Origin of the sequence: Serratia aquatilis (genome assembly GCF_044865145.1) — a bacterium.
GTDB classification, from domain to species: Bacteria; Pseudomonadota; Gammaproteobacteria; order Enterobacterales; family Enterobacteriaceae; genus Chania; species Chania aquatilis.
The window spans coordinates 1-57,671 of record NZ_CP173186.1 but is presented as its reverse complement, the minus strand read 5'-3'; the positions used below and the strand labels follow the sequence as shown (position 1 = coordinate 57,671).

51 protein-coding genes are annotated in these 57,671 nt (G+C 51.4%); 26 read left to right on the top strand and 25 right to left on the bottom strand.

The features are described from left to right. The first annotated feature begins 148 nt into the window (after positions 1–148). From SAQUA_RS00255 to SAQUA_RS00245, 3 genes are all read left to right on the top strand, one after another. Positions 149–406 carry a hypothetical protein gene (locus SAQUA_RS00255; protein WP_380678612.1) on the top strand — a complete coding sequence of 86 codons (258 nt, stop codon included), beginning with the start codon at positions 149–151 and terminating at the stop codon, positions 404–406. Between the two features lie 129 nt (positions 407–535). Beyond that, positions 536–889, top strand: coding sequence for a hypothetical protein (locus tag SAQUA_RS00250; RefSeq protein WP_380678614.1), 354 nt, complete (start codon positions 536–538; stop codon positions 887–889). Between the two features lie 890 nt (positions 890–1,779). After that, on the top strand, positions 1,780–2,172 hold the full coding sequence (locus SAQUA_RS00245; RefSeq protein ID WP_380678616.1) for a hypothetical protein: 393 nt from the start codon (positions 1,780–1,782) through the stop codon (positions 2,170–2,172). A gap of 213 nt (positions 2,173–2,385) precedes the next feature. On the opposite strand, the gene SAQUA_RS00240 is transcribed toward SAQUA_RS00245, so the two are convergent. Then, entirely contained in the window at positions 2,386–3,594 is a 1,209-nt protein-coding gene (locus SAQUA_RS00240; protein ID WP_404413008.1) for an IS256 family transposase, read from the bottom strand. A 179-nt stretch (positions 3,595–3,773) separates the two neighbouring features. Between SAQUA_RS00240 and SAQUA_RS00235 the strand changes: the two genes are divergently transcribed. The 8 genes from SAQUA_RS00235 to SAQUA_RS00200 all read left to right on the top strand — a co-directional run bounded on the left by SAQUA_RS00235 (position 3,774) and on the right by SAQUA_RS00200 (position 9,837). Next, positions 3,774–4,001: a hypothetical protein gene (locus tag SAQUA_RS00235; RefSeq protein ID WP_404413115.1), complete on the top strand. Its 228-nt coding sequence runs from the start codon at positions 3,774–3,776 to the stop codon at positions 3,999–4,001. A 40-nt stretch (positions 4,002–4,041) separates the two neighbouring features. Then, positions 4,042–4,407: a hypothetical protein gene (locus SAQUA_RS00230; protein WP_380679232.1), complete on the top strand. Its 366-nt coding sequence runs from the start codon at positions 4,042–4,044 to the stop codon at positions 4,405–4,407. Between the two features lie 113 nt (positions 4,408–4,520). After that, on the top strand, positions 4,521–5,156 hold the full coding sequence (locus tag SAQUA_RS00225) for a Gp138 family membrane-puncturing spike protein (protein ID WP_380679235.1): 636 nt from the start codon (positions 4,521–4,523) through the stop codon (positions 5,154–5,156). Continuing rightward, a complete protein-coding gene (locus tag SAQUA_RS00220; RefSeq protein WP_380679238.1) occupies positions 5,153–5,506 on the top strand; it encodes a hypothetical protein in 354 nt (117 codons plus the stop codon). Before SAQUA_RS00225 ends, SAQUA_RS00220 begins: the two co-directional genes overlap by 4 nt. Beyond that, complete coding sequence (locus tag SAQUA_RS00215; RefSeq protein WP_380679240.1) at positions 5,506–6,696, top strand: baseplate J/gp47 family protein; 1,191 nt, start codon at positions 5,506–5,508, stop codon at positions 6,694–6,696. Before SAQUA_RS00220 ends, SAQUA_RS00215 begins: the two co-directional genes overlap by 1 nt. Beyond that, positions 6,693–7,319: a DUF2612 domain-containing protein gene (locus SAQUA_RS00210; RefSeq protein WP_380679243.1), complete on the top strand. Its 627-nt coding sequence runs from the start codon at positions 6,693–6,695 to the stop codon at positions 7,317–7,319. The genes SAQUA_RS00215 and SAQUA_RS00210 overlap by 4 nt, the downstream gene beginning before the upstream one ends. Before the next feature lies 1 nt (position 7,320). Beyond that, positions 7,321–8,481: a hypothetical protein gene (locus SAQUA_RS00205; RefSeq protein WP_380679246.1), complete on the top strand. Its 1,161-nt coding sequence runs from the start codon at positions 7,321–7,323 to the stop codon at positions 8,479–8,481. Between the two features lie 69 nt (positions 8,482–8,550). Further along, on the top strand, positions 8,551–9,837 hold the full coding sequence (locus SAQUA_RS00200) for a hypothetical protein (RefSeq protein WP_380679249.1): 1,287 nt from the start codon (positions 8,551–8,553) through the stop codon (positions 9,835–9,837). 100 nt (positions 9,838–9,937) lie between these two features. On the opposite strand, the gene fdhE is transcribed toward SAQUA_RS00200, so the two are convergent. Genes fdhE through fdnG form a run of 4 tightly spaced genes read right to left on the bottom strand, consistent with a single transcriptional unit; the run spans position 9,938 to position 15,461 of the window. Beyond that, positions 9,938–10,867, bottom strand: coding sequence for a formate dehydrogenase accessory protein FdhE (gene fdhE, locus SAQUA_RS00195; protein WP_380679252.1), 930 nt, complete (start codon positions 10,865–10,867; stop codon positions 9,938–9,940). Then, positions 10,867–11,502 (bottom strand): formate dehydrogenase cytochrome b556 subunit, encoded by a 636-nt coding sequence (gene fdoI / locus SAQUA_RS00190; RefSeq protein WP_380679255.1) that lies wholly within the window; start codon positions 11,500–11,502, stop codon positions 10,867–10,869. The genes fdhE and fdoI overlap by 1 nt, the downstream gene beginning before the upstream one ends. Next, positions 11,499–12,401: a formate dehydrogenase subunit beta gene (gene fdxH, locus SAQUA_RS00185; protein WP_380679258.1), complete on the bottom strand. Its 903-nt coding sequence runs from the start codon at positions 12,399–12,401 to the stop codon at positions 11,499–11,501. The genes fdoI and fdxH overlap by 4 nt, the downstream gene beginning before the upstream one ends. A 12-nt stretch (positions 12,402–12,413) precedes the next feature. After that, positions 12,414–15,461, bottom strand: a complete 3,048-nt coding sequence (gene fdnG / locus SAQUA_RS00180) for a formate dehydrogenase-N subunit alpha (RefSeq protein ID WP_380679261.1) — start codon at positions 15,459–15,461, stop codon at positions 12,414–12,416. A gap of 207 nt (positions 15,462–15,668) precedes the next feature. Here fdnG and fdhD point away from each other — a divergent pair, with 207 nt between their 5' ends. From fdhD to yiiM, 3 genes are all read left to right on the top strand, one after another. Continuing rightward, positions 15,669–16,457 (top strand): formate dehydrogenase accessory sulfurtransferase FdhD, encoded by a 789-nt coding sequence (gene fdhD / locus SAQUA_RS00175; protein ID WP_380679497.1) that lies wholly within the window; start codon positions 15,669–15,671, stop codon positions 16,455–16,457. Between the two features lie 392 nt (positions 16,458–16,849). Then, a complete protein-coding gene (sodA, locus tag SAQUA_RS00170; protein WP_380679264.1) occupies positions 16,850–17,473 on the top strand; it encodes a superoxide dismutase [Mn] in 624 nt (207 codons plus the stop codon). 129 nt (positions 17,474–17,602) lie between these two features. Next, entirely contained in the window at positions 17,603–18,286 is a 684-nt protein-coding gene (yiiM, locus tag SAQUA_RS00165) for a 6-hydroxyaminopurine reductase (protein WP_380679267.1), read from the top strand. A 186-nt stretch (positions 18,287–18,472) separates the two neighbouring features. Here yiiM and SAQUA_RS00160 read toward each other — a convergent pair whose 3' ends face one another. Continuing rightward, positions 18,473–18,835, bottom strand: coding sequence for a YibL family ribosome-associated protein (locus SAQUA_RS00160; RefSeq protein ID WP_380679270.1), 363 nt, complete (start codon positions 18,833–18,835; stop codon positions 18,473–18,475). Between the two features lie 59 nt (positions 18,836–18,894). Further along, positions 18,895–20,361, bottom strand: coding sequence for a PLP-dependent aminotransferase family protein (locus SAQUA_RS00155; protein WP_380679273.1), 1,467 nt, complete (start codon positions 20,359–20,361; stop codon positions 18,895–18,897). Positions 20,362–20,501: 140 nt separating this feature from the next. Between SAQUA_RS00155 and SAQUA_RS00150 the strand changes: the two genes are divergently transcribed. Continuing rightward, positions 20,502–21,110, top strand: a complete 609-nt coding sequence (locus SAQUA_RS00150) for a LysE family translocator (RefSeq protein ID WP_380679276.1) — start codon at positions 20,502–20,504, stop codon at positions 21,108–21,110. Here SAQUA_RS00150 and SAQUA_RS00145 read toward each other — a convergent pair. From SAQUA_RS00145 to SAQUA_RS00110, 8 genes are all read right to left on the bottom strand, one after another. Further along, complete coding sequence (locus SAQUA_RS00145; RefSeq protein WP_380679500.1) at positions 21,107–21,664, bottom strand: MltR family transcriptional regulator; 558 nt, start codon at positions 21,662–21,664, stop codon at positions 21,107–21,109. The genes SAQUA_RS00150 and SAQUA_RS00145 overlap by 4 nt on opposite strands. A gap of 127 nt (positions 21,665–21,791) precedes the next feature. Further along, positions 21,792–22,940 carry a mannitol-1-phosphate 5-dehydrogenase gene (locus tag SAQUA_RS00140; RefSeq protein WP_380679279.1) on the bottom strand — a complete coding sequence of 383 codons (1,149 nt, stop codon included), beginning with the start codon at positions 22,938–22,940 and terminating at the stop codon, positions 21,792–21,794. Positions 22,941–23,002: 62 nt separating this feature from the next. Then, complete coding sequence (locus tag SAQUA_RS00135; RefSeq protein WP_380679282.1) at positions 23,003–24,919, bottom strand: PTS mannitol transporter subunit IICBA; 1,917 nt, start codon at positions 24,917–24,919, stop codon at positions 23,003–23,005. A gap of 529 nt (positions 24,920–25,448) precedes the next feature. Next, entirely contained in the window at positions 25,449–26,168 is a 720-nt protein-coding gene (locus tag SAQUA_RS00130; RefSeq protein WP_380679285.1) for a DUF3053 domain-containing protein, read from the bottom strand. A gap of 416 nt (positions 26,169–26,584) precedes the next feature. Further along, on the bottom strand, positions 26,585–28,654 hold the full coding sequence (gene glyS, locus SAQUA_RS00125) for a glycine--tRNA ligase subunit beta (RefSeq protein WP_380679288.1): 2,070 nt from the start codon (positions 28,652–28,654) through the stop codon (positions 26,585–26,587). 9 nt (positions 28,655–28,663) lie between these two features. After that, positions 28,664–29,572 (bottom strand): glycine--tRNA ligase subunit alpha, encoded by a 909-nt coding sequence (gene glyQ, locus SAQUA_RS00120; protein ID WP_142008735.1) that lies wholly within the window; start codon positions 29,570–29,572, stop codon positions 28,664–28,666. A gap of 180 nt (positions 29,573–29,752) precedes the next feature. Then, positions 29,753–30,496, bottom strand: a complete 744-nt coding sequence (locus SAQUA_RS00115) for an autoinducer binding domain-containing protein (protein ID WP_380679292.1) — start codon at positions 30,494–30,496, stop codon at positions 29,753–29,755. An 821-nt stretch (positions 30,497–31,317) separates the two neighbouring features. Continuing rightward, a complete protein-coding gene (locus tag SAQUA_RS00110) occupies positions 31,318–33,306 on the bottom strand; it encodes an autotransporter outer membrane beta-barrel domain-containing protein (protein ID WP_380679295.1) in 1,989 nt (662 codons plus the stop codon). Between the two features lie 243 nt (positions 33,307–33,549). Between SAQUA_RS00110 and SAQUA_RS00105 the strand changes: the two genes are divergently transcribed. From SAQUA_RS00105 to SAQUA_RS00085, 5 genes are all read left to right on the top strand, one after another. Continuing rightward, the gene (locus tag SAQUA_RS00105; RefSeq protein ID WP_380679298.1) at positions 33,550–34,122 is read left to right on the top strand and encodes a DNA-3-methyladenine glycosylase I; all 573 of its coding nucleotides are present in this window, start codon (positions 33,550–33,552) and stop codon (positions 34,120–34,122) included. Next, positions 34,110–34,565: an N-acetyltransferase gene (locus SAQUA_RS00100; protein WP_380679301.1), complete on the top strand. Its 456-nt coding sequence runs from the start codon at positions 34,110–34,112 to the stop codon at positions 34,563–34,565. The genes SAQUA_RS00105 and SAQUA_RS00100 overlap by 13 nt, the downstream gene beginning before the upstream one ends. Before the next feature lie 284 nt (positions 34,566–34,849). Next, positions 34,850–35,365: an NlpC/P60 family protein gene (locus tag SAQUA_RS00095; protein WP_380679304.1), complete on the top strand. Its 516-nt coding sequence runs from the start codon at positions 34,850–34,852 to the stop codon at positions 35,363–35,365. Between the two features lie 739 nt (positions 35,366–36,104). Next, entirely contained in the window at positions 36,105–36,758 is a 654-nt protein-coding gene (locus tag SAQUA_RS00090; RefSeq protein WP_380679307.1) for a potassium channel family protein, read from the top strand. 2 nt (positions 36,759–36,760) lie between these two features. After that, on the top strand, positions 36,761–38,128 hold the full coding sequence (locus tag SAQUA_RS00085; protein WP_380679310.1) for a TrkH family potassium uptake protein: 1,368 nt from the start codon (positions 36,761–36,763) through the stop codon (positions 38,126–38,128). Positions 38,129–38,226: 98 nt separating this feature from the next. Here SAQUA_RS00085 and SAQUA_RS00080 read toward each other — a convergent pair whose 3' ends face one another. Further along, on the bottom strand, positions 38,227–39,141 hold the full coding sequence (locus tag SAQUA_RS00080) for a LysR substrate-binding domain-containing protein (RefSeq protein WP_380679313.1): 915 nt from the start codon (positions 39,139–39,141) through the stop codon (positions 38,227–38,229). A 184-nt stretch (positions 39,142–39,325) separates the two neighbouring features. On the opposite strand from SAQUA_RS00080, the gene SAQUA_RS00075 reads away from it, so the two are divergent. The 3 genes from SAQUA_RS00075 to SAQUA_RS00065 all read left to right on the top strand — a co-directional run bounded on the left by SAQUA_RS00075 (position 39,326) and on the right by SAQUA_RS00065 (position 43,759). Continuing rightward, positions 39,326–40,102, top strand: a complete 777-nt coding sequence (locus SAQUA_RS00075) for an SDR family NAD(P)-dependent oxidoreductase (protein WP_380679316.1) — start codon at positions 39,326–39,328, stop codon at positions 40,100–40,102. Between the two features lie 203 nt (positions 40,103–40,305). Continuing rightward, complete coding sequence (locus tag SAQUA_RS00070) at positions 40,306–42,372, top strand: alpha-amylase (RefSeq protein ID WP_380679319.1); 2,067 nt, start codon at positions 40,306–40,308, stop codon at positions 42,370–42,372. A gap of 133 nt (positions 42,373–42,505) precedes the next feature. Further along, on the top strand, positions 42,506–43,759 hold the full coding sequence (locus tag SAQUA_RS00065) for a valine--pyruvate transaminase (protein ID WP_380679322.1): 1,254 nt from the start codon (positions 42,506–42,508) through the stop codon (positions 43,757–43,759). Between the two features lie 39 nt (positions 43,760–43,798). Here SAQUA_RS00065 and SAQUA_RS00060 read toward each other — a convergent pair whose 3' ends face one another. The 3 genes from SAQUA_RS00060 to ibpA all read right to left on the bottom strand — a co-directional run bounded on the left by SAQUA_RS00060 (position 43,799) and on the right by ibpA (position 46,537). Further along, on the bottom strand, positions 43,799–45,457 hold the full coding sequence (locus SAQUA_RS00060; protein WP_380679325.1) for a putative transporter: 1,659 nt from the start codon (positions 45,455–45,457) through the stop codon (positions 43,799–43,801). Positions 45,458–45,624: 167 nt separating this feature from the next. After that, complete coding sequence (gene ibpB, locus SAQUA_RS00055) at positions 45,625–46,053, bottom strand: small heat shock chaperone IbpB (protein WP_380679328.1); 429 nt, start codon at positions 46,051–46,053, stop codon at positions 45,625–45,627. A gap of 70 nt (positions 46,054–46,123) precedes the next feature. Beyond that, entirely contained in the window at positions 46,124–46,537 is a 414-nt protein-coding gene (gene ibpA, locus SAQUA_RS00050) for a small heat shock chaperone IbpA (protein WP_380679331.1), read from the bottom strand. A 424-nt stretch (positions 46,538–46,961) separates the two neighbouring features. Here ibpA and SAQUA_RS00045 point away from each other — a divergent pair, with 424 nt between their 5' ends. Next, a complete protein-coding gene (locus SAQUA_RS00045) occupies positions 46,962–47,309 on the top strand; it encodes a YceK/YidQ family lipoprotein (RefSeq protein WP_380679334.1) in 348 nt (115 codons plus the stop codon). 20 nt (positions 47,310–47,329) lie between these two features. Here SAQUA_RS00045 and SAQUA_RS00040 read toward each other — a convergent pair whose 3' ends face one another. After that, a complete protein-coding gene (locus SAQUA_RS00040) occupies positions 47,330–48,610 on the bottom strand; it encodes a DUF3748 domain-containing protein (protein WP_380679337.1) in 1,281 nt (426 codons plus the stop codon). Between the two features lie 259 nt (positions 48,611–48,869). On the opposite strand from SAQUA_RS00040, the gene SAQUA_RS00035 reads away from it, so the two are divergent. Further along, entirely contained in the window at positions 48,870–49,475 is a 606-nt protein-coding gene (locus tag SAQUA_RS00035; protein WP_380679340.1) for a transcriptional regulator, read from the top strand. After that, positions 49,472–50,443 (top strand): threonine/serine dehydratase, encoded by a 972-nt coding sequence (locus tag SAQUA_RS00030; RefSeq protein ID WP_380679343.1) that lies wholly within the window; start codon positions 49,472–49,474, stop codon positions 50,441–50,443. The genes SAQUA_RS00035 and SAQUA_RS00030 overlap by 4 nt, the downstream gene beginning before the upstream one ends. Before the next feature lie 115 nt (positions 50,444–50,558). Here SAQUA_RS00030 and yidA read toward each other — a convergent pair whose 3' ends face one another. From yidA to dnaA, 5 genes are all read right to left on the bottom strand, one after another. Next, positions 50,559–51,374, bottom strand: a complete 816-nt coding sequence (gene yidA, locus SAQUA_RS00025) for a sugar-phosphatase (protein ID WP_380679346.1) — start codon at positions 51,372–51,374, stop codon at positions 50,559–50,561. Between the two features lie 123 nt (positions 51,375–51,497). After that, a complete protein-coding gene (gyrB, locus tag SAQUA_RS00020; protein ID WP_380679349.1) occupies positions 51,498–53,912 on the bottom strand; it encodes a DNA topoisomerase (ATP-hydrolyzing) subunit B in 2,415 nt (804 codons plus the stop codon). 18 nt (positions 53,913–53,930) lie between these two features. Continuing rightward, positions 53,931–55,016, bottom strand: a complete 1,086-nt coding sequence (gene recF / locus SAQUA_RS00015) for a DNA replication/repair protein RecF (RefSeq protein WP_380679352.1) — start codon at positions 55,014–55,016, stop codon at positions 53,931–53,933. A 154-nt stretch (positions 55,017–55,170) separates the two neighbouring features. Further along, a complete protein-coding gene (gene dnaN / locus SAQUA_RS00010; protein WP_380679355.1) occupies positions 55,171–56,271 on the bottom strand; it encodes a DNA polymerase III subunit beta in 1,101 nt (366 codons plus the stop codon). A 5-nt stretch (positions 56,272–56,276) separates the two neighbouring features. Then, on the bottom strand, positions 56,277–57,671 hold the full coding sequence (gene dnaA, locus SAQUA_RS00005; RefSeq protein ID WP_380679358.1) for a chromosomal replication initiator protein DnaA: 1,395 nt from the start codon (positions 57,669–57,671) through the stop codon (positions 56,277–56,279).

The following is a 57,671-nucleotide window of genomic DNA, read 5'->3' as shown; positions in this document are numbered from 1 at the left end:
AGGCGCGTGTGGCTGGGGATTTAAAATCACAATCATCTTTTGGGAGAACAGCCTGAGCATTATGAGACTATCTATATTCGTACTGTTAACAACTTTGTCAACCGTAGCACACAACGCAAACGCTAATTTCCAGTGCGCAGGATGGCGATTGACGGGTAATGATGATGGCTGGGTTCGTGTTAATGGTGAAAAAGTGACATCACAAAAAGTTAGATATCTCGGCAAACAAGGAGATGAAGCAAATACTCAGTATAACATGGACCTTATGCCTTCCCGGGACGGCAATATGTATGGCTTTGAGTTTATCAAACGTGATGGCAAAGCGTGGCTCAACGTTGAACTACTCCGTACCCGCATAGACGCCCCGAGAGTTATCGGTACTTACGACTGCGTAAAGATTAAATAAAACTCGTTTATGCTGATTATAAAGAAACACTCACACGCGCCAAGCGTGGTATCTGGATATAATGTGTAAGGCGCGTGGATCGGCAGATTCACTAAATAACAGCACGCGTGATAAATACGCACCGGATTGATGATGAAAAAGATAATCCCCGTGTTTCTATGCCTATGGCTACTCCCTCAACATTTTGTTTCAGCGGCAGTTACAAAGTGTGGGGATTTTACGCTTGTACCCAATGATGACGGCTGGATGCGTATCAATGGGGCAAAACCAGAAAGCCAGAAAATCACTTTCTTGAAGCAAAAGGAAGATTATAGAAATATCAAGATAGAATGGAGCATGGCAACAAATCAGCCAGGACTATGGATTGGCATGGAATATGTAAAACTCGATGGTAAGGCATTCCTGAACACTCAGCAACTCCGCGCCAGCATGAACGCGCCAAGGGTGTTTGGAACTTACGACTGCGTGAGAATTAAAGACTAAGCGTAGATAAACCCGTTTATACCGAATCGCCCTGCATGAAGTGCGATTCGAGCCGCCAAGGAAAAAAATCAGTTACGTTGCAAGCTCGGGGTATAGATATGATGTGTGAGGCGCGCGTGTCGACAGTTCTGCAAACGGTCGAAACGTTGAACAAAGGAACGTGAATCAGCCAATGAAAAAATACTTAATGCTTTTCTTTTTCAGTGCCCTATGCCCTTTGCTTGGGTATGCCGATGTATATTGTGGCAATTTTATTCTTACTCCAGGTAACGATGGATTTATGCATATCAATGGAGTTAGGCCCGAGACACAACAATTCACTTTCCTGGGGAAAAAAGAAGACTATGACAATGGGTTGTACCCACTAAGCAGCCAGGAAAATGGTTAGGGATGGAATACATCAAACGTGATGGGAACAAGCGCTTTCTCAATGTAGAGCTACTGCAAGCCAGCATGAATGCTCCGAGAATTATCGGAACCTTCGATTGTATAAAGGTTGAAAAGTGATTTATCTGGCGATCCATGCAACGGCGTCAAAAGTTGGAATATTCCGATCAAAACCTAATAATTAGCCATAAGTCGTTTTATTATCAGATTTTCGGTGAGCGTTTAAATGCCTAGTTTTAATATGCTGGTGGTTACACAAAATTACAGGCCAGCTCTAACTAATATCAGGCGCATAGTGAAAAAATACTTATTTTACTCATTTTTTCTTATCTATTTCTCTCACCCGGTACGTGATTCTGCAAGGGTTCATATGGTTTAGCAGTGATACCCTATGACAAGGACTGTTTTAGATGTTTCCATTCAAAAACATCTCTTTGGACCGTTTATAACATTGCTTCTCGTAGAAAACGCATATGCATCACTAATATGGTGCAGTTGGGGATATGTATATCACTGATATATTTGAAATTTTATTGAGATTTGGAAAAATGTTTAAAATTTCGCTTGTTCTGTTTTACTCACTTTTATCCACACAGCTCTTGGCAAAAACAGTTTGTGGGCCTTATACCTTGGATGCAGTAAAAGTTAATGATGGGTGGGTCAGGATCAATGGTGCAAAACCAGAGTCGCAGAAGATAACCTTCCTGAAAGCAAAAGAAGATTACGACAACATCAAAATGGTGTGGCGCATGGCAACCAACCAGCCAGGACTATGGATTGCAATGGAATATATAAAACGTGATGGTAAGGCATTCCTGAACACTCAACAACTCCGCGCCAGTATGAACGCGCCAAGGGTGTTTGGAACTTACGACTGCGTGAGAATTAAAGACTAAGCGTAGATAAACCCGTTTATACCGAATCGCCCTGCCTGAAAGTACGATTCGGGCCGCCAAGGGAAAAATCAGTCCCGTTGCATGCTCGGGGGATAGATATGATATGTAAGGCGCGTGGAGTGGTGGACTTCCTGAATAATGCAGCAAAAAATAGGACGGCTTAAATGTTGAAGGTGTTGAGCCTGTCCATAATTCTGTGTAACTGCCAACCTATTAAAGGTGACCGTCTAAGCGGTCACCGAACTCGATAATAAAACGACTCATCGCCAACCGCCAGTTCTGGATCGGCATACTCCATTTTTTCGACGCCGCCTGGATGGCCAGATAAATCACTTTTCTCACTGAGTCATCTGTCGGGAACACTTTACGTTTCTTTATCGCCTGACGGATCACGCTGTTCAGCGATTCTATGGCGTTGGTCGTGTAGATCGCTTTGCGGATATCCGCGGGATAACCGAAGAACGTGTTGAGATTTTCCCAGTGAGTACGCCAACTCTTGCTGATTTGCGGGTATTTTTCATCCCACACACCCGCGAACTTGTCCAACGCCATCAGTGCCGCTTCCTCTGTCGGGGCCTGATACACCGTTTTCAACCCGCTGGTGACCGCTTTGTAGTCTTTCCACGACACGTACTTCAGGCTGTTACGCACCATGTGGATAATGCACAACTGGATGTGGGTTTGCGGATAGACGCTGTTTATCGCCTCTGGGAAGCCCTTCAGGCCGTCTACACAGGCAATCAGGATGTCCTGAAGCCCCCGATTTTTTAGCTCGGTCAACACGTTAAGCCAGAACTTGGCCCCTTCATTTTCTGCCAGCCACATGCCCAGAAGTTCTTTCTGACCCTCGGTATTGATGCCCAAGGCAAGGAACACGGCCTTGTTGATGACGCTGCCATTTTGACGCACCTTCACCACGATACAGTCAAGGTAAACAATGGGATACAGTGAGTCCAGTGGCCGGTTTTGCCACTCGGTAACCTGCTCTTTAACGGCATCGGTGACTTTGGATATCAGCGTGGGCGACACGTCGGCATCGTACATCTCCTTGAACGTGGCGACGATTTCCCTCGTCGTCATCCCTTTGGCATATAAGGATAAAATCTGGCTGTCCATCTGCGTGATACGCGTCTGGTTTTTCTTTATCAGTTGGGGCTCAAAGGAGCCTTCACGGTCACGGGGTGTATTCAGTTCGAACTCACCATCATCAGTGAGCAACGTTTTAGACGAGTAACCGTTACGGGTATTCGAGCCTTTTTTAGGGGTATTTTTTTCATGACCGAGGTGGTCAGTCAGCTCGGCATTCAAGGCAGTTTCGACGGTGAGCTTGGTCAACATACGAGAAAACGCATTGAGATCGGCTTCTGTTTTAATGCCTTTGGCCAGCTCAGCAGCGAGTGCCTTAAGTTTCTTTTCGTCCATAATTTGCCTGTCTCCATTGTCAGGAAGAACATATCAAAAACAGGCAATTACACAATTTAAATTACAGTCTCAAGGTGTTGGCACCTCTTGCTTTGATTTTTATTTCCTCTTCGTCTCTAGCTGATACTCAGTGTGGACCATTCTTGATCACGCCGGGACCTGACGATGGTTGGTTTCGTGTGAATAATGCAAAACCAGAATCTCAGAAAGTTACCTTCCTCAAACAAAAGGAAGATTACAACAACATCAAAGTAGTGTGGCGCATGACAACCAGCCAGCCAGGGCTATGGATTGCAATGGAATATATAAAACGCGATGGTAAGGCATTCCTGAACACTCAGCAACTCCGCGCCAGCATGAACGCGCCAAAGGTGTTTGGAACTTACGATTGTGTGAGAATTAAATGATAAGCGTAAGTGACTCTACACTTTTAAAAACTGGTGCGTAATGAAAAAGGTATTTTATTTATTAATCGCTTTGTCCGTTTTATTTACTTCCAGCACTGTTTTCTCGGCGGGAAAGCCTTATATGAGATGCGGCGATTTTGTTTTTTCAACAAGTGGCACTGATGATGGCTTTGCTCGTATCAATGGCGCAAAACCAGAGTCGCAGAAAATCACCTTCCTGAAAGCAAAAGAAGATTACGACAACATCAAGATAGACTGGGTGATAGCAACAAGTCAGCCAGGACTATGGATTGGCATGGAATATGTAAAACGCGATGGTAAGGCATTCCTGAACACTCAGCAACTCCGCGCCAGCATGAACGCGCCAAGAGTGTTTGGAACTTACGACTGCGTGAGAATTAAATGATAAACGTAGATAAACCCGTTTATTTAACTAATGACACTTGAGCCTATCCCATTAGGCTCTTAAAAATCATGCTAACCCGGCCACTGCGCCGGGTTTTTTAATGGAAATTTATTATGACAATATCCACCGCATCAATGACCGGTCAGCTTTCTGAAACCCTCAGATCGGCAACCGATGGGCTATCTGCCCAATTGCGCGTCTGTCTGCCCGGCATCATACAGTCGTTTAACCCTCAAGATGTTACCTGTGTCGTGCAATTAGCGATCAACGGGCAGGATGGCGATGAGTCGATTATGCTGCCGTTATTACCCGATCTACCGGTGGTTTTCCCCCGTGGCGGCGGTGTAACACTCACTTTCCCCGTTGCTGCTGGTGATGATTGCATGGTGGTGTTCTGCGATCGCCGTATCGATTTCTGGTGGCAGAACGGTGGCGTCCAAGAGGCTGTAGCAACACGCCAGCACGATCTCTCCGACGCTCTTGTTATCGTTGGTCCGCAATCCCAGACGCAGAAAATCAGCGGTATCAGCACAACGGCAGCTCAGTTACGCAGTGATGATGGCAAAACGGTTATCAGTATCAATCCTACCAGCGGCGCTATCTCCGGCACCGCTCCTGGTGGGTTCGATCTGAACGGTTTAAAAATTCTATCCGATGGTCGCCTGCAACTGGTAGGGGGCGTAATAGTCGATGGCCACATACACGGTGGTGTCGAATCCGGAGGCAACAATACAGGGGGACCCGAATGAGATACCGACGCGAAGATCCAGATGGCGATTACATTTTCGGCAATGGCAACAGCAACTTCCTGACAAACTCTCCTGAAGCCATCGCACAGGCGGTGAAAACCCGCTTTGAGCTGTGGCAGGGGGAATGGTTTCTAGATGACCGCGAGGGAACCCCCTACAAGCAAGAGATACTCGGCAAACACCAGTCGCCTATCTATCAACTGGCGATACGCGAGCGCATCCTCACGACTCAGGGGGTAACCGAAATAGAAACCCTTGAAATTCAATTCAATACAGGCTCACGCCGGATCGCTTTCACCGCCACTATCAACACTCTCTACGGACAAATCACCGTTAACAGCGAGGCATAATGCTAAATCTCGATACTCTTGGGCTGGCAGCCACAATTAATGCCAGCGGGATCGGTGCGCCCGATTATCAGACCATCCTCAGTACGCTGACGGGGTATTTCCGCCAGATTTACGGCGAGGATGCTTATTTAGAAGCAGACAGCAAAGATGGGCAGATGCTGGGTATTTTTGCTCTGGCTATACATGATGCCAATAACTCGGCGATTGCGGCATATAACAGTTTTAGCCCGGCAACGGCACAAGGGCGGGCGCTGGAATCTAACGTTAAGATTAACGGTATCGCGAAAAGTGCGGCATCCCGTTCTACCGTTGATGTGCGTCTTATTGGTCAAGTGGGAACCATCATCGCTAACGGTATCGTTCGCGACAGTTCGGGTAATAGTTGGAGTCTGCCACCCACGGTGGTTATCGGGCTGAACGGTGAGGTAATCACCACAGCCACCTGCCAGATCGGTGGCGCAATTATTGCGCTGCCCGGCGAAGTGAACGTCATCGGCACACCTACCCGCGGCTGGCAATCGGTCACTAACCCAGTTGCGGCAACCCCTGGCCGGGCGGTCGAAACAGATGCAGACTTGCGCGTTAGGCAATCCCAGTCGGTCGCACTCCCCTCGCGTACCGTGCTGGATGGCATCGTCGGAGCTATTACATCGCTGCCTGGCGTTAAACGCGCCCGTCCTTACGAGAATGACAGCAACGTCGCCAATCAACACGGGATTCCTGGCCATTCGATATCTATTGTTGTTGATGGTGGGGATGCTGAAGCGATCGCCAAAACTATCGCACTGAAAAAAACGCCGGGTGCCGGTACTTACGGAACGACGTCGATCCCGGTTAAAGATAAAAATGGCATGACACAGAACGTCAATTTCTTCCGTAAAGCCGATGTAGCGATTTATGTTCAGGTCGAATTAAAACCGCTGATGGGCTACACCTCCGATATTGGTGAGGAAATCAAGAAAGAGATTGTCGATTATATTAACAATATCGATATCGGCGAACCGGTCAGAATACATCGGCTTTATCTACCAGCTAATTTAAACGGTGCTGAAAACCGCGCAACCTTTGATCTGGTTGGATTAACGATCGGTACATCACCGGGGGCATTATCAGGAAATAACGTAGATATCGCTTTTAACGCGGCGGCCACCAGTAATAATGCGAATATTAGCATCAAGGTGACGATATGAATGAGACTAAATATCAGCGTCTCATTACCTCCTACCACAAAAATAAACCACGGTTTTATGACCACATCAGCCTGATAACCCATCCCCTGATCAACCTTCAACGTACGACTAATGGCCTACTTAAGGATTTTGATCTCGATGCTGCTGTAGGTAGCCAACTTGACGTGCTTGGGCTGTGGATCGGCATCAATCGGGAGGTTATCACACCGATTGTAGGTTACTCCTTGCAAAGTATTGAGGTAAATGAAGGAGGGGCAACGCAAAGCGCCATACGTTTGGACGATGAGACCTATCGCACCGTTCTGCGGGCAAAAATACAGGCCAATCACTGGGATGGGACGCTGGAAACCCTCGATGGTATTTATCAAAGCATATTTACCGACGGCCAAGTGAAGGTACTGGTCATTGATAATTTTGATATGACCATGACCATTTACTTCTTTGGTAGTGATATATCGCCGGTACTGAGAGCGGTGATTAAATCTGGCTATCTGGATGTGAAACCCGAAGGAGTCGGCGTCAGGTATGTGATTGCTGACGTACCTTTATTTGGCTTCGATTTAAACAATGAATTTACTGCCGGCTTCGATTCTGGAGCATGGGGAATATTACTAGGGGAGTAAGATGGCTAAGAATGAAATATTGCCTTTCGGGGCTGTAGCAGGTGCGAATGTATTAACACCTAAAGATTACGAGACACTACCCTCACGCTTGAAGGGTTTTTCGGCAGGGATTGCGGAATCCAAACAACTGAATACGGTATGGCGGCAATCATCCATTATCGCTAGCCTTATTGCGCAGTTTATTGCTGATAAAAGTAATAAAGATGTGCTTGATAACGGCGATATGGTCACGCTGCGAGCTAACTTAGAGGTAGCGCTGAAAGCGTTTATTACCGCTAATATCGACAAAAATGAGTTTTTACTCAAAGCCAATAACCTGTCAGATATCATAGATAAGGCTCTTGGCCGCGCAAGTCTGGATCTTGCCGGTATCAAAATCACGGGTAGTACTGCGGGATCGAATGTTGGCGCGGGTACTCCCGTCGCTTCAGGTAATGCATCCGTCGCAATCGGGTTAACCGCCAGCGCGACCGGTAACCGCAACGTCGTATTGGGCGAAAGAAGTTCGGCCAGCGCAGAGAGCGCAACAGCGGTAGGGAGTGGCGCAGGTGCCTCAGCAACATATGCAACGGCAGTAGGCTCGTCAGCATTGGCATCGTTTACCAATAGCACGGCGATTGGTTATGGTTCAACCACCACCAGAGCAAATGAAGTTTCGTTTGGTGCATCGGATAAAAAACGCATTCTGGCAAACGTTGCCCCAGGCACGCAGGACAGCGATGTGGTGATCTTGGGGCAGCTTGCGCAGCTGGTGACAAAAATTTGCCCACATTCAGTGGGTGATGTGGTTTTCCGCGCTCACTCTCGCAGCCCGGCAACAGATTTCCCTGGTACGACCTGGATAGATTTATCCGCATCCAATGCCGCTCGCTTTATCCGCTTGGCGTCAGCAGCAGGCAATGCAATGGAAACGGGCGGCAGAGATACTTCCGCCATTATGTTATTGCCCGAGCATACGCCGCCGCATACCCACCGTGCCGGATGGGGTGCCCCTGGCCTCAAGTGGGGCTCAAACTCAACAGGCTCTGATAATCAGCTCGGCCACGATACGACGATGGCTGGCCTTCCGGCAAGGCCGGGGAGCACAGAAGAGCTGGTACAGCAGCCTTTAGATGTCACACCAACCTATATCACATTAAAAGCCTGGCAGCGCACAGCTTAAGCAGGAACGCTATGGCAACAAGCTACTTTGGTTGCCGCGGCCAATAGCACCAAATGGAGAAATTAAAAAATGTCTGAAGGTATCAAGATATCTGATTTAGAGCGCGCAGATGCGCTAACAGGCAATGAACTGCTGGTTCTTTGCCAAAAAAATAACCAAGGGGAGTGGGAGTCCAGAAATCTCCCACTGGAGAATGTCAGGGATATTATCCCCTCAGGTATGCAAGGCGAACCCGGCCCCGCAGGGCCACAGGGCAACCCAGGTCCGGCGGGAGAGGACGGGGAAGGTGCAATTGTTGATGTTGCACCAACAACCAACCTCAATACGCTAATTACCAGCGGCGTTTATCGGTTATCTGGCGGTACAAATGGTCAAGCATCATATAGCTTGAACTACCCGTTCGGTGTTGAGCTTGGTTCAGAAACCATGATGTACGTCTCGTTAACAAAAGCTTTGGGGGGAACTTTCGTCACGCAGGTTTTCTTCGGCGCGCAGTTTACTTCGGACCCTGGCCCTTTCGTTAGAACCCGAGCGACTAACGGAGCATGGGCGGCATGGAACCGGGTTATTGATGAAGGAACGTTTAATAGAAAAGCTGTACAACAATTAAATATGTCGCAAAGTGGTCTGCAGGTGCATAAACCGAGCAGTGGCACCAGTTCAGTGTGGCGTTACGAAGCACCCGACGGCACATCAAGTAAACCGAACCCCAAGACCACACCAAGTAATAAAGAGGGGGTTGTATTGGGGTTGATCAACCCATTTGCGAAACCCACGCAGGGCATATTTCAGGGCGTCGTATTAGCGGTGGATTCAGATGGCCGGGCATTTATAAATGTGGATAAACAAAACCCGGGAACGGCTGACGCACCTGGTGATTTGAACTGGAAAGAGATTGCCTATAGCACAGGGCCAAAAGCTATCGCCTATATCGTGCCGGACATCCATGGGAAGGGGGAGGATAGTTTTTCGATTAATATCCCAGACGGTTTACTCATCCCAAGCTACTTCTACTCGATCCAGACCGATATCTCTTTCGTCAGCCCAAACCAACCGCTAGGCGGTAATCCTCTGGCATGGAGCTGGCTAAAAGCCTCATTAACCAGCAGCAGTAGCCATGAGACACAGCTTATTATTTCTCAGCAGGCGCTCGGTGGTGCAAGCCAAATTGGCAATCGAACGCTGTCACTTCCAGGGCGCAGGGATAATACTGCCGCTAACGGCAAGATCACCAACCTACAAATAGGTTTCCGATACTATGCGAATGACCCAACCAATAGCGGCTCGCTGTTATCTCACTACGGTGGGCATTATCAAATAACGCTGAGTTTTATACCAATTGGCCCGATAGGCTGAGACTTGCCAGCGTAAAATACGACTCTTATCCCTATCACTGAGCCTGTCTCTTGCTCAGAACCTCCTGTTCAAGAGACAGACAACAAGGATGTGGTTGACCTTACTCACCCGGGAACAGGAAGGGGTTGATACTGCTGCGGGCAAAGCCCTCGTCTTCCATCTTGGCATCGAGGATCAGCGAGGCCAAATCATCGGCAACCGCCTCAACCTGCGGGTCTTTTTCCTGATAGAGGATCTTCAGGTAAGTGCCACAGTCGCCACAACTTTCCGCTTTTACTGCGGCCTGCTCACTTTCCAATGACCAGTAGTTGAGATCGCGCGTTTGCTCGCAGTTGCTGCACTTTACCCGCACCACATGCCATTCGCTCTCGCAAAGGTTACAGTGCAGATAGCGCAGGCCATTCACGGTACCAATATGGACCATGCTGGAAACCGGCATACTGCCGCAGACCGGGCAAAACTGGCGGTGTTCGCCGTATTCCGCACGTGCCTTACCGGGGATTTGGCTGGCCATCTGCGCCCAGTAAAGCGAAAGTGAGGCCCAAATGAATGGTGCTTTATCACTGCCCACTTTGCCAAACTCACCGTTAAGCAAGGCACTGGCCATCAGTTCCAGCTCATGAGCCGAGGATTTCTCCAGATTATCCAGTACCGGTAGCACATGTTCTGGCGCCTGTGGACGCAGTTCAGCAATCAGCGATGCCAGCAGCTTGTGCCAGTGCTCGCTGCGCGGATAGACGCTGGCATCCAGCGGCGGCTTGCCGCTGGCAGCGCTCTGGGTCAGAGCCTCACCCAGATCCAGCACCAACGGATTATCGTGGCACGCGTTGTTCTGTGCCTGCGCAATACTGGCGGCAAAATTGAGATAGTCGCCCAGCGGATGATCTGTCGCCAGTTGGCGCAGACGCTCGGCACGGCGGGTATAAAGGCTTTTCAGATTCGCGAAAAGTAACGGCGGAATGGTTTCCGCCGTTGTTGACTTCTCACGCTGTGCCCCTAACTGCTCTTTAGGAACGATGCGGATACTCATCAGGGTTTATCTTCCCGTTGTTTCTCGCGGACCTCACGGTACCAGCGCGGATGATGCTTCTTGGCCCAGGCAGCCGGAACCCAACCTTCCACCATCGCGGTAATGGTGCCTTTGACCCACAAGGCGGCATAAATATGCACCATAATCACGATAATCAACACCACTGCCGCCAGCGAATGCACCAACAGCGCAATGCGGATCAGCGGAATAGGGAACGACGGGGCAAAGTACGGCTGCCAGATAACGACTCCACTGGCCAGCAATAGCACCAGACTGATGATCGCTGCCCAGAATACGCACTTCTGACCGAAATTATAGCGCCCGGTATCCCCCACTTCCTCGTTCATGGCGATTTTGTGGATATTTTTGGCCCAGGTAATGTCTTCCCGGTTGATCAGGTTATGCTTCCAGTAACGCAGGAACATTAACATAAACGCAGCGAACATAATCACCCCGACGAAGGGATGCAGAATGCGCGCCAGTTGCGGCGTTCCGAAAATGTTCATCAACCAGTTGAAGGAAGGGAAGAAAAAACCCAACCCACTGACGGCCGCAAGAATAAAGCAGAACGCCACAATCCAGTGGTTAATCCGCTCCGGCGCACTATAGCGCTGAATTGGCTTTTCCTTTCTCATTTGCGCGTCTCCTCATCATGTGGCTCGTCTTTCTCCTCCTCTTCGCTGACGCGGTTAGGACCAACGCCAACGTAATGGAAGACACTCGCCGCAAAGGTGGCTGCAAATCCGATGGCAGCCAGCGGTTTCCATATGCCTTTCCAGAAGGTCACCGCCGGGCTGATGGTCGGGTTGTCCGGCAAACCGTGATAAAGCTGCGGCTTGTCGGCGTGATGCAATACATACATCACATGGGTGCCACCTACGCCCGCCGGATCGTAAAGACCGGCATTCTGGTAACCACGGGTTTTCAACTCCCCAACACGTTCCGCAGCGATATCTTTCATCGCCTCTTTGGTGCCGAAGTGGATTGCCCCGGTTGGACAGGTTTTCACACAGGCCGGTTCCTGGCCCACGTCAACACGGTCAACGCACAGGGTGCACTTGTACACCCGGTTGTCTTCCTTGTTCATACGCGGCACGTTGAACGGGCAACCCGCGATGCAGTAACCGCAGCCGATACAGTGCTCCGACTGGAAATCCACGATGCCGTTAGCGTACTGGATGATCGCCCCTTCCGACGGGCAAGCCTTCAGGCAGCCCGGATCGGCACAGTGCATACAGCCATCCTTGCGGATCAGCCACTCCAGTTTGCCGTGTTCCTCAACCTCAGAGAAACGCATCACGGTCCACGATTTAGCCGTCAGGTCGGCGGGGTTATCGTAAACCCCGACGTTGTGACCCACTTCATCGCGAATATCGTTCCATTCAGAACAGGCCACCTGGCAGGCTTTACAGCCGATACAGGTGGTGACATCGATCAGCTTGGCCACTTCTTCCTTGTGGTCACGGGCACGCGGAGCCGGTGTGAGACCATTGGTTGCGGATTTGCGAATGATGTCTTGAGATTGCATTGCCATAATTCGTCTCCGTTACACCTTTTCCACGTTAACCAGGAACGCCTTGAATTCCGGCGTTTGCGTGTTGGCATCACCAACAAACGGTGTCAATGTGTTGGCAAGAAAGCCTTTCTTCGTCACCCCTTCGTAACCCCAGTGGATCGGGATACCGATGGTATCAACATCCTGCCCATGCACCTGCAGCGTGCGAATACGCTTGGTCACTACCGCCTTGGCCTTGATATAGCCACGGTTGGAGCTGACTTTTACCGTATCCCCGTGCTTGATGCCTTTTTTCTCTGCCAGCTTTTCACCAATCTCGACAAACTGCTCCGGCTGGGTGATCGCATTGATCAACGAGTGCTTGGTCCAGTAGTGGAAATGCTCGGTTAAACGATAGGTTGTGCCGACATATGGGAACTTGTCGGATTTGCCCATCGCGGCCAGATCGTCTTTAAACACACGCGCCGCCGGGTTAGACACCACGTTCGGGTGCAATGGGTTAGTGCCAAGCGGTGTTTCAAACGGCTCGTAGTGTTCAGGGAATGGCCCTTCTGCCATTTTATCAATGGCGAACAGGCGGCCCATGCCTTCAGGCTGCATGATAAACGGCCCGACATCGCTACCCGGTGCCGCAGCCCCGTAGTCCGCAATATCCACGCCGCTCCACTTGGCTCCATCCCACTCCAGCAACTGACGTTTAGGATCCCACGGTTTACCCGCTGGATCGGCAGAGGCGCGGTTATACAGAATGCGACGGTTGAGCGGCCAGGCCCAGGCCCAACCTAGCGTGTTGCCAAGACCGGAAGGATCGGCGTTGTCACGGCGCGCCATCTGGTTACCCGCAGGCGTCCAACTGCCTGCAAAGATCCAGCAGCCACTCGCCGTAGTACCGTCATCACGCAGATGCGCAAAGGTGCTGAGCAATTCGCCCTTCTTCGCCAACACTTTACCTTCTGCATCAACAACATCAGCTAACGCGCGGCCGTTGTTCTCCATCGCCACTTCTTCTGGTTCTGGTCTGCCAGGGGTCAGATAATCCCAAGACATATTCAGCACCTGTTCCGGCACCGCACCACCGTCACGCGTGTACATTTCACGCAGGCGCAAGAACAGGCCCGCCAGAATTTCACCGTCAGGCAGCGCTTCACCCGGGGCATCAGCCCCTTTCCAGTGCCACTGCAACCAACGGCCAGAGTTGACGATCGAACCGTTCTCTTCGGCAAAGCAAGTGGAAGGAAGACGGAACACTTCTGTCTGGATCTTCGATGAATCAACGTCATTTGACTCACCATGATTCTGCCAAAAGGTTGCTGTCTCGGTGTTCAACGGATCAATGGTCACCAGGAACTTCAGCTTGGAAAGTGCCGCTACCACCTTGTTCTTGTTCGGGAACGAAGCTACCGGGTTGAAACCCTGGCAGATGTAACCGTTGACCTTGCCTTGTGACATCATTTCGAAGTACTGAAGGACGTCGTAGCCTTTGTCCCACTTCGGCAACCAGTCATAGCCCCAGTTGTTGTCTTTCTGCGCTTTGTCGCCATAGAAACTCTTCATCATGCTGACGAAGAATTTAGGGTAGTTGCTCCAGTAGTTCACCTGACCCGGTAGCAACGCTTTCGGCGTGTTGGCTTTCAGATAGGTGTCCAGATCCGGATGCTTCTCTGAAGGCAGCGTCATATAGCCTGGCAGGCTTTGTGACAACAGACCGAGATCGGTCAGCCCCTGGATGTTGGAGTGACCGCGCAGGGCGTTAACACCACCACCAGCCATACCCATATTACCCAGCAGCAACTGGATCATCGCCATGGTACGGATGTTCTGCGCACCCACCGAGTGCTGTGTCCAGCCCAAGGCGTAGAGGAAAGATGCCGTTTTGTCGTTAGCGCTGGTTTCAGCGATATATTCGCAAACCTTGATGAAATCTTCGGTTGGCGTACCACAGATATTGTTTACCACTTCTGGCGTATAGCGGCTGACGTGATGCTTCAGCATGTTCCATACGCAACGCGGATCTTGCAGCGTGACGTCACGCTTGGCAAAACCGTTCTCGTCGAGTTGGTAGTTCCAGGTGGTTTTATCATACTTACGATTGTCCGCGTCGTAGCCAGTGAACAGGCCGTCGTCAAAGCCAAAGTCCTCCCGCACCAGCAGGCTGGCGTTGGTATAGGCATTAACGTATTCGCGGTTAATCTTGTTGTTATTAATCAGGTACAGCAGTACGCCCGACAGGAAAGCAATGTCGGTGCCAGAGCGGATAGGCGTGTAGAAATCAGCCACCGATGCGGTACGGGTAAAGCGCGGATCGATCACGATCAGCTTGGCTTTATTATGGATCTTGGCTTCCATCGCCCAGCGGAAACCCACTGGATGCGCTTCTGCCGCATTACCACCCATAACAATAATTAAGTCTGCGTTCTTGATATCAACCCAGTGGTTGGTCATCGCACCGCGACCAAATGTTGGAGCAAGACTTGCTACCGTTGGTCCGTGTCAGACACGCGCCTGGTTGTCTACGGCAAGCATGCCGAGAGCGCGACTAAATTTTTGTGTCAACATACCGGTTTCGTTGCTGGAAGCCGAAGCACACAGCATACCGGTAGTCAGCCAACGGTTGACGGTAACGCCCTGTTGGTTGGTTTTGACAAAGTTGGCATCGCGGTCTTCTTTCATCAATTGCGCGATGCGGGTAAAGGCGTAATCCCAGCTGACTCTCTGCCATTTGTCAGAGCCAGGAGCGCGATATTCCGGGTACTCGAGACGACTTTCGCTGTGGATAAAGTCCACCAGGCCAGCGCCTTTTGGGCAAAGCGCGCCACGATTTACCGGATGATCCGGATCCCCCTCAATATGGAAAATACTCTCTTTGGCGTTTTTGGCGCCATCACCAAGGCTGTACATCAACAGCCCACAGCCGACGGAACAATACGTACAGGTATTACGGGTTTCACGAGCACGCAGCAGTTTATACTGCCGAGTTTCCGCTAACGCCACTGCCGGGCTAAAGCCCAGGGCGGCTACCGTAGTTCCTGCCATACCGCCAGCGCAGATCTTAAAGAACTGCCTTCTGCTGACCTGCATGGGGGTCTCCTTTCACTCGTGTTGTCACATTGTTTCAAATGGCACTTCCCCCCGCAAAGCGGGAAGCGCTAGAATCACTGTTCTTATGTTGGTTTGGCCTCGTGGCCACAACGACGCGGCGATAATATCATAGCGTCAATGGTGTTGTTACAGACAGGTACCAGTTAAGTGAACAATTTTGACCCAGAGCAGCCCGTAAATGAGAACGTGCTCACAGGCCTGATCCAGGCACCGGTATATCAACGTGGGCAACTAAACACTATGCAGCAAGACTGGCTGGCGGAAGAGGTCCCGGTCGCACTGGTCTATAACGGCATTTCCCACGTGGTAATGATGTGTACGCCGAAGGATCTGGAGGCCTTTGCTTTAGGATTTTCCCTGTCTGAAGGTATCATCGAGTCGCCAAGCGATATTTACGGCATAGATATTACCCCAATCTATAATGGTGTTGAGGTTCAAATTGAGCTTTCAAGCCGTCGATTTACAGCGTTGAAGACGCGCCGCCGCGCGATGGCGGGCCGTACAGGTTGTGGCGTTTGCGGTGTCGAACAACTGGCTGATATTTTCCGCCCGGTCGCACCTCTGCCGTTTACTCAGACATTCGCGTTAAGCCATCTCGATGGTGCGCTCAAACAGCTGCGGCAGGTACAGGATGTTGGCCAACTTACCGGTTGCACCCATGCAGCCAGTTGGATCTCGCCGCAGGGTGAACTGCTAGGGGGATGTGAAGACGTTGGCCGCCACGTGGCGTTGGATAAAATGCTCGGCATGCGTGCCAAGCAGGGCTGGCAGCAAGGGGCAATTCTGGTTTCCAGCCGTGCAAGCTATGAAATGGTACAAAAATCTGCCATGTGCGGAGCCGAGATCCTGTTTGTTGTCTCCGCCGCCACCTCTTTGGCGGTGGAAATTGCCGAGCGCAGCAACCTGACGCTGGTCGGCTTCAGCAAACCTGGCCGGGCAACCGTATTTACTCACCCGCAGCGCATCATCGACTAGGCTGTGTCCCTTAACTGTCCGTGGTGCCGTCGCAGACCCAAAAGCCCGTTATCAAAGCGGAGGGTGAAGGGCAGAGTGGGCCTCTGTTCAAGCCCGACTTTACTTCGAACGGGCTTTTGGGGCGCGACCCGTAGGGCTGGGGCCATTTTCTTGCATTGCTGTGTTGTTCGCCGCTTATTTGGTCCACCAAACCTCGCGGCTCACGCCTTGCCCTGCGCGAAAATGACCGCCAGCGGCGCTCGCGTGCAGTTAAGGGACACAGCCTGAATTACCCCTACATCCAACAAGGCATTGATAATCATTTTTATTATCATTTAATCAATTATAATGCATCATGCTGCTTACGCGGTGTTCACAATTTACGCTGCCTATCAATACTGGAGATGATGATTATGAGCTATTCACTGCCATCCCTACCCTATGCTTACGACGCACTGGAACCACATTTCGATAAGCAAACGATGGAAATCCATCACACCAAACACCATCAAACCTACGTCAACAATGCCAACAGCGTGCTAGAGGCTTACCCTGAGCTGACTTCGCTGAGCGTAGAAGCGCTGATCCAGGACCTGGACAAAGTTCCTGCGGACAAGCGTACCTTCATGCGCAACAACGCGGGTGGCCACGCCAACCACAGTCTGTTCTGGAAAGGCCTGAAAACCGGTACCACGCTGAGCGGCGATCTGAAAGCCGCTATCGAGCGCGACTTCGGCAGCGTTGAGAAATTCCAGGAAGAGTTCGAGAAGGCCGCCGCAACCCGTTTCGGTTCTGGCTGGGCCTGGCTGGTACTGAAAGGTGACAAACTGGCGGTCGTTTCCACCGCCAACCAGGACAGTCCGCTGATGGGCGAAGCCGTTGCTGGCGCTTCCGGGTTGCCGATTATTGGCCTGGATGTGTGGGAACACGCCTACTATCTGAAATACCAGAACCGCCGCCCGGATTATATCAAGGCATTCTGGAACGTCGTGAACTGGGATGAAGCAGCAAGCCGCTTCGCTGAAGCCAGGAAATAATTGTTACCGTTGATGCCCGCAAATTGCGGGCTTTTTTTAGCTCTACTATTCATTCTCCTCTTTTCATTATCTTGTTCCTACCGAGAGACTCAAGCTATTCTAAAACCTGCCAAAACAAAGGGGCTTCGAATGGATATCATTACGCATCACCCAGACGTTTATCTCGGTTCAATTCAACCCTATGAAGGTGGGCGGCCCAGCGCCATTGCCAAACGCCTGGTAGAAGGTGCGGTAAATCTTACGCCACTGGGTTTGGAAGGGGATGCACAGGCAGAGAAAAGCTACCACGGCGGGCCTGACCGCGCTTTGTGTCATTATCCGCGCGAGCACTACACCCACTGGCAGCAACAGTTTCCGGCGCAGGCTGAGCAGTTTTTTGCACCGGCCTTTGGGGAAAATATCTCTACCCTTGGCATGACCGAGCATAGCGTGTTTATGGGGGATATCTTCCGCTGGGGTGGCGCGCTGATCCAAGTCACCCAACCGCGTTCGCCGTGCTTCAAGCTCAACTATCATTTCGCTATCGACGACATTTCGCTGTTAATGCAGCAGACTGGCCGCTGTGGCTGGCTGTATCGCGTGATTTCTACCGGGGAAGTGAGTGGCGACCGGCCGCTTGAGCTAGTGACCCGCAACAGTGATATCTCCGTGGCGGAGGCCATCAGTATTGCCTGGCATATGCCGTTTGATGAAGAACAATATCGCCGCTTGCTGGCGGTTACTGGGCTATCAGCCAGTTGGAGCAAAACCATGTTGACGCGCATCAGCAGCGGAAAAACCGAAGACTTCAACCGCCGCCTACTTGGCCGCTAGAACAACCAATCAAGTGGGCTCCGCACACAGAGCCCACGATACCCTAAATAATTCGAGTTGCATGTCGGCGGCAAGCAGCAGCCCCTAAGGGCGAGGCCCAAATGGACGTAGCCAACACCCAGCAGCTTGAAGTATGACGAGTATATAACCGTTGTCCTACAACTCGAAGTAACTTGGGTATTGCTATCAGAAGGCCTTTTTGGCGTAACCGGTCACCACTTTCAGCCCCATTTCACGGCCCAGCGCGGTCATCGGGTGTACCACGATCAAGCCGCGCGCGCTCTTCTTCAGCGCCCCCATATCTGCTTGCTCTTTTTTGGTGATCTCGCGGCTAAACGGCAGTTGGCTCAACTTCTGCGCTTCTGCGCTCAGTTTCTCCACACGCTGGTTTTTCAGGCGCTCAATTTCTGCGGCCAGCTTCTCTTTTTCTTTGCCGTGTTGCGCAATCAGTTCGGGGTTACCCTGCTGGATCACCGCAGTATCTTTATGGTTCTGTGCGTCCAACAGGTCGCTAAGGCGCTTGATTTCTGCTTTTTCTATCTCTTTCATCGGTATCTGGCCTGAATTCTCGGGAAGTATTGCGCTAGTGTACCAAAACACCTGCCTGGTTACTCGTCTTGCTCAATACCAGCTGGCAAGCCGCTCATCTCGCAAGTTTTTGCCCCCACTCGCGCCAGTGCATGAGTATAACGAGCATTAAACGGGTAACAACAAGAAAGCCGCAGCCCATTGCGATAACGGCCACTCGGGGAGTACAGCGTACCCGGGGTGAGACAGATATCCTCATCCAGCAGTTGATGGAACAGAGCCACTGTGTCCACCGCTGGCGGTAACTCAACCCAGAATACAAACCCTCCCGTTGGTTGCGTCGCCAAGGTTCCGCGAGGGAAATGGCGGGCAATCAACGCCCTCGCCTCCTCAACCTGAGCCGCATAGCGTTTACGCAGATTCCGCAGATGATGATCATAACCACCGGCCTCAAGAAACATCGCCAAGGTTTCCGACAGCAGGTTCGATTCTGCCATCGAAGAAACTGCCTTCAATTTACGTAGCGCTTCGTTGAAACGCCCACCTGCTACCCACCCGATACGGAAATCCGGGGCCAGCGTTTTGGTGAAACTGGAACAGAACAGAACCCAACCTTCGCGATCGAACGCTTTGACCGCCGGGCTCAGTGCATTGCCAAATTGCAGTTCTGCATACAGTCCGTCTTCAATCAAAGGCACCTGATGATCGTTCATCAACCGTGCCAGCCGTTTTTTGGCAGCTAACGGCATGGTGCACCCCAGAGGGTTCTGCACCGTCGGCATGGCGATGACCACATTGAGCCTTTTCTCCTGCAGCAGTAACTCCAATGCGTCCAGCGACAGGCCATGCTGCGAATCTGTAGGAATTTCCAGAGCTTTCAATCCCAGACTGTCGAGCAGCGGCAACAGGTAGAAATAGGTGGGAGACTCCAGCCCGACACAGTCACCCGGCTTGGTGGTTACCCGTAGCGCCAGTTGCAATGCCTCCATGCAACCGTGCGTCAGCGTAATGTCACCCGGCTCCAGCAGCATCCCTAGCGTCATTGAGCGCCGGGCGATTTGTTGGCGCAATCTTAAGTTGCCTGGCGGCAGTGCGTATTGCCCGATCAGATTAGGTTGACGGCGCAGTTGTGAAGAGAGCATGCGGCCCAGTTTACCTCCAGGATAAAAATCCACCGTTTGCGGGCAAGCAAGGGACAGGTTGGTAAACGAAGGGTTCTGCTGGGCGGCGAAGACCGTATCAATCAATGCCAGTACATCATCCGCAGGTTTCTCTATCCGGTTGCTGGGTGCTGACGCCTTTTTCAGCGCGGGTAAAGTGGCTCGTACATAAAAACCGGATTGTGGCCGTGCCTCGATCAATCCCCGGTCTTCCAAATGGCGATACGCCGCGACCACGGTATTGATACTGACACTATGGACCTGCGCGCAGCGGCGTAACGATGGCAAACAACTGCCTGGCTGCAAGGTACCCCGGCGGATAGCCGCTGCAAGCGTTTCAGCCAGTTGCAGATAACGGGTTTCAGGGATCTCATCGAGTAGGGTCACAGTTTTTCTCCAGGCAATGGTTACAGTTTAAAATTAAGCAAACTGTAACCATGACAATAACTTATTTCTGGTTCTGTCACCATTGCAGTACGCCCCTTATGCTGATCGTCTATCTGCAATACGCATTCAAGGAGCTTTTCATGCTGGATTCAGCTTTCATCAGTTACGTTACCGTTATGTCCATCACCCCCGGCCCCAACAACCTTATGCTGGCCTCATCTGGCGTCCACTTCGGCCTGCGCCGCACTCTGCCGATGATGTTTGGCATCAGCCTTGGGTGTGCGGTACAGCTGGCGCTGACTACCACGCTGCTGGCGATGATCCTTAACTGGGCGGGAGCTATCCGTTTTCCACTGGCAGTAATGGGTTGCGCGTATCTATTGTGGCTATCGTGGAAGCTGTTCAAGGCCGCATCTCCTGATGCCAAACAGCAGATGCGCCCTATGCGCTTTGTCGGCGGTGCCTTGTTTCAGGCAGTCAACCCGAAGGCCTGGCTGATGGTGATTAACGTGGCAATCCTGTTTACTCCGCATGAAGGCGTGACTGTCAGTCAGGCACTGCTGACGATTGCCGGTTTCACCGCAGTAAATATTCCCTGCATTTTAGTCTGGGCATGGATGGGAGATCGGTTGCGCCAAGCCCTGCGTGTGACCTGGAAACTGCGGTTATTTAATGGCGTCATGTCGGGTTTAATGGCAGCAACCGCATTATGGTTGCTGTTTGAAGAGTGGCGTGCGGCATTCGCCTAAGGTTTTTGCGCGCCGAGCGGAGAGAGCCGGGAGGGCTGTTTGGCACCAATCCCGGCCAGCAGTTCGGTAATCGACAATACCATGGTAGAGCGCACCATTTGCTGGTAGCGCTGGTGCTGCATGGCAATCAGCGACTCATCGGCTTCGCCCGGTTGCAGAAAGGTCGGCACAGGTGGTAATTCGCTCACGCAATGCAGCTCGGAGAAGGGCCCCAGAATTTCGTCATCAACGAAGCGATATTCTGACCCGTCGTGATTCAACTCCTCACGCATTGCCATCAGCAATTCAGCATCTTCATACTCATGGCGTGAAATGACACCCAGCCCATACATCAGCTTCAAACGTACAGAGAGCTCGCCGAGTGGCCCCTCACCGGACAACAGCGGTTCCACGGCATATTTTACCGCGTAGTCGTCTTTGCGAAATACCTGTACCACCAGTACGTCAAGCGCTTCCGCCAGCAATTCGACTGCCGCGATCAGAAAACTGCGCACCGTCTTGCCGGCGTTCAGTATTTCCAGAACTTTATTTTCAAATGCCTGTTTTTCGATCATCGTCGCTTTTCGAATGGTGTGGAAAGGGTGCTCACCCACCTCTTTCCTCTCTTTGCTGCAGAACTGGGGGCTAAGATACTCTACCCCCACACCCTACCCTTTATCCGTGGAGAAAGGTACAGCACGTTTACTGCATGGCGTTATACACAGCTACTGCCTGTTCCACAACATCACTGTCAGCGGGCAAACCGGAAACTTGCGCCAACGCGGCTTTGGGCCCCAGTTTTTCCAGCAGATCCGCCCACTCTTTCGCCTGTGGGTCCTGCTCACTGTGGTAACACATGGCAGCCGCAATCCCCTGGATCAGATTGGCATGTGGCAAGTCATACTCCAGTGTTCCCAGCAGCGGTTTGATCAGGCGATCGCCAGCGCTCAGTTTACGCAGCGGCTGGCGGCCAACACGTTCTACATCATCATGCAGATATGGGTTTTCAAAGCGGGAGAGAATTTTGTTGATATAGGCAGCATGTTTGTCCGCCTCAAAGCCATAGCGCTTAATCAGTACCGCACCGCTTTCCTCCATTGCCCCTTTCACTACGCTGCGGATGGCCGGATCAAGAATGGCATCGCGAATAGTGAGTAAATTGGCGCGTTGACCCAGATAGGCGGTGATAGCATGGCCAGTATTCAGGGTGAACAGCTTACGTTCCACAAATGCCATCAGGTTGTCGGTCAGTTCCATCCCAGCGATAGCTGGTGGCTCGCCTTTGAATTGCGTCTGGTCAACAATCCATTCGCTGAAGGTCTCTACCGTTACTTCCAGCGGATCGTTGCTGCCTGCTTCGGCCGGTGGCACGATACGGTCCACGGCAGAATCAACAAAACCAATATGCTGTTCGACCCACGCTTGCTCATCCTGTGGCAACGCGTCGAACACATGCTGTTTGAGCTGGCTGGTGCCACGCACCATATTTTCACAGGCGATAATATTCAGCGGTTGAGTATTACCCTGCTGATGGCGCTTGATCAAACCTTTGGCGATAGTCCCTGCAATCTTACCGAGGATCTGCGGGCCGACAGCCGTGGTTACGATATCGGCTTCGGCAATCAGGGCTGCAGCTTCTTCGCTACCGCTGTTGACAGCACTGACGTTATTCACATACTCAACGCGCGCTTGTTCACCCACCACATGCACCTGGTAGCTTTTACGTTGATTCAACGCATCCAGCACGGTCTGGTTAACGTCAGCAAAAGTCAGTTCGGCATGTGCATCAGCAAGCAGTTTGCCAATAAAACCACGGCCAATGTTTCCGGCTCCGAAATGTAATGCTTTCATATTCCTACCTTTCTTAATGTCGAAGGGTGCAGCAAGCTGCACCCCTTAAAATGATTCTGTTATCAGGCTTTCTTGCCGCCAAGCAATTCCAGCACTTCCTGCACACTGGTAGTATGCGCCAGCCGCTCAATGACTGTCTCATCATCCAGCGCGTTGGTCAGGCTGGTGATCACCTGGATATGTTCGTTATTACGTGCCGCAATACCGATCACCAAGCGCGCGACTTCATCCTCTTCATCACCGAAGCGGACACCCTGCGGATACTGGCAGAACACCACGCCAGTACGCAGCACACGGTCTTTAGCTTCAATAGTGCCGTGCGGTACGGCAATCGACTCACCAAGATAAGTGGAGGTCAGCTTCTCACGCTCAAGCATCGCGGGAACATATTCAGGCTCAACGTAGCCGCCCTTCACTAGTTGCTCACCGGCGAAACGGATAGCGTCTTCTTTATTGCTTGCCTGCAGATTAAGGAACACATTGCCTTCGCCCAGTTTGAACAGGTTCTCTTCGCTGGCTTCAAAACTATCATCCAGTGTAGAAATGACCTTCTGTTCAATCTCAGTGGGGTTGTTGGCGGCCAACAGGCGTGCAGTCAAATCACTGTACAACTGGCTGTCCAGGAAATTGGTCAGCGAAATGTGCTGGGCCTGAGGTGCATGGCGCATTGCACGCTCAGTAAGATCGCGGTGAGTGATCACCAGATCCACATCTTCCGGCAGGCTGTTGATCGCGCAGTTGGTGACCGAAATATTCTTCAACCCTGCATCCGTGACTTTCTTGCGCAGTACACCGGCACCCATGGCGCTGGAACCCATACCGGCATCACAAGCCACGATGATTTTGCGCACGGTACTCAAATCACCGTCTACCGCTGCATTAACCGCTTTGCCACCTTTGGACTGAGCTTTCATGCCCTGCATACGGCGAGTCGCTTCTTCAAGATCGTCTTCCTCTTTCACTTTCGAGGTTTTCAGCAACAGAGCAGAAACCAGGAAGGAAACCAGGAAGGCAGCGAAGACGGCCGCAATGTTAGCGAAGTAGGCACCTTTTGGTGTCATCGCCAATACCGCCAGGATAGAACCTGGAGAAGCAGGTGAAACCAGACCGCCATTCAGCAAGGTCAGAGTGAATACACCGGTCATACCACCCAGAATTACCGCCAGAATCAGACGAGGATTCATCAGCACGTATGGGAAGTAAATCTCATGGATCCCCCCCAGGAAGTGGATGATCGCTGCACCGCCTGCAGACTGCTTGGCACTGCCGCGGCCAAAGAACATATAGGCCATCAGCACGCCCAAACCTGGGCCTGGGTTAGCTTCGATCAGGAAGAAGATCGATTTACCCGTTTCGGTAGCTTGCTGGATACCCAGCGGCGAGAAGATACCATGATTGATTGCGTTGTTCAGGAACAGAATTTTCGCGGGTTCAACGAAGATCGACGTCAGTGGCAGCAGGTTGTTGGCCACCATGATATTCACGCCAGCCGCCAAGAACTTGGACAACACCTCTACCAACGGGCCAATACCCATGAAGGCAAGGATTGCCAGCAACATACCGATGATACCGGCGGAGAAGTTGTTAACCAACATCTCGAAGCCGCTCTTGATCTTGCCATCAACCCAGCGGTCGAAGTGTTTGATTGCCCAGCCACCCAATGGACCAGCAATCATGGCGCCAAGGAACATTGGCATATCAGCACCAACGATCACACCCATGGTGGTAATGGCACCAACAACACCACCACGCTCGCCACCAACCAACTTACCGCCGGTGTAACCAATCAGCAGTGGCAGCAGGTAGGTGATCATTGGACCTACCAGCTTGGCTAGCGTCTCATTTGGCAGCCAGCCGGTTGGAATGAATAATGCTGTAATAATACCCCAGGCGATGAATGCGCCAATATTGGGCATCACCATATTACTCAGGAAGCGGCCAAAGTTTTGAACTTTAACCTTGATATCTGGTGAAAACATAAAACACACCCCTATTGTTACGCGCTGACAATAAGAGCGCGCGATAATTGTTGTAACGTTGCAGCCGTGTTGTGCTGTTTGCGAAATGGACTCTACCACGCTCCTTTTACTACGCGAACCTCACGGAATTATTGTGATCAACATCACACATTACCACCCCACAACCAGGTGTTTTTGGTGATCTAGATCACAAATTGTCAGTGTAAAAAAAACACAAAATGGGAAAACGCCTTAATAACGGGTTAAAAACGTGATTAAAATCACATATACCCCTTACTTTTTTGTTTTTGAATTGTGACTTAAATCACAATTTATTTTAATTCCAGATAACGATGGGTGGTCTGAAATGAAGTCTTCCCTGTGAGTAACTGCTCCACCAGCAATTAACCATGGTGTAAATGAAAGAAAACTACATTAAGAGAAATGATGATTTATTGAAGTGTAGTACAAGATATACGGGGAAGAAGTGCGACAAGAAAGCGGGATAAGGTATGCGGGAGCCCCCACATACCTTTACAAGGTGTTGCCGTTACTGCATTACCGCCTGCACGGTCTTCTGTGCGTTCAGCAGGTTCTGTTGTTTAGCCACCAGACTGGACATCATGGCGTTGTACTGCACCGCTTGTTGTTGGGTACGGAACTGCACACCGCCGTTATTGAAACTCACCTGATTACCCTGAGCCTTGAGGAAATCCCCTACCTGCACCAATTCCTGAACAAAACCCGCGGTGGTTGGGATCGCTGGCATCAGCGCATTAGCCGGGGAGGTGACAATCTTGTCATAAACCTGGTTGTACACCGCTTTCAGGTCATCTGGCTGTTTCAACGCCGCACGCGCATTATCCGCCTGTGACTTCGCCGACTGGATCTGCTGGCCCAGCAGGTTCAATCCCTCTATCGATTGTTGCAAGGCATCACGTTTACCCATGTAATCCCGCGCGGTGTGGATCTCATTAATCTGATCCAATGCGGGCGTCAGGCTAGCCTCTACGGATTTCGATAACTGCTGGGAAAAACCTACCAGGATGGCGTAATCACTGGCATAGGTGCCAAATTTCTGTTTCTGATCTTCACTCAACGTCGGTATGTTTAAACCACTGCGCATCACCGTATTTTGCAAATAATCGATGAAAGCCTTGCGTTGTTCTGGCTCTTTATCGCCGCAGGCGGTCAGTTGCATCACCATCAATAATGCTAATACCGGCGCCAACCAACGCGCGAAACCTCTGCTCTGGATCTCAAACGCCATGTGACAAACTCCTGTTATAAAAATGCTTTTTTTCAGGCTCCATGCCTTTTGCTGCACTCCATGCGGCCATTAGGCTGTGCCCCTTAACTGTTCGTAAGCGCCACTGGCGGACAGTTAAGGGGCACAGCCTAGGATAGATCAACTGAATGCGATGCGATACGCGATTTCACATTCAACCTCAGGATAGCTGAGTATTTCCTAACCGGGCTCTGGATACTATCAGATATGAAAAAGCGCCCGCAGGCGCTTGAGGTTGATGACAAAGTCGCCTTCTGACTCGAGATACCCGGGCCTAGCGCACCGAGGGGCGCTCCGACGGCTTACGCCGTTACGACCCCATCGGCACGCTCTCCCTAATAACGGGGTTTGTCAGCAGTCTGAAGCGCCCGCAGGCGCTTCTCTTTACGACTTAACCCTCACTGCAAAACGGAAATATCCGCTACCTGCAGGAACAGCTCACGCAGCTTACTCAACAACGTCAGACGGTTAACACGCAGCGCATCATCCTCTGCCATCACCATCACGCTATCAAAGAACGCATCAACGGTTTCACGCAGTGCAGCCAGCTCAACCAGAGCTTCCTGATAGCGGCCTTCGGCAAACAACGGCTGCAGCTTATCGCGCAACACCACCAGGTGTGTCGCCAACTTCAACTCGGCTGGCTCTTTCAATACCGAGGCACGAACCTGTTCCAGCAGCGTATCGTTGGACTTGGCCAGGATGTTGGAAACACGTTTGTTGGCCGCTGCCAGCGCCGCCGCTTCTTCCAGCGTGCGGAAGTGAGTGACCGCTTTTACCCGTGCATCGAAGTCTGCCGGTCTGGTTGGACGACGTGCCAATACGGCCTGGATAGTATCCACCGCATGGCCTTCCTCCTGATACCAGGCACGGAAGCGCCCCAACATAAAATCAACCACGTCATCCACTGCGTTGCTATTGGTCAGCTTGCTGCCGTAAAGGCGCACAGCCTCTTCGGTTAGCGTTTGCAAATCCAACGGCAGGTTTTTCTCAACAAGAATACGCAGCACGCCCAGCGCGGCGCGGCGCAGAGCAAACGGATCTTTATCGCCTTTCGGATGTTGCCCAATGCCGAATATCCCGGCCAGCGTATCCATTTTGTCGGCTATCGCCAGTGAACAGGCTACCAGCGATTGCGGCAGTGCATCACCGGCAAAGCGCGGCTGATACTGCTCGTTCAACGCAACGGCCACATCCTCAGATTCACCATCGTGGCGTGCGTAGTGCATGCCCATCACGCCCTGGGTGTCGGTGAACTCGAACACCATATTGGTCATCAGGTCACACTTCGACAACAGCCCAGCGCGGGTAGCGTGGTTGACATCAGCACCGATGTGACCGGCAATCCAACCCGCCAGCGCCTGAATACGATCGGTCTTGTCGCGCAGTGTCCCCAGTTGCTGTTGGAACAGCACGGTTTCCAGACGCGGCAGGTGGTCTTCCAGGCGTTTCTTGCGATCGGTATTGAAGAAGAATTCGGCATCAGCCAGACGCGGACGCACCACCTTCTCGTTACCAGAAATGATTTGCTGCGGATCTTTCGACTCAATATTGGCCACAAAGATAAAGTTTGGCAGCAGTTTGCCCGCGGCGTCATACACCGGGAAATACTTCTGATCGCCCTTCATGGTGTACACCAGCGCTTCCGCCGGTACTGCCAGGAATTTCTCTTCAAACTTGGCAGTCAGGACCACTGGCCACTCAACCAATGACGCCACTTCTTCCAGCAGGCTTTCACTCAGATCGGCTTTACCACCAATCTTCTGCGCCGCCAGCTCTGCGTCACGCTTGATTAGCGCCTTGCGAGCTGCGTAATCAGCGATCACTTTGCCACGTTCAAGCAGCAGTTGTGGGTACTGATCGGCGTTATCGATGGTGAACTCTGGCTCACCCATAAAGCGGTGGCCGCGGATCGTGCGGGCAGAGTCGATACCCAGTACGGTGCCAGGGATCAGTTCTGCGCCCAGCAGCATTGTTACAGTATGCACCGGACGGACGAACTGGGTTTCTTTATCGCCCCAGCGCATCAGTTTCGGAATTGGTAATTTTGACAAGGCGGTACTGACCATTCCTGCCAGCAGTTGCTGCGCGGATTGGCCCTTCACATGGGCGCGATACAGCAACCATTCACCTTTATCAGTGACCAGGCGTTCGGCCTGATCGACAGTGATACCGCAACCACGCGCCCAGCCTTCGGCCGCTTTGCTCGGATTGCCACTGGCATCAAACGCCTGGGCTAGCGCCGGGCCGCGCTTTTCAACCTCACGATCGGCCTGTGCGGCGCTCAGTGCGGCCACTTTCAGCGCCAGACGGCGCGGCGCGGCGAACCAGCTCACTTCGCCATGTTGCAGGCCAGCGTTATCCAGTTCAGCAGTAAAATTGGCGGCAAAAGCTTCTGCCAGTGAACGAAGAGCCTTCGGCGGCAGCTCTTCCGTGCCGATTTCCACCAGGAAAGTCTGTTGAGTCATAGCTGCCTCTTACTTCTTATTACACATTGGGAAACCCAGCGCTTCACGAGAAGCGTAGTAGGCCTCGGCAACGGCTTTGGTCAATGTGCGAATACGCAGAATATAACGCTGACGCTCGGTCACCGAGATTGCTTTGCGGGCATCCAGCAGGTTGAAGGTATGGGCAGCCTTGAGGATACGTTCGTAAGCCGGCAGTGGTAGCGGTTTTTCCAGTGCCAACAGCGTTTGTGCTTCCTTCTCGTACTGCTCGAAACAGGAGAACAGGAAATCCACATCGGCGTATTCGAAGTTATAGGTAGATTGCTCCACTTCGTTCTGGTGGAACACATCACCGTAAGTGGTTATTCCCAGCGGGCCGTTGCTCCAAACCAAATCGTAAACGCTATCCACACCCTGGATGTACATCGCCAGACGCTCAAGACCGTAGGTGATCTCTCCGGTAACCGGTTTGCACTCCAAACCACCCACCTGTTGGAAATAGGTGAACTGCGTAACTTCCATGCCGTTCAACCACACTTCCCAACCCAGCCCCCAGGCACCGAGCGTTGGGTTTTCCCAGTTGTCTTCCACAAAGCGGATGTCATGGATAGTGGGATCCATACCCAGTTCTTTCAATGAACCCAGATACAGTTCCTGAATATTTTCAGGCGAAGGCTTAATCACCACCTGGAACTGGTAGTAATGTTGCAGACGGTTTGGGTTTTCCCCGTAGCGACCATCGGTTGGACGGCGTGAGGGTTGCACATAGGCGGTCGCCATTGGCTCCGGGCCCAGTGCGCGCAGGCACGTCATAGGGTGAGAAGTTCCCGCGCCAACTTCCATGTCCAATGGTTGAACGATGGTACAGCCCTGGCGCGCCCAATAGTCCTGCAGTGTCAGGATCAGGCCCTGAAAGGTCTTGGTATCAAACTTTTGCATGTTGAATTCGCACGCGATACAAGTGGATTTAATAGAATGGGTCAGTATACCCGTTGACCGTAAGATATACAGCCAGAATCCGGCAACAAGTGGCAATCTTGGTGAAAAAGACCCATTAATGCCCGCTTTCAGGGCAGTTGAACCCAAGGCGGTGTCTCTTCACCGCCCATGAGCGGTAGATCACTTTTCCGCATCAAAATGGGTGGCGCTGATCAGCTTTAACTCGACGCCAAGCCTGATGGCATGCTTAGCATTGGTGACACCCAGCTTTTTTACCGCGTTACCCACATGGTATTTTATTGTCGTCAGCTTAAGCCCCAACATGGACGCAATTTCCTGATAGGACTTCCCGATACTTGCCAGGTAGAGCACTTCATTTTCACGCGCTGAAAAAATATCCTTACCATGCATTTTCTCAAAGTAACCGGTACTATTCAGTTCCTGGTATTGTGCCATTAATTTTTCATGCACTTTTATTAATAACATCTGTAGTTTGTTTTTATGTTTCTCCAAGTCATTTCTAACCTCTGAATTCTGAGGATCCAGAAAAAAAGAGAGGACGACGAGATTATAATGCTGGTCATGAAGTACAAAGGTATAGCCATTGATAATATTGTAATTTTTAGCCGCCTCAAAAATTTTCGAAAACTTCACCCCAGACTCTATAACAAGGTTCTCGTCCCAGGAAAACGGCGTGATACGATTGGAGGCCGTGATAAGAACAGGGTCGATAAACTGAAAGTTATTTTTTATGTAAATTTCGAGCCAATCGCTTCTGTTGGAGATGGCTGAAAAATTTGCCGGATTCTTTTTATCCATGATCGCATAGGCAAATTTTATATTATTAAACCTCTTAAGTTTTTCCTCTAGAATACCTTTAACTTCCTTATTAATAAACTTATCATTGAAGAACGATTTAGACATATACACCTCCATAAAAAAAGCAAAATGATAATAGCCATACCACTCGTCCACGGGCTAATATACCCAAAATAATTCGAGTTGCTTGTAGTATGAACAGTATAATCTCATTATACGAGGGGATAAAATATCTGCATTTAAATCGTACATCTAGGCTGTGTAGAGCACTTGCTAAAGAGCAGAACCATCAGATGGTAAAACAGGAGATTTAAGAAAACTCACTCAGGCAGGATAACGGCAACTGGGAAAGAAAATGGCAATACTATCTTATTGATTAAAAAGGATTCCCTGATGTTGGCAAAAATTTCATCAAGCGACTTTTTTCTCTAAATTTTTAGTTTTATTATTGCAAGGCACTCACCTTCAGCACCCTACTAAAGTATAGTAAAACACTATACTTTTTCTTCATGCAAGTAAATGGCTTGGGTAGTGTAGTCATTGCTCCAACAGCTCGAATTACAGGAAAAATCTGTATCTATAATCCTTAAAAAGGAAAAAAACCAGCCAGGAAAAACAACCAGATAAATCATTAATTCATTGAAATTAAACTTTTTATTTTTAATTTATGGACTGTATTAGCCAACCGGGAAAAAACTTCTGTTTTATGGCTGTTTTGTGATTTTTGTCACTTACGTGAGACGCTCAAACGCCGAGTGCAAACAAAAGGCTGTGGGCCTCATGTTACAGGAACACAGCCTATACCCAAAAAAATTCGAGTTGCTTGTAGGCGGCAAGCTTACGAGGCCCCAAGAGCATAGATAACTATGTGACTGGGATGAGTAAGCCCAGCCAACACCCATGCAGCTTGAAGGGCGACGGGTATATCAGAATCGAGCACTAATCCCAACGTTATACATAAACTGCTCGCCACTACTCAGGCCACCAGTTTGCGAAACGGTTGCAAAAGCACCGACCCGATCGGTCAGCGGCATATTCGCTCCCACAGTGACATCCACCCAATTATTATCCTGGCTCGCACTGTCGCGGGTAAATGACGTTTGCGTCGATTTCAGCCCACCACCAGCACGGTAAACGTCATCACCAAACTGGTGTTGATAACTCACCTCAGCGTAAGGGTTGAACATCCCCAGTTGAGAATCCATCCGCCAGCCCAAAGCCCCAATCTGCGAACGGTAAGTCTGATCGTTGAAACGCATCGCGGTGCTATCGTCGCCATTTTCGCTATAGCCGGAAACATTGCTGTAATCCCAGGCAAGCTGAGCCATCGGCCCGGTGGTCAAATACGCCGTGAGCGGTATGTCATAACCCGCAGTAACCCTTGCCCCCCACTGCTTACCGTCCGTCTCCCCCGTTTCCGTTCGCGTCAGCGTACCAAGCTGTATGCTGCGGCGTATGTCGTCATAATTGACGCTGGCATAGTGCAAATCCGCGTTCACCCACCCTTTCTCAAACAATGTCAGGGCGCTAAACGCAGATAAAAGTATCCCGCTAGCCTTGTATTCGTAACGGCTGGAGGGTTGCTGATTGTCACTGGAACCCGATATCAGGGCACCTATCAGCCAGTCGTCCGCCAGTTGGTAGTCCACCCCAACCGTCAGGTTATGCGTCGTGGCATCGCCATCCCCAGCCACCTTATTGGCCGCATAATCATAGCGTTGCCCCGCATAACCGCCGAAAACCCCGAGAGAGCCCTGTGGATTACCGCCAGATCGCAACTGCTGAAGTCGGCTATCAAGAGTGGCGCGGCTGTCACGCGCAACAGCAGCCGTTACCTGATTGAGAGCTACCGCCTGCGCCGGACCATCAAGCACCGCCTGGATATAATCGGCAATCAGTTGGTGAGCCCGTGGGCTAGGGTGAAAATGGTCGGCAAACAGATAAGACTGCTCGGTATTAAAGCCCGGCATTGATGAGCTGCACACCGACGAAGAGACACCGGCTGGGCAGGCCATACCGGCAGTATTGGTAAAACCAAACTGGTTCGGGTTGGCGATCGCCTCACCAAACAGTTTATTAATATCAACCCGTACAATATTGCCACCGCCCTGCGCCAGCAGACGATCTTCGCTTTGATTATAGAAATCGGTGAGTTGACCAGCCTGTTCGCTAAAACTGTCAAAAGCAGCGATAAGTTTCGCAGCAATTGTCTGTTGTACCAATGGATTAGTACTTGCCTGCTGTGCAGCAGCACTGAGTGCCTGATGGAGCCCCACCAGACGCGAGGCATTATCCGGTGTCACGATTGCATTGAGCTGGGCGTAAGCTGCATTTATTGCTGCTCCCTGTACCGGTCCTAGCGCCTGCTGGATAATCAGTTCCATCAATTGGGGCGTTGAACCAATATTCGGCACCGTGGGCACAATCACTGCTCCGGCACCGGCATTCAGTAAAGCGTGTACCTGCGTCGCTGCCGCTAAAGCACTGGTGAAAGCCACCTCTGGAGCCGTTACCGGATTAAGGGCCGCAGCCGCCAGATCGTTACCGCCAATCCAGTGAATGTATAAACTATCACCGTCGGCTCTACCATTAACCTGGGCAAGATAGCTACTCACCTGATCCTGAGTATTGTAAAACGGATTGAGCGCTGGCACGGCCACAGCCCCGCCAGCGGCATAGTTATAGCCACCATTGTCAGAAGCGACCAGCCCCCCACCTATTTGCTGACCAAGTATTTCGTCATACAGCAAATGCTGGTTACTGTCATAAGTAAAGCGTCCGTTATTACCGGTATCACTCAGGCTGTCGCCAAACACATAAAGTTGATCATATGCCTGTGCAGGAGCACCAAGGCAAAAAGCCAGAGCGACCGCGAGCTCTGCCAGACGAGGTAAGTAGCGTATTTTCAGAGGCATTAACAGGACTCCTACGAGCCAAAAGATGAAGGAAACAACCTTTTTTATCGTTGGTCGTTTTCCTCAATTTCCCACCGGCGGCGCTCAGGAGCAATTGAGACACAGCCTAATCAACCATGCTGTAAATATTGCGGGCTTTCACATAACGTCAAGCCGAGGGATGATAAAACGTGCGCGACCTTGCCAAAATGAAAGCATAAGGCGATATTACCTGTAAATAAACACAGCATAGGAAATACTATTATGGGCGACGAACGTTGCGGTTGGGTGACTACCGATCCGTTGTATCTTGAGTATCATGACAATGAATGGGGAAAGCCGACAACCAATGCACAAGAGCTATTCGAAATGCTTTGCCTTGAAGGCCAACAGGCAGGCCTTTCCTGGATCACCGTGCTGAAAAAGCGTGAAAATTACCGCCGTGCCTTCCATAACTTCGATCCGCAACGCGTCGCTGCCATGACCGAGCACGATGTAGAAATACTGCTGCAAGACAGTGGTATCATCCGCCATCGAGGCAAGATCGAAGCCATCATTACCAATGCCAAAGCCTATCTGACCATGGAAGCCGCAGGGGAAGACTTTGCCACTTTTATCTGGCAATTCGTTGAAGGAAAACCCCGGTTAAACAACTGGCAGGCGCTGAGCGAAGTGCCAGCCAAAACCGAGATTTCTGATGCCATGTCCAAAGCATTGAAAAAACGTGGCTTCAAATTTATCGGTTCCACCATCTGTTATGCCTTTATGCAGGCCAGTGGTCTGGTGAACGATCATCTTACCCATTGCATCTGTTACCCAAAACAATGCAAGGCGTGATCCGTAACGCCGTTCCGGCAGAACTTGAATCACTGATGTCATTGTGGCTGGAAAGCACTATCCGCGCACATCCGTTTGTTGCTACAGACTATTGGCAACAAAGTGCCCAATTGGTGCGTGAAAGTTATCTGCCACGTGCAATAACCTGGGTCTACCTGCACAACGGGCAGATAGCCGGCTTTATCAGCGTTCTTGAAGAGCGATTCATAGGTGCTTTATTCGTTGAACATCATTACCACGGTAAGGGTGTTGGGCAAGCGCTTATGGACTTCGTACAGCAACGCCACCGTTGGTTAAGTCTGGAGGTTTATGAGCAGAATCTGCGGGCCTGTCGCTTTTACCGCAAACAGGGTTTTCAGGAGGCACAGCGTTTATTCAATCAGGAAACCCAAGCTTACACACTGATCATGAACTGGGCCGCTGCAGATATCCGTTACCCTTAAAATGCAGATGTGGGCTGAACGCATCTGCTATTTGAACGGTAACAAGTAAAACGGTGTTGGCTGCGCCTGAGCTGTTGTTGGCTAGCGGCCCGCAACTAGAAAAACTTAAGCTATACAAATCAATTAACTAAATTAAAAAACATGATAGCATTACGGCCTTAAGAACAAAAAATAACCAAAAACAGATTGTTTTTTAATCCACCCCTGTATAGAATCGCGCCCTCATTAGGTCCAGACGGGCCGCGCGATCAAGGATAGCCACTTACATTCTCTCAGACGTTACTATGCTAAAAATTGTTTCTTCGTTTATTTTGACTTTGCTATTTACCTTTGCTGCTTCAGCATCCCCCGTACAGAATTTTATTAATTCTTCTTCTTTAAGCCAGATGTTAATCCCCCTGGATTCAGAGTTGAACGATGAGCCAGAGCTTAATAAAATTCTGACACATTACGTCGAATGGGAAGGCGTAAATTACAAGCTCGGTGGCAATTCAGCCAAAGGCATCGATTGTTCCGCCTACATGCAGCGCGTTTTTAAGGATGAGTTTTCCTTCAGCTTGCCAAGAAGTACAAGCGAACAGATAAAATTAGGCTCTCGGGTAGCTAAAGATGAGCTCGATACGGGTGATTTGCTGTTTTTCAAAACCTCATCACGGCAACTCCATGTCGGCGTATACATTGGCGAAGGTCAGTTTATTCACGCTTCAACCAGCGTAGGTGTGACTATTTCAAAACTGGATAACAGCTACTGGAAGGAACGTTACAAGCAGGCACGTCGCATTGATTATGCTACCGCGTAAACTCAGTTCCTGAATGGGCAACAGCCAGACTGGTTGTGCCCCAAAACCCTTTGTTATTTTTGTCATTCACGCTTAACACGCCATAACGTATTAAAATCAGTCTATTACCTGTAATTTTTTTATGCGCCACCACCGAAAGTCCCCCCGCCATCGTTGCTCCAACAGGCTTGCTTGCTATTTAACAGTACAGAACTAGATTTAGGCTGTGTCCCTTAATTGCACGCGAGCGCCGCTGGCGGTCATTTGCGCACAGGGCAAGGCGTGAGCCGCGAGGTTTGGTGGACCAAATAAGCGGCGAACAACGCCGCAATGCGCGCAAATGGCCCCAGCCCGTAGGGTCGCGCCCCAAAAGCCCGTTCTCTGTGTTGTCGGGTTTGAACAGAGGGCCACTCTGCCCTTCACCCTCCGCCTTGATAACGGGCTTTTGGGTCTGCGACGGCACCACGGGCAATTAAGGGACACAGCCTAGTGTAAATCGCCTTTTGCTGCCCTCAAATAAAACACGCTACCTTAAGTTGTAAACCGAGTAGCAGTGTCTGACAGACACTGAGGTTGATGACAAGGCTGCGATGCTGGGGGTAAAGTACACTTTCTGATAGCGATCAACGCTTGCCGGACCAGCCGCTAAGCATAGACGTTCTGAATTACCGTTGGGAATGACATCCCAGGTTTCTGGGTAAGCAGCATTCAGCTTGAGAAATCTATTTTCGTTCGCTGCATAATGCATGGAGCTATTTTTATGGCACAGTTTGCCGTTATTGGCCTTGGAAGGTTCGGTTCCACGGTTTCTCTTGAGTTGACCCGCCTTGGACATCAGGTTTTGGGTGTCGACTCTGAGCCAAAATTTATCAATCGACTGGCAGATAAACTCAGCTATGCCGTTATTGCCGATGCAACGGATGAGCAAGCGCTGGCCGAGCTCGATTTACTTCGCTACGACGCGGTTGTCGTCGCCATTGGTGAAGACCTGGAAGCCAGTATTCTGTGCGTTCTGCATCTTAAAAATCTGGGAGTACAGCAGCTCTGGGTCAAAGCCTGCTCCAATCCACACCACACTATTTTATCCCGCCTTGGGGTCAGCCGTATTATCCACCCAGAAGAAGAAATGGGCCTTAAAGTTGCCCAGGCTCTTAACTATCCAATGATCAACCAATATCTGTCACTGGGTAATAACCAATATTTGGTTGAAATATTGGTGCACAAACACCTTGAGGGCACGGTGCTGTCAGCGCTGTTGAAGAATTCCAGGCATGAGGTGAAAACAGTACTGGTAAAGAGGCACAGCGAATTGGTCGCGCCAGTGCCAGATGATTTTATTTTAGCAACCGATGACTGCCTGGTTTTAGCCGGACCACTGTCAATGTTGAAATCACTGGCACCACGGTTGGTCTAACAATGAAGAATTGGTTACCACAACGTCTGCCTTATTTGCGTAGCACTAAGCATCCGGCGCGTTCACTGACACTCAGCCCACCAGCCGTATTAGCAATCGGGTTTCTGATACTGGTTTTGATAGGCTGCCTGCTTTTACTGTTACCTGCGGCCACGCATAAGCCCCTAACGGTGCTGCAAGCGCTTTTTACCTCCACTTCCGCCGTTACCGTTACCGGTCTGGCGGTAGTGGATACTGGCTCCCAGTTCACACTGTTTGGTCAGATTGTTATTGCTTTACTGATTCAAGCTGGCGGGCTGGGGTTTATGACCTTTGCTGTGGTAGCGGCAATCAGCCTTGGGGTCAAAATCGGCCTTTCCCAGCAAAAGATTGCTCAAGAAGCGTTGAACCAAACGTCACTGGCTCAGGTGACTCAAACGGCTAAAGCGGTATTGATCTATTCAGTGGTCATTGAGCTGATCGGCATCTTCCTGCTTACCGTCATATGGTGGCCTGAGTATGGTCTCAGCAACGCGCTCTATCGCGGTTTTTTTTACACTATCTCTGCTTTTAATAATGCTGGCTTTGCCTTGGATAGCGATAGCCTGACGCGCTACGCGGGCAGCGTACCAGTGAATCTGGTGATCACAGCGTTGTTTATTATTGGTGGTATTGGTTTCTCGGTGCTGATAGATCTCAAAAAACGCCGCTCTTGGCATAAGCTGAGCACCAACACACGCGTTATTCTGCTGGCGACATTAATAATCAATCTATTGGCTTTTTGCCTGATATGGCTGTTGGAAGCCAGAAACCCGGCCACCTTGGGGAATATGCCAGTTAAAGAGCAAATGCTTGCCGCCTGGTTTCAGGCGGTTACGCCGAGAACAGCGGGCTTCAATACCCTTGATTACGGTGCGATGACAGATGCCAGTAACATATTGACCTTACTGCTGATGTTTATTGGTGGTGGTTCTTTGAGTACTGCCAGTGGCATCAAGTTAGGGACTTTTGTGATCCTGATTATGGCAACTTACACCTTTTTACGGCGGCGGGATGAAGTCACCATCATGCAACGTACCGTGCCACACACCCAGGTGCTAAAAGCGTTGGCTCTGGTTTTTATTTCAATGGGTTTTGTCTTTTTCAGCACATTTATGCTTTCCATTACTGAGCGGGCACCATTGATGGACATTGCCTTTGAGGTAGTTTCCGCACTGAGTACCGTTGGCTTATCACGTGGGTTGACCGCAGATTTAAGCTCTACAGGGCAACTGCTGATTATTATGCTGATGATTACGGGTAGGCTTGGACCACTGACGTTGGCCTATTTTCTCGCCACGCCGAAGAAAAAGCGTATCCGTTATGCAGAAACCCAGATCCAGATTGGTTAATTTGTGGAGGCAACGGCTAAATCATCCCTGTTCTACCGTAGATTTTCTGTGTCGTAATCATGTATCGATGAGCAAAGGGATAGGACCTGTTATATATCCTACCCCTGCTCTGATTTCACATCCTGTATCAACCAGTCGTAGAAGATTTTGACTTCAGGGCGCATTCCAGCATGTTGTTGGGTGACAATATAGTAGGACCATGCCAACGGCCAGCGCTGCTCTGGGTGGAGCTGTTGCAACTGCCCTTGCATAATCAGCTGTTTTACCAATGCCAGTCTGACGATAGCAACACCTCGCCCACTAAGCGCTGCCAGAATAACCGCCGACGTGGAGTTAATATGAAGCGTACTTTCCAATGCCGGAGGGGCATTAGCTGCCGCCAGCACTTCGTCCCAGGTTGGAAAGTTAGCACCAGGATGCGGAGTGTCATCATGAATAAGTTTCTGTGATGCCAGCCATTCACCGCAACGTTCCTTTACCGGCGGCATAATTTGCGGGCTGCAGACCAGAACGGCTTCCTCATCCATGAGCCAGGTCTTTTCAACTCCAGGCCAGTCCCCCTTTCCGCAACGGATCCCCAGATCTGCCTCTCCGTGTGGAACATCCATCAGCTTTTCCGTTACGTTAAGGCGTAGGTCTATATTCTCATGGGTTGCCGAAAATCTATTCAACCGCTCCATCAACCAATTCATAACCAGGACTTGTGAAGCCGTCAGCAGGACGACAGAGCGTGCACGACGCCCTCGAAGCTTGTTCAACCCCTTTTCCAGGCTGTCCAACCCCAACGAAATATCCTGCAAAGCATCCTGCGCTTCAGCAACTAGTGTCAGGCGCTCTTTACCCGATCGGGAGCGATGGAGTAGCGGATGCCCCACCCAGTCTTCCAATGCTCTCACCAATTGGCCGACAGCGGCAGGCGTAACACCCAGTTCTTCAGCTGCACCGGTAAAACTGCCATATCGAGCGGTAGCCTCAAAGGCTTGTAGCCATTTAAGTCTGTTTAGCGATCGCATTGTGTCCCCCAACGGCTTTTTCATCAGTATCGTTCAGCTTTAGCGCAACGAGAAAGATTTTCTTTTCCGTCTGGTTATTTCTTCTCATTCGTCGCAAAGAAACCGCTGTGACATGATTCGCTCACTCGATAAGGCGGATACGACTCCACCTTTGATAACAAACATCATTCAATAGCAGGCAGCAATGAACACATTATTCTCCGGTAAAAAACTTTTAGTTGTTGGCGGTACAAGCGGTATGGGATTTGAGACCGCAAAACTGGTTCTCAAAAATGGCGGTAGTGTGGTGCTGGTCGGCAACCGCGCAGACAAGGCTGAACAGGCACGCCAGGATCTGACAAATATTGGCGATGTAGCCATTATCGTCGCAGACCTAATGCAAGAAGAGGGTATGCGGCAGGTTATGGAGACCATTAACGCTGAGCATAGGGATATCAGTCTGATGGTCAATGCCGCCGGTGTGTTCTTTCCTAAGCCATTTATTGAGCATGAAACTTCAGACTACGATATGTATATGAACATCAACCGCGCGTCATTCTTCATCACCCGAGATGTGGTGCGCAATATGGTTGAGGCCGGTATCCAAGGCTCTATCGTAAATATTGGCTCCATGTGGGCTCAGCAGGCCATCGGGGCTACGCCATCATCTGCATACTCGATGGCAAAATCAGGGCTGCATGCACTGACGAGAAACCTGGCGATTGAATTAGGCGGCAATGGTATCCGCGTTAATGCCGTATCACCCGCAGTGGTGCATACTCCGATCTATGACGGATTCATTCCGAAGGATGATGTCCAAGGGGTGATGAACAGCTTTAACAGCTTCCACCCAATTGGCCGCGTAGGGACGCCGGTTGATGTGGCAGAGGCTGTGGCTTTCCTCCTTTCCGATAAAGCAGGTTGGGTAACCGGCGCTATCTGGGACGTGGATGGTGGCGTTATGGCTGGCCGCAACGTCTGATAAAAAGCCGTACGAGTAACAGCCCACTCGTGCGGCATTTAGCCCTCCACGCTACTCAGATTAAAAATCCTGGTGTATCAAGCATCTCCCCCTTCCCCCTCCACCCCCAAATTCCTGTCCTGGGATGAGGCGATTTTCTCTCCATTACGCAAACTAGCCCTTACCCTACGAAAAAACGCTTCCTGCCATGCGTAAGGAGAGCCATGAAACGCCTGACATTTCCTCTACTGATGTTACTTTCACCCGCAGCACTGGCCAACTGGACGCTACAAGGCTTTCCGGCCTTCAGCGAGTCCACCAGCGGTTTATTTACCAGCCAGGCAACGCTGCCAAAGGGGCAAAGACCGCTACAACTCTATCAGGACAAGCAGTGCTGGCAACCGAACGGTGCCATTAAACTGAACCAGACGCTGTCCTTACAACCCTGCAGTGATGCTACTCCCGCCAGTTGGCGACTGTTCCGTGACGGTGACTATCAGATCAGTATCGACACCCGCAGCGGTACGCCAACCTTGCAGCTCAGCATGAAAGCCGAGCCTGAAAAAACCGTAGCGGCAGTAGCTAAAACCTGCCAACGCTGGGATGGGCAACCCATAACGGTAGCGGTAAATGGAACCTTTGCCGAAGGCGAAACGGTACGTGATTTTTACTCCGGCCAAACTGCTACTGTGGTTCAGGGTAAGATCACCTTGCAACCTGCGGCTAACAGTGGTGGCCTGCTATTGCTGGAGTCCGGTAATACAGCGCCGCAAGCCGCTTTCAACTGGCATAATGCCACGGTGTATTTTGTCCTGACCGATCGCTTTGAAAACGGTAACCCGGCCAACGATCATAGCTATGGCCGCCGCAGTGACGGTATGCAGGAGATCGGCACGTTTCACGGTGGCGATCTCGCCGGGTTAACGCAAAAACTGGATTACTTACAAAAATTGGGAGTCAACGCTCTCTGGATCAGCTCGCCGCTGGAACAAATTCACGGCTGGGTTGGCGGAGGAACCAAAGGCGATTTCCCTCACTATGCCTATCACGGCTACTACCCCCTGGACTGGACCAAACTTGATGCCAATATGGGCAGTGAGGAGGATCTGCGTAATCTGGTAGAACAGGCCCACCTGCGCGGTATCCGTATTCTGTTTGATGTGGTGGTCAATCACGTCGGCTATGCCACCCTGGCCGATATGCAGCAGTTTCAGTTCGGGTCGCTATACCTGAAGGGCGACGAAGCAGCAAAAACCCTGGGCAAAAACTGGGGCGATTGGCAACCAGGGCCAGGCCAGAGCTGGCATAGCTTCAACGACTACATTAACTTCAGTGATAAAGAAGGCTGGGAAAACTGGTGGGGCAAGAACTGGGTCCGTACCGATATCGGTGATTACGACTCACCGGGCTTTAACGATCTGACCATGTCATTGGCCTTTCTTCCGGACATCAAAACCGAAGCGCCCGGCCCAAGCGGTTTACCGCTGTTCTTCCGGCATAAACCCGACACTGCGGCCCGAGAAATTCCTGGTGCTACCGCCCGTGACTATCTGACTATCTGGCTCAGCCAGTGGGTACGCGACTATGGGATTGATGGTTTTCGCGTCGACACCGCCAAGCATGTTGAAAAACCTACGCTGGCGCTGCTGAAACAGCGCGCCGCCAAAGCATTAGCGGAGTGGAAGGCTGCCAATCCCAAGCTGGCGCTGGACGATGCTCCATTCTGGATGACTGGCGAAGCCTGGGGCCATGGGGTAATGAAAAGTGATTATTACCAGAATGGCTTTGACGCCATGATTAACTTCGATTTTCAGGATCAGGCCGCCCAGGCACTGGGATGCTTCTCCAATATCGATACCACCTATCAGCAGATGGCAGACAAGCTGCAAGGCTTCAACGTCCTCAGCTACCTTTCCTCGCACGATACACGGCTGTTCTTCACCAACGATGCCAAAGGCTCTGTGCCTTTGCAGCAACGGGCGGCAGATTTGCTGTTATTAGCGCCGGGGGCGGTACAGATCTATTACGGCGATGAAAGTGGCCGTGCGTTTGGCCCGACCGGTTCTGACCCATTCCAGGGCACGCGCTCCGATATGAATTGGGGCGAACTGCAAGGAGCTAAAGCGCCGTTGCTGGCACATTGGCAGGTATTAGGCCAGTTCCGTGCCCGCCACCCGGCAATTGGCTCTGGTACGCAACAGTCACAGCAGACAGCCGATTACTATGCTTTTAGCCGACAGCATGAAGGCGATAAGCTGATGGTGGTATGGGCTGGCGATCGGTCACAATAAATCAGCGTATTATGCTACTGAATACCCGCTGGGGAACATATCTCCCCGGCGGGTGATTAATCCGTCACATTGCACCCGCATTTATCTGACGGTATGGTGGGGTTAACTTGCCAATAACAAATCTGCTGCATCTATGACTTTTTCACTTTTCGGCGACAAATTTACCCGTTATGCGGGCATTACCCGTTTAATGGACGACATGAATGAAGGCCTGCGAACTCCAGGCGCAATCATGCTTGGCGGTGGTAACCCGGCGCAAATTCCAGAGATGGAAAGCTACTTTACCCAGTTATGTCAGGAGATGCTCGATCAGGGCAAGCTGACCGAGGCGCTGTGTAACTACGATGGGCCGCAAGGCAAAGATACCTTGCTGAAAGCCCTGGCTAACCTACTGCAGGAAGAGCTCGGTTGGCAGATTGAACCGCAGAATATTGCACTGACAAACGGCAGCCAAAGCGCGTTTTTCTACTTATTCAACCTGTTCGCTGGCCGCTACGCCGATGGTAGCCGCCGCCGAGTACTGTTCCCGTTAGCGCCGGAATACATCGGTTATGCAGATGCCGGGCTGGATGACGGACTGTTTGTCTCCGCCAAGCCGAACATCGAACTGCTACCCGATGGCCAATTCAAGTATCACGTCGATTTTGAACATCTTAACATCGGCGACGATATCGGTATGATTTGCGTTTCGCGCCCCACCAACCCGACCGGTAACGTGATCACCGATGAAGAGCTGATGAAGCTCGATTTACTGGCGCAGCAGCGAGATATTCCGCTGGTGATCGACAACGCCTATGGCGTCCCTTTCCCCGGCATTATCTTCAGTGACGCCACGCCGCTGTGGAACCCCAATATCATTTTGTGCATGAGCCTGTCCAAGCTCGGCTTGCCAGGTTCACGCTGTGGCATCGTCATTGCTGACGAAAAAGTCATCACTGCGCTGACCAATATGAACGGTATCATCAGCCTTTCCCCTGGCAGTATCGGTCCTGCGTTAGCGACAGCAATGATTGAGCGTGGCGATCTACTGCGCCTGTCCAATGAGGTGATCCGCCCGTTCTACAAACAGCGCGTTGAGCAGGCTATTGGCATCCTCCGACGTTATCTGTCGCCGGAACGCTGCCTGATCCACAAGCCAGAAGGGGCTATCTTCCTCTGGCTGTGGTTTAAAGATCTGCCCATCACCACCGAGCTGCTTTACCAGCGCCTGAAAAAGCGGGGCGTGCTGATGGTGCCTGGGCACTACTTCTTCCCTGGATTGGAGCATGAATGGCCCCATACGCACCAATGCATGCGCATGAACTATGTCCCTGATCCGGAAAGTATTGAACGTGGTGTGATGATCCTGGCAGAAGAGATTGAACGCGCACATCAGGAAGGGGGTTAAGGCGTGACAGGGGCTCTGCAACAGAGCCCCTTTCTGTTATTACATCGCCCAGAACAGGACTGCCAGCAACTGCGGTGACATAATGCGCAGGAACATAGCCAGCGGATACACCGTGGCATATGAAAGCGCCGCAGCGCCGCTGGTTGGGTGCAAACCGTTAGCGAAGGCCAATGCCGGAGGATCGGTCATTGAACCCGCCAGCATACCGGAGAGCGTAAGGTAGTTCATCTTACCCACCACCCTGGCAAGAACTCCCACGGTAATCAACGGAATGGAGGTGATCAATGCACCATAGCCGATCCACGCCAGCCCCTCGCCGTGGACCAGAGTATCGACAAAATTCCCCCCAGACTTCAGCCCAACCACCGCCAGGAACAACACGATCCCCAGTTCACGTAACGCCAGGTTAGCACTCGGCGGCATAAACCAGTAAAGCTTGCCAATGCTGCCTATACGCCCGAGGATCAGCGCTACCACCAGCGGACCGCCTGCCAGCCCCAAGCGCAACGCCGCCGGAAATCCGGGGATAAACAGCGGAATGGAACCCAATAACACGCCAAGACCGATACCAATAAAGACCGGCAGCATTTGCACCTGTTGCAGCTTTTGCTTGGCATTACCCACAATCGCCGCCACCGCCTCGATAGATTCAGGCCGACCAACCAGGTTGAGAATGTCCCCGAACTGTAGCGTAACATTGTTGCCAGCCACCAGTTCAACCCCGGCACGATTAAGGCGTGAAACCACCACATCGTATTTCTGCTTGAAATCCAGATCGCGGATTTTTTTACCCAGCACCTTCTCGTTAGTCACCACCGCTCGCACCACTTGCAGCGCTGTCCCCCGCGTAGAGAGCGAAACATCCACCTCTTCACCGATCACCAGCCGGGCGTTTTCCAGTTCCTCCCGTTTGCCAACCAGATGCAGGAAATCCCCAAGCTCCAGCTTTTCGTGTGGAGCGGGAACCATCAGCAAATCGCCCCGCTTCAGGCGCGAGCAAATGATCTCATCACTGTTGAGCAGCGGTACGTTCTTGATTGCAATCCCCTGCAAATTGGGATTACGCACCGCGACGTTCATGGTTTGCAGCAGCTCACGGTTGTTACCCAGGCTGTCTTCGAAGGCCTGCGCTTCCTGCTCAATATTGATCCGGAAGAACAGGCGGATAAGCCACATCACCAACAGGATGCCGCAAATACCGAACGGATAGGCCATTGCATAACCCATCCCCATACGGTTAACCAGCGCCGGATCGGAGCCCAGATCGGTAAGGATCTGTTGCCCTGCACCGAGCGCTGGGGTGTTGGTTACCGCACCAGAAAACACACCGAGAATGATCGGCAGTGGTACGGCAAACAGCTTGTGAACAATGGCCGCTACCACGCCCCCCACCAGCACCAACAGAATGGCAAAACCATTCAGCCGGAGGCCGGAGACGCGTAGAGACGAGAAGAAACCGGGACCAACCTGAATACCGATGGTATAAACAAACAGGATAAGACCGAACTCCTGAATAAAATGCAGCATGTCGCCATTGAGACTGATCTGGTTAGTCTGTGCAAAGTGCCCGACGATAATACCGCCGAACAACACGCCACCTATCCCTAAACCCACGCCATACACTTTCCAGTTGCCAATCCATAACCCGAGAATAGCCACCAACGCCAACATGCTGACGGTCAGGGCGATATCACTCATACGTCACATCCTTACCAGAAGTTTAACAATCGGTATGCGATTAAAAACACACAATTAATGGGGATTCTGACATAAGGCGCGTGGGGGGAATGTGGGTTGCACCACATAATGCAACGGGGGAGTACCGAATGGCACTCCCCCGTGAGATTTTCTTTTTTTTCAGCCAGTTATTTGACTTCCAACTCCAGCGTGCTACCGATACGGATACGTTGTGGCTGCAAGGCTTCTGGAACATGGCGTACCAGATCAATGTGCAGCAGACCGTTTTCAAATTTTGCTTCGGAAACCTGCAGATGCTCTGCCAGAGTAAATGTCAGGGTAAACTCTTTGCATATCAACCCCTGATGCAGATACTCCACCTGTTTTTCCGGCGGTGTAGGTTTACCACGCACGCTTAGGCGCGGACCTTCCACTTCGATATCCAGTTCGCTCTGTTTAAACCCGGCCAAAGCCAGAGAAATGCGATAATGGTTGTCGTCACTTTTTTCAATGTTATAAGGCGGGAACCCTTGTGGCTCCTGGCCCCCCATTGAGCTGGCCAGCTTATCAAAACCGATCCATTGACGCAGAAGTGGGGATAAATCGTAATTACGCATAGTATTAACTCCTTCCAAGAAGCGAGATGTCAATGTTGCCCCCTGACGGCAGGCAAACGTGAAACAGCAATTATTTAATTTCGATCCGGCGCGGCTTTAGGGTTTCCGGCACAATGCGTTCCAGATCGATATACAACAAACCGTTTTCCAGTTTGGCGCCTTTAATTTGAATATGTTCAGCAAGCTGGAATTTACGCTCAAAATTACGCTCAGCAATACCTTGATATAAATATGTTTTCTCCGCAGGCTCATTATTATGAGCCCCGCGCACAATCAGCAGATTATCGTGCGTGGTGATCTCCAACTCATGCTCGGCGAATCCGGCTACCGCGATGGCAATGCGGTAATGATTTTCATCTACCAGTTCAACATTGTAGGGAGGATAACCACCGTTCCCTTGGCTTTGGCCAGCTTCAAGGGCATTAAACAAGCGATCAAAACCAATCGCAGAACGGTATAGCGGGGAAAGATCAAAATTGCGCATAAAACAGCCTCCTAAGGCACTTCAGCGAGGTTGAAAATAAACCTTCCACTATGGACAGGTTGATTAGCCAGAATTCCCTTGCGGCAAATTCTTAATTCGGCCTACCAGGAAAATGGGGGTTAATTTCTTTGTTTCAACTGAGCCTTTCAAAAAAATGTCAATTGAAGCGGCGATAATCTATTTTTCACATACAATAAAATGAGATAGCTGCCACAGAGTGGGGTTTTACTACTTTTAAAGCGTTATGTAGATGCTATATACCCAAAATAATTCGAGTTGCAGGAAGGCGGCAACGCAGTGAATCCCCTGGAGCTTACTCCGGTAAGTGACTGGGGGGAGCGAGGAAAGCCAACGCACATGCAACTTGAAGTATGAAGGGTATAAATCAGCAAATTTCAGGAGAACTCTTGCTCAGGATGAATTGATGAAACCAACAAAAATAATGGCGTTAAGTTGTCTACTGCTTACTGTCAACGGCTGCTCCAGCGTAATGAGCCGCACCGGTGCCGATCAGGGATATTATTCCGGTACGCGAGCCAATGTGGACATGATGAAAAGTGACGACACCAGTTTTGTAATGATGCCGCTGCTGGCGATCGATCTGCCTTTCTCTGCCGTAATGGATACGGTATTACTGCCTTATGACTACCTGCGCTCAGACAAGGATAAAAAGGCAGATTCCCCCAAAGCACGCGTTCAGCAAGATGAAGAAAAGAATCTGGCCGCTAGCGGTAATCCAGGTCAGGGGATGCCAACAAAGCCTGCGCGATAACGCAGGCTATTTCAGGGTGACTAAACGCCCACCACAAAAATCTGGCTGAAACCCGCCACCTCGCGCATAAAGGCCACTTGCGTGCCATCGGGTGAGAATACTACAGCGTCACCCTGCGGGGCTTGTGCAGTGCGCTCAGTCAGGCGCTGCATCTTGCCGCTACCCACGTCACAAAGCATCACACTGTTATCACAGACCAACGCAATCTTATCGCCTTGCGGGTGCCAACTGAATGCCGATTGGATACTGTGTTCAGCCCGAGTCACCTGACGCGGTTCCCCCCCGTTAGGGGAAATGGTCCATAACTGCACGATGCCCTGGTCATCCCGCATCAGAAAGGCAATCACACTGCCGTCAGGGGCGCTGCGCAGCCAATGGCGTGGTTGAGTCGCGACACCCGGATAACGGCGTTGCCCGGTAAAGGTCAGCCTGCGTTGCTGAACACCCAACGGCGGCGCAGGCATGGTATTCTCGGTTCCCTGCAACGGTTGACTGCCAGCTTTGGCATAATCCCCATCGTTTTCAGGCAGATCGACCACAAACACTTCCGCCAGTTTTTCCCCCGTTGCAGAGAGCGTATCGCCGATAAATGCCAGCGCCCAACGCTGATAGCTTCCATCCGGTTTGCGATAGCCCAACTGGCCAATCCATCCCTCCTCATAAGCCCGGTTTATCTGATCGCTACCGGGCTGCGGCTGCGGCGTGGTTGTACTGACGAGCACACAATAATGGCTACCATCGTATTCACGCGGGTGCTGTTTAGGCGGATTGACACCATGGAGCGGCACCGCAACGCCAACATTGCGTAAATCCAACGCAGGATCGCGTTCATGCATCACATGGTCGTTATAGGTGAAGCTCAGGCGGCTACCATCTGGGCTAAACACGTGAACATGGCTGCCACCGCGCAGAGCGCCGGGAGTATAAGGTGCCGTAATATCCAGCGCATCCAGAGTGATTGCCAACTCACGATCCGGTTCGCTGACGATCACTCCGCGCCGATGATGAAAATCGTAATGCCAATGGCTATCGGGGTGCTCGGGCCCATGAATAAATACGTAGCGCGCGGGCGCGTCGGGGCTAACCGTCACCACACCAACATGTGCGCCGTACTGTGCCCGGTAAACAATCTCCACCTGCTTACTCACTATGTTGACTCGCTCAATCGCCAACCCGGTAAAAGAAGCCCCGCTGGGGCGCACATCATACGCCAGCCATTGGCTGCAGGGTGTCCAGACATTGATGTTGGTGAGCTGATGACCGCGTGGTTCAAAAGTCAGTTGTTGTTCCCGGTGTTGCATGGCGGCTCCTGTGCACAGGCTGGCATTGAACCACCATCTTAACGGATCGGCCAGTTCATTTTTGCTCTGATCTTATTCGTTTAAAGCCTTACGCAACCATCACCAATCGCTTCGGTGATGATTTTATTGGTACTCCAATAAAGGAATTCGTTCCACCTGTGATGACTATGTTACGGATCCCATAGGTTTTTTCACCGATTTTGATTTACAATATAGAATAAATAGTACATTTTAGACTTTTAAATCTAAAAATAAACCTATGCTGAACCGTTACCACGCCATTGCCGATGCCATTGCGCTGCTATTCTCACCCTATGCCGAAATCGCTATCCACGATCTCACCAGCAAGACGCTGGTCTACATCGCCAACAACCGTTCTCAGCGCGAACTGGGGGAAGATTCCAACCTGAGCGGTCTGCAGGATGACTACGATTTGCAGGTGATTGGCCCCTACCTCAAACGTAACTGGGATGGTAACCAACTGCGCTCGATCAGCGCGGTACTGCGCGACGATCGGGGTGATCCCATCGGCCTTATGTGTATCAATCTGGATATTTCCGTTCTGGAGAACGCTAAAGCGGCGCTGGATTTGTTTCTGGTAGGTAACGTTCTGCAACCGCAGCCCGATATGCTGTTTCACGATGACTGGCAGCAACGCATCAATTCGTTTATTCACTCTTGGTTACAGCAGAGGCAACTCACTCTGGCTACGCTCAACGGCGTAAGTCGACGGGCACTGGTTGAAGCGTTGTATCAAGAGGGGGCGTTCAAAGGAAAAAATGCCGCGGGTTATGTAGCAAAAATTCTCGTCATTAGCCGCGCTACGGTCTACAACTATCTGAAAAATATTAAGGAGTCGGTATGAGCAAGCTATTTGATGAGATCGTTTCCGCCCACCAGCTGTTACGCCCGCAAGTGCGAGTTACCCCTTTGGAGCATAGCCTGCTACTTTCGCAGCAATTAGGATGCGAATTGTATCTAAAATGCGACCAACTGCAGCATACCGGCTCATTCAAGTTTCGTGGCGCAAGCAATAAGCTACGTCTGCTGAGCGATGAACAACGTCAACGAGGGGTGATTGCAGCTTCCAGCGGTAACCATGGTCAAGCGATCGCCCTGGCAGGCAAACAGATGGGGATAAATGTCACCGTCTATGCCCCTGAAAGTGCCGCTGCCATCAAGTTGGAGACGATCAGCGCATTAGGTGGCGAAGTGGTACAAATACCGGGCGATGGATTGAACGCCGAGTTGGCTGGGGAAAAAGCCGCTCGCGAGCAGGGAAAAGTCTATATTTCCCCCTATAACGACGCTCAAGTGATTGCCGGACAAGGCACTTGTGGCATGGAAATCGTCGAACAGCAACCCGATTTGGATGCAGTGTTCGTTGCCGTGGGCGGTGGTGGCTATGTTGCCGGAATTGGCACCGTATTGAAGCGATTGTCGTCAAAAACGCAGGTTATTGCCTGTTGGCCGCAGAATGCCACCAGCATGTACAGCGCGTTGGAGGCCGGGCATATCTATCCGGTGGAAGAGCAGGATACCTTGTCTGACGGAACTGCAGGCGGCGTTGAACCCGGTGCTATTACCTTCCCACTTTGCCAGCAGGTGATCGACCGTAAAGTGTTGGTGAGTGAAGATGAGATCAAGCAGGCTATGCGCATGATTGCCGCCAGCGACCGCTGGATTATTGAAGGTGCAGCCGGGGTTGCATTGGCAGCCGCCTGCAAACTGGCACCAGAGTTTCAGGGTAAAAAAGTGGCCGTGGTGTTGTGCGGTAAAAATATCGTGCTGGAAAAATATCTGCAGGCCGTTAGCCATGAGAATGTGTTGTAACACCAATCAACAAATCACCCTGGCGATTCAGGATGTACAGATTGTGAAAGGGATCCTGGCTGGGTTATAACCCCTTCCCGCAATAGAGAAGAGGCTAACGGCAGACTGCAGAGCATCAGGCGTTCAACACGAACCGCTCGATGGCCTGCGCTACGCCGTCCTCGGTGTTGCTGGCCGTCACAAACTGGGCAATCGCCTTCAGCTCTGGAATGGCATTGCCCATTGCCACACCAACCCCGGCATACTCGATCATCGCCATATCGTTACCCTGATCGCCTAATGCCATCACATTTTCCTGCTTGATGCCCAGGTGATCGGCCAGCATTTTAACCCCGGCACCTTTGTCTACCAACTTGTGCAGAATTTCCAAGAAGTAAGGGGCGCTTTTCATAATGGTATAACGCTCAAGGGCTTCCGCTGGCAAACGGGCTATCGCACTTTCCAACAATGATGGCTCATCAATCATCATTACCTTCGGGAAACGTATGGCGCGATCCATCTCTTCTACGCTACGGTATTTCAGTGGGATACCGGTCATATTAGATTCGTGAACGGTATACTTACCAATATCTTTATTAGGTGTGTAGAGGGTGTCGAAATCAAAAGCGTGGAAATGGACGCCAAGTTCGCGCGCCAAGCGTTCAAAATAGACGAAATCGTCAAAACCGAGCGTTTCCTGCAGAATACAGGCACCGTCTAACGCTTTCAGTACCAACGCACCGTTATAGGTGATACAGAAATCATCGTTACCCTGAATGTCTAACTGACGCAGGTAGTCTTGCACACCGACATAGGGCCGCCCGGTAGCCAACACCACATGTACCCCCTGATTGCGCGCGGCAGTGATCGCCTGTTTTACTGCGGGTGTGATCTGGTGCTGCGGATTGAGCAGAGTACCATCCATATCAATTGCAATCAGTTCAATTGCCATACGAGCTTCTCCCAGTGGTTTTCCTTATGCTAACGCGTTTCAGCTTGCCATATTCTTGCCAAAATAGGGCAAAAAAAATCCGCGACGGTTATCCGCGCGGATTTTTCATCACTCATTAACGCATCAGATATCGATGTTTGCCGCTTTCAGGGCGTTCTCTTCGATAAAGGCACGGCGAGGTTCTACCGCATCCCCCATCAGAGTGGTAAACAGCTGATCCGCCGCAATAGCGTCTTTCACCGTTACACGCAACATACGACGCTGCTCAGGATCCATGGTGGTTTCCCACAACTGATCCGGGTTCATTTCCCCCAGACCTTTATAGCGCTGAATAGCAAGGCCACGGCGCGACTCTTTCACCAGCCACTCCAGTGCCTGTTCGAAACTTTCTACCGGCTGGCGGCGCTCGCCACGTTCGATGAAAGCCCCCTCTTCCAGCAAGCCACGCAGTTTTTCACCCAGAGTACAAATCTTGCGGTATTCACCGCCATGAATGAAATCGAAGTCCAACGGATAGTCGGTATCGACGCCGTGCGTACGAATACGCAGTATCGGCTCAAACATCTGGCGTTCACGGTTCTCAAAGATCACAAAATCGTAGCTGCTGCCATGCTGTTCTTTATCGTTCAGCAACTTCACCAGCGACTCGATCCACTCTTTGACCTTGGCTTGATCGCTCAAATCTTCTTCATTCAGGGTTGGCTGGTAGATCAGGTTGTTCAGCAGGGCTCGCGGATAACGGCGCTCCATACGGCCGATCAGTTTCTGTACGCTGTAATGTTCAGCAACCAGCTTTTCCAGCGGCTCACCTGCCAATGGCGGTGCAACTTCATTCGGGTGCAGAGTTGCGCCGTCGAGAGCGATAGAGATCTGATACTGATCCATCGCTTCATCGTCTTTAATATACTGTTCTTGTTTGCCTTTTTTCACTTTATACAGCGGCGGCTGCGCAATAAACACGTGGCCACGCTCAATGATTTCTGGCATCTGACGATAGAAGAAGGTCAACAGCAGCGTACGAATATGCGAACCGTCGACGTCGGCGTCGGTCATGATGATGATGCTGTGATAACGCAGCTTGTCCGGGTTGTATTCGTCACGGCCAATACCACAGCCTAAAGCGGTGATCAGCGTTGCCACTTCCTGCGAAGAGAGCATCTTGTCGAAGCGCGCCTTTTCGACGTTAAGGATTTTACCTTTCAGCGGTAAAATCGCCTGGTTCTTACGGTTACGCCCCTGCTTGGCAGAGCCGCCCGCAGAGTCCCCTTCCACCAGGTACAGTTCAGACAGCGCCGGGTCACGTTCCTGGCAATCAGCCAGTTTACCCGGTAGGCCTGCCAAATCCAGCGCACCTTTACGGCGGGTCATTTCACGCGCTTTACGCGCCGCTTCACGGGCACGGGCCGCATCGATGATTTTGCCTACCACGATTTTGGCGTCCGATGGGTTTTCCATCAGATAATCGACCAGTTTCTCGTTCATCAGCGATTCAACCGCGGTTTTTACTTCAGAAGACACCAGTTTGTCTTTGGTCTGTGAAGAAAACTTCGGATCCGGCACTTTCACCGAGACAACGGCAATCAGCCCTTCACGCGCATCGTCACCGGTAGCGCTGATCTTGGACTTCTTGCTATAGCCTTCTTTATCCATGTAGTTGTTCAGGGTACGGGTCATCGCGGCACGGAAACCGGCCAGGTGTGTCCCCCCATCACGCTGCGGGATGTTGTTGGTGAAACAATAGATATTTTCCTGGAAGCCATCGTTCCACTGCAATGCCACTTCCACACCGATATCGTCTTTCACGGTGGAGAAGTAGAACACCGTTGGGTGGATCGGGGTTTTGTTCTTGTTCAGGTATTCAACAAACGCCCTGATACCCCCTTCATAATGGAAGTGGTCCTGTTTGTCGTTGCGTTTGTCTTTCAGACGAATGGAAACACCCGAGTTGAGGAATGACAACTCACGCAGGCGCTTGGCCAGAATGTCATACTCAAATTCGATGTTGTTGGTAAAGGTCTGATAGCTAGGCCAGAAGCGTAGGGTAGTACCGGTCTGTTCGGTCTCGCCGACGACTTTTAACGGGGCCTGCGGCTCACCATGGCGATAGGTTTGCTCATGCACTTTACCTTCACGGCGGATCACCAGCTCAAGTTTCTCCGACAGGGCGTTAACAACCGAAACACCCACGCCGTGCAGGCCACCGGAAACTTTATAGGAGTTGTCGTCAAATTTACCGCCAGCATGCAAAACGGTCATGATGACCTGCGCAGCTGATACCCCTTCTTCTTCGTGGATACCGGTTGGGATACCACGACCATCATCCTGCACCGAAACGGAGTTATCGGCGTGGATGGTCACCTGAATGTCACTACAGTGGCCAGCGAGTGCTTCGTCGATAGCGTTGTCCACGACCTCGAATACCATGTGGTGTAGACCGGTGCCGTCATCAGTATCGCCGATATACATGCCTGGACGCTTACGCACCGCATCCAGCCCTTTTAATACCTTGATACTTGAGGAGTCATAAGAATTCGACATCAACGTTTCTCGCTCATTTTAGTCCTGTGGTTGAACCTCTATTTTACCTTGTTCCACGCGGAACATCTTGCCCTTTTCACCCACCATGTCGGTGACTTGTTCAGCGCTCACGGCGCTGACAAAAACCTGAGCCTGGGTGGCTTTAAGGCGATCGGCTAGCAACCGGCGACGGCCGGTGTCCAGCTCGGAGGCAAAATCATCAATCAGATACAGGCAACGCCGCCCGCTCTGCCGGGTGAGAAACTCACCCTGCGCCAAGCGCAATGCGCACATCAGCAGTTTAAGCTGACCGCGCGATAACAAATCCTCTACCGGCGTACCTTCGGCACGAATACGGAAATCCGCTTTGTGCGGACCTACTGCGGTATAGGTTAGCGCCCTGTCGCGCTCAAACTGGCGCTCCAGCAGCTCTCCATAGTCGCTCTCTTTGTCCCAGCCTCGCTGGAAAGAGAAACTCAGGGCAAATTCGGGCAGAAACTGTGCACAGGTCGCGGTAATATCCGCGGCAATAGCGTCACTGTAAGCTGCCCGCCACTCGCTGATGCGCTCGGCCAATGGGATCAATTCCTGATCCCAGGCACGAATTTGTGCATAGCGACTGACCTGGCGCAGCGCGGCATTGCGCTGCTTCAATAACCTTTTCAGGTTGCTCCAGGCTGTGAAAAAACCGGGTTCGTCATGAAAACAACCCCAGTCCAGAAAAGCGCGCCGATATTTCGGCCCGCCATTTAGCAGAGTAAAACCTTCGGGGGTGATCAACTGCATGGGCAATAACTGAGCAAGCTCCGCCACCTTGTGGCCATCGCTGCCATCGATACGCACTTTGCTGTCACCCTGACGGCTCTTACTGAGTCCTACCGATAACTCGCGCTCTGCACCTTCGATGCGGCCATGCAGCACGAACTCCGGTTGATCGTGGCGTATCACCCGGCCTGCCTGCAAACTGCGAAACGCGCGGCCATGACCAAGGGTGTAAACCGCCTCCAAAACGCTGGTTTTGCCGCTGCCATTCGCCCCCACCAGGAAGTTAAACCCCGGCGCAGGTAGCAGATCCGCAGCTTCGATATTGCGAAAATCTTTAATCAGTAAACGCGTCAGTGCCATGCTGCAGTTATCTTAATCATCGAACAGCCCAGGGCGTTATCATCGCAGACCATTTGCGTGCGGCCAGCGCACAGCAACCGGAGCGTACACAAGTACGTGAGGATTGCGAGCACTGCCCAATCGCAAATGGGCAAGTAAGATAGCCCGATAAATTCTAAAGTCGCATTGGCATGACAACATAGGCGGCGGACTTACTGGCTCCATCCTCGATCTGCACACTGGAAACGGAATCGGTCAGCAGCAGGCGCACTTCTTCACACTTGAGCGCGTTAAGCACATCGAGCACATAGCTAACGTTGAAACCAATCTCCATCTCGGTGCCGTCATAGCTTACATCCAGGATCTCTTCCGCCTCTTCCTGCTCCGGGTTATTGGCGGTGATCTTTAGCTGGTTCTGGCTAACATAAAGACGCACACCACGGAACTTCTCGTTCGACAGGATTGCCGCGCGGGCAAATGCCTGCTTGAGCAGATCGCAACCTGCCTGCAGGGTTTTGTCTGGGTTCTTCGGTAACACGCGGCGATAATCAGGGAAACGGCCATCAACCAGCTTGGAGGTAAAGATAAAATCCCCCACATGAGCACGAATATTGTTACTGCCGATCTGCACCCGCAGCGGGGTATCGCCGCCATCGAGCAGACGAACCAGTTCCATTACCCCTTTACGCGGTACGATCACCGAATGTGTTGGCAGTTGCTGGCCAATCGGCATTGCGCATACCGCCAGACGGTGGCCATCGGTAGCAACCGTGCGCAGTTCTTCACCTTCGGTTTCAAACAACATACCGTTCAGATAATAACGCACATCCTGATGAGCCATCGAAAACTGGGTGGCTTCAATCAGGCGCTTAAGCGTTGCCTGCGGCAAGGTAAACTCTACCTCGCTCTGCCAATCATCCAGGTTCGGGAAATCCACCGCTGGCAGCGTGGATAACGAGAAGCGGCTACGGCCCGAGCGCACCAACATACGTTCGCTTTCAAGCGTTACTGCGATCTCGGCACCTTCCGGCAAACCACGGCAGATATCAAAGAATTTACGCGCGGGGACGGTGGTCGCGCCCGCTTCATGGGGCTGAGACAAGGCAACGCGTGCCACCATCTCCATCTCCAGATCGGTTCCTGTCAGCAACAGGGAACCTTCTGTCACCTGCAGCAGCAGGTTACCCAGAATTGGTAGCGTCGGGCGGCCCCCCAATGGGCTGCTCACCTGTTGCAGCGGTTTTAGCAGTTGCTCACGTTCAACGATAAATTTCATATGCGCTATGAAGACAATGTTCTGATTAAATTGGAGAAATCTTCTTTGATGTCGTGACTTTCCTCACGCAACTGCTCAATCTTCCGGCAGGCGTGCAACACCGTGGTATGGTCGCGGCCACCAAACGCATCGCCGATTTCTGGCAGGCTGTGGTTGGTGAGCTCTTTTGCCATTGCCATCGCCATCTGGCGCGGGCGGGCAACAGAGCGTGAACGCCGTTTGGACAGCAGATCCGCGACTTTGATTTTATAGTACTCCGCCACCGTCTTCTGAATATTATCGATGGTGACCAGCTTTTCCTGCAGCGCCAGCAGATCGCGTAACGCTTCGCGCACGAAATCAATGGTAATGGCACGGCCGGTAAAGTTTGCGTTGGCGATGACACGGTTCAGCGCGCCTTCAAGTTCACGCACGTTGGAACGCAGACGTTTGGCAATAAAGAACGCCACTTCCCCCGGCAGACGGATATCGTTTTCGTCGGCCTTTTTCATCAGGATCGCTACGCGGGTTTCCAACTCCGGTGGTTCGATCGCCACCGTCAGCCCCCAGCCAAAGCGGGATTTCAAACGATCTTCCACCCCATTGATCTCTTTCGGGTAACGATCCGAGGTCAGGATGATCTGTTGATTACCTTCCAACAACGCGTTAAAAGTGTGGAAAAACTCTTCCTGCGAGCGCTCTTTGTTGGCAAAAAATTGAATGTCATCGATCAGCAGCGCATCCACGGAACGGTAGTAGCGTTTGAACTCTTCAATAGCGTTGTTCTGCAGCGCCTTAACCATATCCTGTACAAAGCGTTCCGAGTGCATGTAGACCACTTTGGCATTGGCTTTGCGCGCCATGATGCTGTTACCCACCGCGTGTAACAGGTGGGTTTTACCCAGGCCAGTCCCGCCATACAGGAACAATGGATTATAAGCCCCCCCAGGATTGTCCGCCACTTGGCGGGCCGCAGCGCGAGCCAACTGGTTGGACTTACCCTCAACGAAATTATCGAAGGTATGCTTGGGGTTGACGTTGGAACGATATGAAAGCTCTGGTGGCGGTGCTGCATTATCCCAACTCGGGCGGGACGGCGCAGCCGTTCGCACCACCGGGGCTACTGGCGCAGTGCTGACACTGGCCTTAACCGTCGGGTTGATAGTGTGAGTCAGTGGTTTGCTACCCACTTCAAAACGCAAAAGCGGCGCATCAGTGCCGCAGAAATCATTCAACAGGCCATTGATGTTGTTTAAGTATTTATCACGAACCCAGTCCAGCACGAAGCGATTGGGTGCGTACAACGCCAGGGTATTGTCACTCAGTTCCGCCTGCAATGGGCGTATCCACATACTAAATTCTGTGGCAGGTAACTCATCCTGCAATCGGGCAAGACACTGCTGCCAAAGCGAAAGTGACAC

Excerpts from the sequence above, each read along its gene's own strand:
- SAQUA_RS00225 (WP_380679235.1), top strand. The coding sequence starts at position 4,521 with ATGACAATATCCACCGCATCAATGACCGGTCAGCTTTCTGAAACCCTC.
- SAQUA_RS00090 (WP_380679307.1), top strand. The coding sequence starts at position 36,105 with ATGGCACAGTTTGCCGTTATTGGCCTTGGAAGGTTCGGTTCCACGGTT.
- fdoI (WP_380679255.1), bottom strand. The coding sequence starts at position 11,502 with ATGAGAAAGGAAAAGCCAATTCAGCGCTATAGTGCGCCGGAGCGGATT.
- SAQUA_RS00065 (WP_380679322.1), top strand. The coding sequence starts at position 42,506 with ATGACTTTTTCACTTTTCGGCGACAAATTTACCCGTTATGCGGGCATT.
- SAQUA_RS00220 (WP_380679238.1), top strand. The coding sequence starts at position 5,153 with ATGAGATACCGACGCGAAGATCCAGATGGCGATTACATTTTCGGCAAT.
- fdxH (WP_380679258.1), bottom strand. The coding sequence starts at position 12,401 with ATGGCAATGCAATCTCAAGACATCATTCGCAAATCCGCAACCAATGGT.
- SAQUA_RS00080 (WP_380679313.1), bottom strand. The coding sequence starts at position 39,141 with ATGCGATCGCTAAACAGACTTAAATGGCTACAAGCCTTTGAGGCTACC.
- SAQUA_RS00130 (WP_380679285.1), bottom strand. The coding sequence starts at position 26,168 with ATGGCGTTTGAGATCCAGAGCAGAGGTTTCGCGCGTTGGTTGGCGCCG.
- SAQUA_RS00240 (WP_404413008.1), bottom strand. The coding sequence starts at position 3,594 with ATGGACGAAAAGAAACTTAAGGCACTCGCTGCTGAGCTGGCCAAAGGC.
- SAQUA_RS00045 (WP_380679334.1), top strand. The coding sequence starts at position 46,962 with ATGAAACCAACAAAAATAATGGCGTTAAGTTGTCTACTGCTTACTGTC.
- SAQUA_RS00040 (WP_380679337.1), bottom strand. The coding sequence starts at position 48,610 with ATGCAACACCGGGAACAACAACTGACTTTTGAACCACGCGGTCATCAG.
- SAQUA_RS00100 (WP_380679301.1), top strand. The coding sequence starts at position 34,110 with ATGCAAGGCGTGATCCGTAACGCCGTTCCGGCAGAACTTGAATCACTG.
- SAQUA_RS00205 (WP_380679246.1), top strand. The coding sequence starts at position 7,321 with ATGGCTAAGAATGAAATATTGCCTTTCGGGGCTGTAGCAGGTGCGAAT.
- SAQUA_RS00215 (WP_380679240.1), top strand. The coding sequence starts at position 5,506 with ATGCTAAATCTCGATACTCTTGGGCTGGCAGCCACAATTAATGCCAGC.
- SAQUA_RS00075 (WP_380679316.1), top strand. The coding sequence starts at position 39,326 with ATGAACACATTATTCTCCGGTAAAAAACTTTTAGTTGTTGGCGGTACA.
- yidA (WP_380679346.1), bottom strand. The coding sequence starts at position 51,374 with ATGGCAATTGAACTGATTGCAATTGATATGGATGGTACTCTGCTCAAT.
- SAQUA_RS00095 (WP_380679304.1), top strand. The coding sequence starts at position 34,850 with ATGCTAAAAATTGTTTCTTCGTTTATTTTGACTTTGCTATTTACCTTT.
- SAQUA_RS00250 (WP_380678614.1), top strand. The coding sequence starts at position 536 with ATGATGAAAAAGATAATCCCCGTGTTTCTATGCCTATGGCTACTCCCT.
- ibpA (WP_380679331.1), bottom strand. The coding sequence starts at position 46,537 with ATGCGCAATTTTGATCTTTCCCCGCTATACCGTTCTGCGATTGGTTTT.
- SAQUA_RS00245 (WP_380678616.1), top strand. The coding sequence starts at position 1,780 with ATGTATATCACTGATATATTTGAAATTTTATTGAGATTTGGAAAAATG.
- fdhE (WP_380679252.1), bottom strand. The coding sequence starts at position 10,867 with ATGAGTATCCGCATCGTTCCTAAAGAGCAGTTAGGGGCACAGCGTGAG.
- SAQUA_RS00210 (WP_380679243.1), top strand. The coding sequence starts at position 6,693 with ATGAATGAGACTAAATATCAGCGTCTCATTACCTCCTACCACAAAAAT.
- SAQUA_RS00110 (WP_380679295.1), bottom strand. The coding sequence starts at position 33,306 with ATGCCTCTGAAAATACGCTACTTACCTCGTCTGGCAGAGCTCGCGGTC.
- SAQUA_RS00115 (WP_380679292.1), bottom strand. The coding sequence starts at position 30,496 with ATGTCTAAATCGTTCTTCAATGATAAGTTTATTAATAAGGAAGTTAAA.
- SAQUA_RS00030 (WP_380679343.1), top strand. The coding sequence starts at position 49,472 with ATGAGCAAGCTATTTGATGAGATCGTTTCCGCCCACCAGCTGTTACGC.
- SAQUA_RS00135 (WP_380679282.1), bottom strand. The coding sequence starts at position 24,919 with ATGTTTTCACCAGATATCAAGGTTAAAGTTCAAAACTTTGGCCGCTTC.
- yiiM (WP_380679267.1), top strand. The coding sequence starts at position 17,603 with ATGGATATCATTACGCATCACCCAGACGTTTATCTCGGTTCAATTCAA.
- SAQUA_RS00160 (WP_380679270.1), bottom strand. The coding sequence starts at position 18,835 with ATGAAAGAGATAGAAAAAGCAGAAATCAAGCGCCTTAGCGACCTGTTG.
- SAQUA_RS00085 (WP_380679310.1), top strand. The coding sequence starts at position 36,761 with ATGAAGAATTGGTTACCACAACGTCTGCCTTATTTGCGTAGCACTAAG.
- ibpB (WP_380679328.1), bottom strand. The coding sequence starts at position 46,053 with ATGCGTAATTACGATTTATCCCCACTTCTGCGTCAATGGATCGGTTTT.
- gyrB (WP_380679349.1), bottom strand. The coding sequence starts at position 53,912 with ATGTCGAATTCTTATGACTCCTCAAGTATCAAGGTATTAAAAGGGCTG.
- glyS (WP_380679288.1), bottom strand. The coding sequence starts at position 28,654 with ATGACTCAACAGACTTTCCTGGTGGAAATCGGCACGGAAGAGCTGCCG.
- SAQUA_RS00140 (WP_380679279.1), bottom strand. The coding sequence starts at position 22,940 with ATGAAAGCATTACATTTCGGAGCCGGAAACATTGGCCGTGGTTTTATT.
- recF (WP_380679352.1), bottom strand. The coding sequence starts at position 55,016 with ATGGCACTGACGCGTTTACTGATTAAAGATTTTCGCAATATCGAAGCT.
- SAQUA_RS00145 (WP_380679500.1), bottom strand. The coding sequence starts at position 21,664 with ATGATCGAAAAACAGGCATTTGAAAATAAAGTTCTGGAAATACTGAAC.
- SAQUA_RS00150 (WP_380679276.1), top strand. The coding sequence starts at position 20,502 with ATGCTGGATTCAGCTTTCATCAGTTACGTTACCGTTATGTCCATCACC.
- glyQ (WP_142008735.1), bottom strand. The coding sequence starts at position 29,572 with ATGCAAAAGTTTGATACCAAGACCTTTCAGGGCCTGATCCTGACACTG.
- SAQUA_RS00105 (WP_380679298.1), top strand. The coding sequence starts at position 33,550 with ATGGGCGACGAACGTTGCGGTTGGGTGACTACCGATCCGTTGTATCTT.
- SAQUA_RS00060 (WP_380679325.1), bottom strand. The coding sequence starts at position 45,457 with ATGAGTGATATCGCCCTGACCGTCAGCATGTTGGCGTTGGTGGCTATT.
- SAQUA_RS00200 (WP_380679249.1), top strand. The coding sequence starts at position 8,551 with ATGTCTGAAGGTATCAAGATATCTGATTTAGAGCGCGCAGATGCGCTA.
- SAQUA_RS00230 (WP_380679232.1), top strand. The coding sequence starts at position 4,042 with ATGAAAAAGGTATTTTATTTATTAATCGCTTTGTCCGTTTTATTTACT.
- dnaN (WP_380679355.1), bottom strand. The coding sequence starts at position 56,271 with ATGAAATTTATCGTTGAACGTGAGCAACTGCTAAAACCGCTGCAACAG.
- SAQUA_RS00070 (WP_380679319.1), top strand. The coding sequence starts at position 40,306 with ATGAAACGCCTGACATTTCCTCTACTGATGTTACTTTCACCCGCAGCA.
- sodA (WP_380679264.1), top strand. The coding sequence starts at position 16,850 with ATGAGCTATTCACTGCCATCCCTACCCTATGCTTACGACGCACTGGAA.
- SAQUA_RS00035 (WP_380679340.1), top strand. The coding sequence starts at position 48,870 with ATGCTGAACCGTTACCACGCCATTGCCGATGCCATTGCGCTGCTATTC.